The sequence below is a fragment of the Kitasatospora sp. NPDC051984 genome (assembly GCF_044593455.1).
In the GTDB taxonomy this organism is placed as follows: Bacteria; Actinomycetota; Actinomycetes; order Streptomycetales; family Streptomycetaceae; genus Kitasatospora.
This window is the reverse complement of sequence record NZ_JBIUCB010000032.1, coordinates 1-55,070: the sequence shown is the minus strand read 5'-3', so window position 1 is coordinate 55,070 and position 55,070 is coordinate 1. Positions and strand designations below refer to the sequence as shown.

57 protein-coding genes are annotated in these 55,070 nt (G+C 72.5%); 26 read left to right on the top strand and 31 right to left on the bottom strand.

Translation table 11 applies throughout. The features are described 5' to 3' along the window. Positions 1–607 precede the first annotated feature (607 nt). Positions 608–3,139 carry a Helicase associated domain protein gene (locus tag ACIHEI_RS34200; RefSeq protein WP_396609481.1) on the top strand — a complete coding sequence of 844 codons (2,532 nt, stop codon included), beginning with the start codon at positions 608–610 and terminating at the stop codon, positions 3,137–3,139. A gap of 488 nt (positions 3,140–3,627) precedes the next feature. After that, a complete protein-coding gene (locus tag ACIHEI_RS34195; RefSeq protein ID WP_396609483.1) occupies positions 3,628–4,668 on the top strand; it encodes an IS30 family transposase in 1,041 nt (346 codons plus the stop codon). Between the two features lie 60 nt (positions 4,669–4,728). Here ACIHEI_RS34195 and ACIHEI_RS34190 read toward each other — a convergent pair whose 3' ends face one another. The 5 genes from ACIHEI_RS34190 to ACIHEI_RS34170 form a co-directional block, all read right to left on the bottom strand. Further along, positions 4,729–5,607 carry a hypothetical protein gene (locus ACIHEI_RS34190; RefSeq protein ID WP_396609480.1) on the bottom strand — a complete coding sequence of 293 codons (879 nt, stop codon included), beginning with the start codon at positions 5,605–5,607 and terminating at the stop codon, positions 4,729–4,731. 84 nt (positions 5,608–5,691) lie between these two features. Further along, a complete protein-coding gene (locus ACIHEI_RS34185; RefSeq protein ID WP_396609479.1) occupies positions 5,692–5,955 on the bottom strand; it encodes a hypothetical protein in 264 nt (87 codons plus the stop codon). Next, positions 5,952–6,275 (bottom strand): hypothetical protein, encoded by a 324-nt coding sequence (locus ACIHEI_RS34180; protein WP_396609478.1) that lies wholly within the window; start codon positions 6,273–6,275, stop codon positions 5,952–5,954. The genes ACIHEI_RS34185 and ACIHEI_RS34180 overlap by 4 nt, the downstream gene beginning before the upstream one ends. A 215-nt stretch (positions 6,276–6,490) precedes the next feature. Beyond that, a complete protein-coding gene (locus ACIHEI_RS34175; RefSeq protein ID WP_396609482.1) occupies positions 6,491–6,859 on the bottom strand; it encodes a hypothetical protein in 369 nt (122 codons plus the stop codon). Between the two features lie 5 nt (positions 6,860–6,864). Next, positions 6,865–7,140, bottom strand: a complete 276-nt coding sequence (locus tag ACIHEI_RS34170) for a hypothetical protein (protein ID WP_396609477.1) — start codon at positions 7,138–7,140, stop codon at positions 6,865–6,867. Positions 7,141–7,324: 184 nt separating this feature from the next. Between ACIHEI_RS34170 and ACIHEI_RS34165 the strand changes: the two genes are divergently transcribed. Next, on the top strand, positions 7,325–9,139 hold the full coding sequence (locus ACIHEI_RS34165; RefSeq protein WP_396609476.1) for a zeta toxin family protein: 1,815 nt from the start codon (positions 7,325–7,327) through the stop codon (positions 9,137–9,139). Here the strand turns inward: ACIHEI_RS34165 and ACIHEI_RS34160 are convergent. Then, a complete protein-coding gene (locus tag ACIHEI_RS34160; RefSeq protein ID WP_396609475.1) occupies positions 9,103–9,402 on the bottom strand; it encodes a hypothetical protein in 300 nt (99 codons plus the stop codon). The genes ACIHEI_RS34165 and ACIHEI_RS34160 overlap by 37 nt on opposite strands. A gap of 225 nt (positions 9,403–9,627) precedes the next feature. Here ACIHEI_RS34160 and ACIHEI_RS34155 point away from each other — a divergent pair, with 225 nt between their 5' ends. Then, the gene (locus tag ACIHEI_RS34155) at positions 9,628–12,336 is read left to right on the top strand and encodes an ATP/GTP-binding protein (RefSeq protein WP_396609474.1); all 2,709 of its coding nucleotides are present in this window, start codon (positions 9,628–9,630) and stop codon (positions 12,334–12,336) included. Between the two features lie 568 nt (positions 12,337–12,904). Further along, positions 12,905–13,039 carry a hypothetical protein gene (locus tag ACIHEI_RS34150; protein ID WP_396609473.1) on the top strand — a complete coding sequence of 45 codons (135 nt, stop codon included), beginning with the start codon at positions 12,905–12,907 and terminating at the stop codon, positions 13,037–13,039. Here the strand turns inward: ACIHEI_RS34150 and ACIHEI_RS34145 are convergent. The 3 genes from ACIHEI_RS34145 to ACIHEI_RS34135 form a co-directional block, all read right to left on the bottom strand. Continuing rightward, the gene (locus ACIHEI_RS34145) at positions 13,036–13,611 is read right to left on the bottom strand and encodes a hypothetical protein (protein ID WP_396609472.1); all 576 of its coding nucleotides are present in this window, start codon (positions 13,609–13,611) and stop codon (positions 13,036–13,038) included. The genes ACIHEI_RS34150 and ACIHEI_RS34145 overlap by 4 nt on opposite strands. A 146-nt stretch (positions 13,612–13,757) precedes the next feature. Continuing rightward, on the bottom strand, positions 13,758–14,309 hold the full coding sequence (locus ACIHEI_RS34140; protein ID WP_396609471.1) for an ATP-binding protein: 552 nt from the start codon (positions 14,307–14,309) through the stop codon (positions 13,758–13,760). Continuing rightward, entirely contained in the window at positions 14,306–14,707 is a 402-nt protein-coding gene (locus ACIHEI_RS34135) for a hypothetical protein (protein ID WP_396609470.1), read from the bottom strand. Before ACIHEI_RS34135 ends, ACIHEI_RS34140 begins: the two co-directional genes overlap by 4 nt. Positions 14,708–14,952: 245 nt before the next feature. Between ACIHEI_RS34135 and ACIHEI_RS34130 the strand changes: the two genes are divergently transcribed. Beyond that, positions 14,953–16,239 carry a hypothetical protein gene (locus tag ACIHEI_RS34130; protein ID WP_396609469.1) on the top strand — a complete coding sequence of 429 codons (1,287 nt, stop codon included), beginning with the start codon at positions 14,953–14,955 and terminating at the stop codon, positions 16,237–16,239. After that, positions 16,236–16,811, top strand: coding sequence for a GNAT family N-acetyltransferase (locus tag ACIHEI_RS34125; RefSeq protein ID WP_396609468.1), 576 nt, complete (start codon positions 16,236–16,238; stop codon positions 16,809–16,811). The genes ACIHEI_RS34130 and ACIHEI_RS34125 overlap by 4 nt, the downstream gene beginning before the upstream one ends. Positions 16,812–16,821: 10 nt before the next feature. On the opposite strand, the gene ACIHEI_RS34120 is transcribed toward ACIHEI_RS34125, so the two are convergent. Continuing rightward, complete coding sequence (locus ACIHEI_RS34120; RefSeq protein ID WP_396609467.1) at positions 16,822–17,220, bottom strand: hypothetical protein; 399 nt, start codon at positions 17,218–17,220, stop codon at positions 16,822–16,824. 220 nt (positions 17,221–17,440) lie between these two features. On the opposite strand from ACIHEI_RS34120, the gene ACIHEI_RS34115 reads away from it, so the two are divergent. Both ACIHEI_RS34115 and ACIHEI_RS34110 read left to right on the top strand, forming a co-directional pair. Further along, complete coding sequence (locus ACIHEI_RS34115) at positions 17,441–18,211, top strand: ParA family protein (protein WP_396609466.1); 771 nt, start codon at positions 17,441–17,443, stop codon at positions 18,209–18,211. 11 nt (positions 18,212–18,222) lie between these two features. Continuing rightward, positions 18,223–19,056 (top strand): hypothetical protein, encoded by an 834-nt coding sequence (locus ACIHEI_RS34110; protein WP_396609465.1) that lies wholly within the window; start codon positions 18,223–18,225, stop codon positions 19,054–19,056. Between the two features lie 69 nt (positions 19,057–19,125). Here the strand turns inward: ACIHEI_RS34110 and ACIHEI_RS34105 are convergent, their stop codons facing one another. The 21 genes from ACIHEI_RS34105 to ACIHEI_RS34005 form a co-directional block, all read right to left on the bottom strand. Next, complete coding sequence (locus tag ACIHEI_RS34105; RefSeq protein ID WP_396609464.1) at positions 19,126–20,274, bottom strand: NUDIX domain-containing protein; 1,149 nt, start codon at positions 20,272–20,274, stop codon at positions 19,126–19,128. Positions 20,275–20,313: 39 nt separating this feature from the next. Further along, positions 20,314–21,177, bottom strand: a complete 864-nt coding sequence (locus ACIHEI_RS34100; RefSeq protein ID WP_396609463.1) for an ASCH domain-containing protein — start codon at positions 21,175–21,177, stop codon at positions 20,314–20,316. Between the two features lie 246 nt (positions 21,178–21,423). After that, positions 21,424–22,281 (bottom strand): endonuclease/exonuclease/phosphatase family protein, encoded by an 858-nt coding sequence (locus ACIHEI_RS34095; RefSeq protein WP_396609462.1) that lies wholly within the window; start codon positions 22,279–22,281, stop codon positions 21,424–21,426. Between the two features lie 107 nt (positions 22,282–22,388). Further along, positions 22,389–22,616, bottom strand: a complete 228-nt coding sequence (locus tag ACIHEI_RS34090) for a hypothetical protein (protein ID WP_396609461.1) — start codon at positions 22,614–22,616, stop codon at positions 22,389–22,391. A gap of 14 nt (positions 22,617–22,630) precedes the next feature. Then, positions 22,631–23,029, bottom strand: a complete 399-nt coding sequence (locus ACIHEI_RS34085; RefSeq protein WP_396609460.1) for a hypothetical protein — start codon at positions 23,027–23,029, stop codon at positions 22,631–22,633. A gap of 79 nt (positions 23,030–23,108) precedes the next feature. Further along, entirely contained in the window at positions 23,109–23,675 is a 567-nt protein-coding gene (locus tag ACIHEI_RS34080; RefSeq protein ID WP_396609459.1) for a hypothetical protein, read from the bottom strand. A 132-nt stretch (positions 23,676–23,807) separates the two neighbouring features. Beyond that, positions 23,808–24,245 (bottom strand): RRQRL motif-containing zinc-binding protein, encoded by a 438-nt coding sequence (locus ACIHEI_RS34075; protein ID WP_396609458.1) that lies wholly within the window; start codon positions 24,243–24,245, stop codon positions 23,808–23,810. Between the two features lie 13 nt (positions 24,246–24,258). Then, positions 24,259–24,705: an ATPase gene (locus tag ACIHEI_RS34070; protein WP_396609457.1), complete on the bottom strand. Its 447-nt coding sequence runs from the start codon at positions 24,703–24,705 to the stop codon at positions 24,259–24,261. A 108-nt stretch (positions 24,706–24,813) separates the two neighbouring features. Next, entirely contained in the window at positions 24,814–25,194 is a 381-nt protein-coding gene (locus tag ACIHEI_RS34065; RefSeq protein WP_396609456.1) for a hypothetical protein, read from the bottom strand. Between the two features lie 24 nt (positions 25,195–25,218). Then, complete coding sequence (locus ACIHEI_RS34060) at positions 25,219–25,455, bottom strand: hypothetical protein (RefSeq protein ID WP_396609455.1); 237 nt, start codon at positions 25,453–25,455, stop codon at positions 25,219–25,221. Between the two features lie 206 nt (positions 25,456–25,661). Beyond that, positions 25,662–28,505: a hypothetical protein gene (locus ACIHEI_RS34055; protein WP_396609454.1), complete on the bottom strand. Its 2,844-nt coding sequence runs from the start codon at positions 28,503–28,505 to the stop codon at positions 25,662–25,664. 384 nt (positions 28,506–28,889) lie between these two features. Then, positions 28,890–31,109, bottom strand: coding sequence for a type IV secretory system conjugative DNA transfer family protein (locus tag ACIHEI_RS34050; protein ID WP_396609453.1), 2,220 nt, complete (start codon positions 31,107–31,109; stop codon positions 28,890–28,892). Positions 31,110–31,137: 28 nt separating this feature from the next. Next, a complete protein-coding gene (locus tag ACIHEI_RS34045; protein ID WP_396609452.1) occupies positions 31,138–31,716 on the bottom strand; it encodes a hypothetical protein in 579 nt (192 codons plus the stop codon). Positions 31,717–31,718: 2 nt separating this feature from the next. Further along, positions 31,719–32,579, bottom strand: coding sequence for a hypothetical protein (locus ACIHEI_RS34040; RefSeq protein ID WP_396609451.1), 861 nt, complete (start codon positions 32,577–32,579; stop codon positions 31,719–31,721). Further along, complete coding sequence (locus ACIHEI_RS34035) at positions 32,572–32,793, bottom strand: hypothetical protein (RefSeq protein ID WP_396609450.1); 222 nt, start codon at positions 32,791–32,793, stop codon at positions 32,572–32,574. Before ACIHEI_RS34035 ends, ACIHEI_RS34040 begins: the two co-directional genes overlap by 8 nt. A 123-nt stretch (positions 32,794–32,916) precedes the next feature. After that, complete coding sequence (locus ACIHEI_RS34030) at positions 32,917–33,267, bottom strand: peptidoglycan-binding protein (RefSeq protein WP_396609449.1); 351 nt, start codon at positions 33,265–33,267, stop codon at positions 32,917–32,919. A gap of 223 nt (positions 33,268–33,490) precedes the next feature. Further along, entirely contained in the window at positions 33,491–34,024 is a 534-nt protein-coding gene (locus tag ACIHEI_RS34025) for a hypothetical protein (RefSeq protein WP_396609448.1), read from the bottom strand. Between the two features lie 291 nt (positions 34,025–34,315). After that, the gene (locus ACIHEI_RS34020; protein ID WP_396609447.1) at positions 34,316–34,579 is read right to left on the bottom strand and encodes a hypothetical protein; all 264 of its coding nucleotides are present in this window, start codon (positions 34,577–34,579) and stop codon (positions 34,316–34,318) included. Next, positions 34,579–34,701: a hypothetical protein gene (locus ACIHEI_RS34015; RefSeq protein WP_396609446.1), complete on the bottom strand. Its 123-nt coding sequence runs from the start codon at positions 34,699–34,701 to the stop codon at positions 34,579–34,581. Before ACIHEI_RS34015 ends, ACIHEI_RS34020 begins: the two co-directional genes overlap by 1 nt. Continuing rightward, entirely contained in the window at positions 34,694–34,849 is a 156-nt protein-coding gene (locus tag ACIHEI_RS34010; RefSeq protein ID WP_396609445.1) for a hypothetical protein, read from the bottom strand. The genes ACIHEI_RS34015 and ACIHEI_RS34010 overlap by 8 nt, the downstream gene beginning before the upstream one ends. 2 nt (positions 34,850–34,851) lie before the next feature. Beyond that, positions 34,852–35,157 (bottom strand): hypothetical protein, encoded by a 306-nt coding sequence (locus ACIHEI_RS34005; protein WP_396609444.1) that lies wholly within the window; start codon positions 35,155–35,157, stop codon positions 34,852–34,854. A gap of 191 nt (positions 35,158–35,348) precedes the next feature. On the opposite strand from ACIHEI_RS34005, the gene ACIHEI_RS34000 reads away from it, so the two are divergent. From ACIHEI_RS34000 to ACIHEI_RS33920, 17 genes are all read left to right on the top strand, one after another. Further along, complete coding sequence (locus ACIHEI_RS34000; RefSeq protein WP_396609443.1) at positions 35,349–35,681, top strand: GntR family transcriptional regulator; 333 nt, start codon at positions 35,349–35,351, stop codon at positions 35,679–35,681. 214 nt (positions 35,682–35,895) lie between these two features. Next, positions 35,896–36,909 carry an AAA family ATPase gene (locus ACIHEI_RS33995; protein WP_396609442.1) on the top strand — a complete coding sequence of 338 codons (1,014 nt, stop codon included), beginning with the start codon at positions 35,896–35,898 and terminating at the stop codon, positions 36,907–36,909. Next, the gene (locus ACIHEI_RS33990) at positions 36,906–38,102 is read left to right on the top strand and encodes an HAD family hydrolase (protein ID WP_396609441.1); all 1,197 of its coding nucleotides are present in this window, start codon (positions 36,906–36,908) and stop codon (positions 38,100–38,102) included. The genes ACIHEI_RS33995 and ACIHEI_RS33990 overlap by 4 nt, the downstream gene beginning before the upstream one ends. Continuing rightward, positions 38,099–38,986, top strand: a complete 888-nt coding sequence (locus ACIHEI_RS33985) for a DUF1932 domain-containing protein (RefSeq protein WP_396609440.1) — start codon at positions 38,099–38,101, stop codon at positions 38,984–38,986. The genes ACIHEI_RS33990 and ACIHEI_RS33985 overlap by 4 nt, the downstream gene beginning before the upstream one ends. Positions 38,987–39,059: 73 nt before the next feature. Next, positions 39,060–39,473: a DUF4357 domain-containing protein gene (locus ACIHEI_RS33980; protein ID WP_396609439.1), complete on the top strand. Its 414-nt coding sequence runs from the start codon at positions 39,060–39,062 to the stop codon at positions 39,471–39,473. Between the two features lie 697 nt (positions 39,474–40,170). Then, a complete protein-coding gene (locus tag ACIHEI_RS33975) occupies positions 40,171–41,256 on the top strand; it encodes a hypothetical protein (RefSeq protein WP_396609438.1) in 1,086 nt (361 codons plus the stop codon). Positions 41,257–41,348: 92 nt separating this feature from the next. Then, positions 41,349–42,836, top strand: a complete 1,488-nt coding sequence (gene dnaB / locus ACIHEI_RS33970) for a replicative DNA helicase (protein ID WP_396609437.1) — start codon at positions 41,349–41,351, stop codon at positions 42,834–42,836. A gap of 575 nt (positions 42,837–43,411) precedes the next feature. After that, entirely contained in the window at positions 43,412–45,805 is a 2,394-nt protein-coding gene (gene tap / locus ACIHEI_RS33965) for a telomere-associated protein Tap (protein WP_396609436.1), read from the top strand. A gap of 104 nt (positions 45,806–45,909) precedes the next feature. Continuing rightward, positions 45,910–46,488, top strand: coding sequence for a telomere-protecting terminal protein Tpg (tpg, locus tag ACIHEI_RS33960; RefSeq protein ID WP_396609435.1), 579 nt, complete (start codon positions 45,910–45,912; stop codon positions 46,486–46,488). 120 nt (positions 46,489–46,608) lie between these two features. Beyond that, positions 46,609–46,878 (top strand): hypothetical protein, encoded by a 270-nt coding sequence (locus ACIHEI_RS33955; RefSeq protein ID WP_396609434.1) that lies wholly within the window; start codon positions 46,609–46,611, stop codon positions 46,876–46,878. 92 nt (positions 46,879–46,970) lie between these two features. Continuing rightward, positions 46,971–47,276, top strand: coding sequence for a type II toxin-antitoxin system RelE/ParE family toxin (locus tag ACIHEI_RS33950; RefSeq protein WP_396609433.1), 306 nt, complete (start codon positions 46,971–46,973; stop codon positions 47,274–47,276). 131 nt (positions 47,277–47,407) lie between these two features. Next, on the top strand, positions 47,408–48,253 hold the full coding sequence (locus ACIHEI_RS33945) for a hypothetical protein (RefSeq protein WP_396609432.1): 846 nt from the start codon (positions 47,408–47,410) through the stop codon (positions 48,251–48,253). 223 nt (positions 48,254–48,476) lie between these two features. Further along, entirely contained in the window at positions 48,477–49,049 is a 573-nt protein-coding gene (locus ACIHEI_RS33940) for a hypothetical protein (protein ID WP_396609431.1), read from the top strand. Between the two features lie 507 nt (positions 49,050–49,556). Continuing rightward, the gene (locus ACIHEI_RS33935; RefSeq protein WP_396609430.1) at positions 49,557–50,066 is read left to right on the top strand and encodes a hypothetical protein; all 510 of its coding nucleotides are present in this window, start codon (positions 49,557–49,559) and stop codon (positions 50,064–50,066) included. A 71-nt stretch (positions 50,067–50,137) separates the two neighbouring features. After that, positions 50,138–51,199, top strand: coding sequence for a hypothetical protein (locus ACIHEI_RS33930; RefSeq protein ID WP_396609429.1), 1,062 nt, complete (start codon positions 50,138–50,140; stop codon positions 51,197–51,199). A gap of 7 nt (positions 51,200–51,206) precedes the next feature. Further along, entirely contained in the window at positions 51,207–51,653 is a 447-nt protein-coding gene (locus ACIHEI_RS33925; RefSeq protein ID WP_396609428.1) for a hypothetical protein, read from the top strand. 485 nt (positions 51,654–52,138) lie between these two features. Beyond that, positions 52,139–53,800 carry a replication-relaxation family protein gene (locus ACIHEI_RS33920; RefSeq protein ID WP_396609427.1) on the top strand — a complete coding sequence of 554 codons (1,662 nt, stop codon included), beginning with the start codon at positions 52,139–52,141 and terminating at the stop codon, positions 53,798–53,800. Positions 53,801–55,070: the final 1,270 nt, after the last annotated feature.

Below are 55,070 nucleotides of genomic sequence, written 5' to 3'. Positions count from 1 at the left end.
CGCGCAGCGGGTCCCTCGGGCCTTCGGCCCTCGTTCGCATCGCCCTTCGGGCGATGGCGGGTGCGCTTCGCGCACCCGTGGACCCGCTGCGCGGGTCTGGCTGACCTTCGGTCAGCCTCTCGCCCCTTCGGGGCTCGGGCCGCTCCGCTTCGCTCCGCCGGCCCCACCGGCTGATGCCGGATCACATCACTGACCTGGGAAATTGGCTAATCTCACTACAGGCTGACTGGGGGAGGGGTGGCGCGAGGGGGCGCGTGCGGGTCGGCTTCACTCCTCTCGGGTTGGTCTAGACCGTGGTCCAGGCCACTGTTTTCCTGCGGTCGGCGGGCGGGGTGCGCTACCCTGGCAGGGTGAGTCACGGACCTAGTGTATCAGTTGCTGCCTGTCGGGGAACCCTGCCGGATCGGGTGAGTGGACTCGCCCGTTTCGGGATTCTCCGGTTTTCCGTCGGCAGGGCTGATAGGCTTCGTGATGCCGCTCGCATTGGGCGTGAATTCCGGTCCGCTCTGGCCTTTCGGCCCGGCCGGTGGATGTATCAGAAACGCACCGTCAGCAGTTCCTGTCAGATCCCGGGTGCGGTCCGGGGCATTCGAGGGGAGACCTTTCTGTGAGCATCGTGGAGCCGGTCCTGACGGACGCTCAGGAGTCCGAGGAAATCACCCTGCGCCCGCACCAGATGGAGGCGCTGGAGGCGATCGTGCGGGGCCTGACGCCGCGTCCGGGGCGCATCGCTCCGCCGCAGGGTCTGCGGGTGACGGCGCAGATGGCCACGGGGTCGGGCAAGAGCTTCGTGGGGGCGCGGGCCGCCCAGGCGCTGGCGCCGCGGGGCACGGTGCTGGTCGTGGTGCCCACGCTGGACCTGCTGGTGCAGATGATCGGTGAGTGGCGAAAGGCCGGCCGCTCCGGGGAGATGCACGCGGTCTGCTCGCTGGTCGACGGCGAACTGCCGCTGGGGGTGGGGGCGAGCACCAGGCCGCTACGGATCGGCTGGTGGATCCAGGAGGCAGCCAAGCGCCGGCGGCCGCTGACCCTGTTCGCGACCTACACCTCGGCCGGGGCGCTGAAGGACACCTACCGCTACTACGACGAGCGGCAGGAGCCCCTGCCCCCGCTGGGCCTGATGGTCTGTGACGAGGCGCACCGGTCCTCGGGCCACGTGGAGAAGACCTGGACGGTCGTCAACAACCACGCGGAGATCCCGGCGCTGCGGCGGCTGTACATGACGGCGACTCCGCGGATCTGGGCGCCGCCGAAGTCGCGGGTGCGGCAGCGGGAGGGGGCGGTGCAGCCGCTGCCGGAGGAGCTGGCGGTATCGATGGACGATCAGCGCGTCTACGGCCCGCAGGTCGTATCGCTAGGCCTGGCAGAGGCGATCGACCGGAAACTTTTGGCCCCCTTTGAGGTGGTGGTGCTGGAGCTGCGCGACCCGGGCGCGGACCGCAAGGCGGCCGAGAAGCAGCCGGTGCCGTGGGGGCCCGGGGTGGGTGAGGCCGAGGACGGCGAGGAGGACCAGGTGCCGGCCGAGCGGATCGCCGCGATCCAGGCCGGGCTGGTGAAGACCTGTGTGGAGCGCGGTCTGCGGCGCACCATCACGTTCCACAACCGCACGATCGAGGCCCGGTATTTCTCGGAGACGCTGAACCAGGCCGTGGAGAAGCTGCACAACGAGAATCCCGAGAAGTATCCGCCGGAGTTCTGGGCGCAGTGGCTGTCCGGTGAGCATGAGGTGGATTTCCGAAAGGAGATCATCGGAGACTTCGGAACGGCCGAGGAGGACGAGGGGCTGACGCATGCCGTGCTGTCGAACTGCAAGGTGCTCGGTGAGGGTGTCGATATTCCGAATGCGGATGCGGTGCTGCTCCAGGGGCGGGGCAGCATGGTGGATATCGTCCAGGCCATTGGGCGTGCCCTTCGGATGAAGCCCGGGGAGGGTAAGACCGCGAGCCTGATCGTGCCGGTTTTCCTTCAGCCGGGAGAGGAGCCAGGGGACATTCTGAAGTCGGACTCCTATGGTCCGCTGGTCAAGATCCTCAGTGCGATCCGGTCGCACGACGCGCGTGTGGTCGAGGCCCTGGCTGTGCCGCAGAAGTCGGGGAGGCGCACCACCGGGCGCAGCGCTGAGGCCGAGTTCGCGCCTGGTGAGGGTGAGGGGGCGGGGACGCCGGCGTTCTCGCTGCCGGTGCGGTTCCAGAGCAAGGTCGGCGAGGACGTGCTGGCGCTGTTCATCGCCACGCGCGTGCTGACCGGGGAAAACCAGCTGTGGCGGGAGGGGATCGGGCACTGCCGGAAATGGTTCGAGGAGACCGGAGGATTGGATGTTCCGTATTCCGCGCGGGTCGGTGAGCAGGGGAATTACCGGCTCGGGGAATGGCTCACCCAGCGCCGGGTGGAGTTCGCGAATGGTGAATTGCCGCGACACCGGGTGGAGATGCTGGAGCAGCTCGGCATGATCTGGTCGGTCTCGGACGCCCGGTTCGAGGCCGGCCTGGACTGGGCGCGGGTCTGGGCGAAGGAGCACGGCGGCTCGCTGGCGGCGCCGGCGCGGGCGGCGATCGGCGGATACGCGATCGGCGGGTGGCTGGCCGGGCTGCGGGCGGCGGCCGAGGTGCCCGGGGGCGAGCCGGGCGCGCTGGATCCGGAGCGGCGGGCCGCGCTGGAGGAGATCGACCCGTGGTGGTGCCCGGCCTGGCCGATCACCTGGCAGCGCAGCTACGCCGTGGCGCGGCAGTGGTGGCTGGAGTCCGACGGCCGGGTCGACTGGGCGCAACTGCCGCTGGAGACGACGTTCGAAGGCGAGCAGCTCGGCCGGTGGGTGCGGGCGCAGCGGGCCGGCTGGGCTGAGCTCCACCAGGAGCAGCAGGACCTGCTGGCCGCGATCGGCATCGAGGAGGACCAGGAGCTGGCGGCCGCACGGGCGGTGGCCGCGGCGAAGCCGAAGGTGTCGCGCACCGACCGGTTCCAGCTCGGCCTGGCGGCGCTGGCCGCGTTCGTCGAGCGGGAGGGCCACGCGAAGGTGCCGCGCGCGCACAAGGAGGACGGGACGTCGCTGGGTACCTGGCTGAACAACCAGAAGGCGAGGCGGGACAAGCTCACCGCCGAGCAGCTCGGGCAGCTGGAGGCCCTGGGAGTGGCCTGGTAGGCCCGCACCGGGCGGGGCCGGTGTCCGGGGCCGGACGCTACGCTGCTGCCGCCCTGAGAAAGCGCTGGAGGCCCTCACCCGAGCTTGGGTTCTAACGGTCCTCGCAACACCCGCGATCTGTGGGAGTTGCGAGGACCGTGGCCGTTGAGCGTGATGATCTTGCGGGGTTGAGGGAGCGTTTCCTTGCGCGGCTGGATGCCGTGGGGAACGTGACCGTGGTGGCGCGTGAGCTGGGGGTGAACCGGAACACCGCGTTCGGTTGGGCTCGGAAGACCGGACGGCGTTCGGAGCGGCTGGCGCGGCGGCATCCCGGGCGGGACGAGTATGAGCGGCTTCGGGCCGAGGGTGTCGCGCGTCGAGTAGCGGCCCGGCAGGTCGGCGTGAACGAGCGCACGGCCAAGGACTGGGACTGGGGCGTCAAGAAGACCCGCACCACGCGCACCTATGCCGACGGGCGCCGTGTCGACTACGCGGCGGGGACCGTCACGATGTGCCGTGTGACCACGGCACCGGTGGGCCTGACGGCCTTGGAGAAGCAGCTTCACCCGCGGTTTTTGACGCTGGCCGAGCGCGAACGGATCCGCGATCTTCACGCGGCGGGGCAGTCGCTGCGGGCGATCGGGCGGGCCCTGGGACGGCCGGCGAGCACGGTCAAGCGGGAGATCGACGCCAACTCCGGTACTGGGGGCTACCAGCCCTACGCCGCCCACCGGGCGGCGGCGACGCGCAGGCTCCGGCCCAAGGACCGCAAGCTGCTGCATGAGGGACGGCTGCGCGGCTTCGTCCAGGACGGGCTGCGCAGGCGGTGGTCACCGGAGCAGATCTGCCACGCTTTGCTCAAGGAGTACCCCGACGACGAGAGCATGCGGGTGAGCGTGGAGACGATCTACCAGGCGCTGTACTTCCAGGCCCGTGGCGGCCTGAAGCGGGAGGTGCAGGCAGCGGTCCGCTCCGGCCGGACCCGCCGCAAACCCCGCCGCGACCCCGAGCGGCGCACGCCGCGGTTCGTCGACCCGATGGTGATGATCAGCGACCGCCCCGCCGAGATCGAGGACCGGGCCGTGCCCGGCCACTGGGAAGGCGATCTGATCATCGGCGCGGCCGGGCGCTCCGCGATCGCCACCCTGGTCGAGCGGACCACCCGTTACACCATGCTGGTCCACCTGCCCGACGGAGCCCACGACGCCGAGACCGTCCGCGACGGCCTCGTCCGCACCATCCAGACCCTGCCCGCTCACCTGCGCGGCTCCCTCACCTGGGACCAGGGCGCCGAGATGGCACGCCACAAGCAGTTCAGCATGGCCACCGGCATGCCCGTCTACTTCTGCGACCCCGCCTCACCCTGGCAACGCGGCTCCAACGAGAACACCAACGGGCTCCTGCGGCAGTACTTCCCGAAGGGCACCGACCTGAGCGTCCACAGCCCCGAAGACCTCGAACACGTCGCCCAGGAACTCAACGGCCGCCCACGCAAGACGCTCGACTGGGATACCCCAGCCGAGCGTCTACGTGATCTACTCACTACCTAAAACCAACTGGTGTTGCGACGACCCCTGGAACCCAAGGAGCGGGTGGGGGCCTCCGGGCTGTCAGCGGACCTGGAGTTCTTCGGCAAGGCGGTGCAGGAGGGAGACGGCCATGCCGTTGAGCGCGACCGCGTCCGCCCGCACCCAGGTTGCTCGGGCGAGCGCGCCGTCCTGGTGCTGGACTCCGCTGGCCTGGTTGAACACGCCCTGGATCAGCTCGGCGTAGCCGTCGGCCATCCCTTTGAGCTGGTCGAGCAGCACCCCGTACCGCTCGGCCTGGTCCTGTTCCTTGCTCTTCTTGGTGACGTCCTTAGGCCAGACCTTCATGTCGCGCATGTCGCCGATGGCCAGGCGGGTCTCGCGGATGGCGTCGGCGTACTCGCCGGCGGTGATCTGCCGGTCGGCCGCGCGCAGGTGGGCGGCGGCCTTGGCGAGCGGGCCCTCGTCCAGCGGCAGCGGCACGGTGACGGTGAAGAAGATGCCGCGGCTGACCGCCTCGATCTGCCTCTCCCAGGTGCTGGCCGGCACCCGCACGGTGTCCTGGGTGGTCGCCGTCGGGTAGGTGGTGCTCTGCGGGAGGACCGCGGTGATATCGATCCGCAGCTGCAGGTCCTGGCCGTTGCGCTCCTTCTCCAGCGCGAGGACCTGCTCGTTGGTCAGCGGCACCGACAGGTCGGCACTGCGGGCCACCCCGTTGTCGGCCAGGCCCACGGCCGCAGGGACCAGCGAGCCCAGCCAGCGCATGCCGCCGCCGTGCTCCGCGTACAGCTCGCCACCCAGTTGCACCAGGGTGCACCCGCCGGCGAGCTTGGCCGGGTCGACCTCCAGGCGCAGCACGAGGCGGTGGCAGCCGACCCCAGGCAGCAGGGTCACCACTGTGTGGCTCGTCGGCTCCTTGAGCCAGAGCCGGGTGCCGTCCATGAATCCCAGATCAGTGTTCACCGTGAACCTCCTCGTGAGCACCGATTGAACACCTGCGGGACCCAGGGGCGGGCATAGTTTTCGCACGGCGGCCCGTGCGTGGGCTCACCAGTCCTCGGCGGTGCTGAACCCGTCGAACGGGCCCTGGCCGGAGATGCCGGCCTCCAGGGCCTGGGCCTCCTCGCGAATCAGCTCGGTGATCCAGTCTGCGATGTTGAGCGGGAGCTGGACGGTGCGCTGCTCCACGTCGTGCGGGGTGCCGATGGTGACCCAGACCTCGCCCGTGGCGCCGGGGCCGGCGGCCCGGTCGGCGAACCCCTGCAGAGCGTCGGCGAGGTCGCCGGCGGCTGCGGCGTCGTCCGAGCTCACCACGTGGTCGGGCCGGACCCGGGCGCCGGCTCCGGGACCTGACGGATGGTCTCCGGGTCGTACAGGTACCAGGCCCAGGCGAGCAGGTCAGGTCCCCAGCGCACCAGCGCCACCCACTGCGGGGAGCCCTGGTGCAGCCGCCAGCGTTCGACCCGGCCCGGAAGCCACTGGCCACCGAGGCGGATCTCGACCCACCGCCAGCGCGGCTCGGTCTGCCAGCTGCGCCCAGGTCCGGACATCAGCGAGGCGGGCGCCTCCACCGCGTCCCCGGGCAAGGGGTTCGCGTGGCGCGGTGTCGAGAACGGAACGGCGGTCGTCACACCTCCAGATTAATCGAAAATGTGTTCGCCCATGAGCCTGGGCCCCGACCCGGAACCTGGCAGCTGCGCCCAGGAACTGGGGCGTCCAGGCCGAGAGCGGCTGGGGCGTCTGACACCGCTGCAGACCGAACTGCCTGAAGCGCGCGGGCCCGGGTTCAGGAGTGCTGCTCACTCCTGAACCCGGGCCCGCTGCTGTCGTCCGCGCGGGGCGCAGCTCAGGGAGTCAGGTCGATGATCCGCACCGGCTGGCCCTTCCAGCGATGCGGGTCGACGGTGGCGACCACCGCGCCGTCCGGGCGCTCCGGGGTCGGGGCGGCGGCGTAGCGGGTGTGGGCCTGGGCCCAGGTGTCGTCCGCAGCGACCGCCAGGGCCGCGGGCAGGTCGAGGTCGAGGACGACGACCGCCGGCAGGGCGGCGAGGTGCTCGGCAGTGCCGGGGCGTTCCCGGTCGGCCTCCACGAGGGCGCAGGCGGGGGCGTAGAGATACCAGCCGGCCTCGGCGTGGGCGCGGTGGATCAGGCGGGAGGCCAGTTGGTTGCCGCGGCCGGCGGCGACCATGGCGGTGTTGTCGAGGACGACGTGCAGCGCGGTCACAGGCCGCCCGCCTGGGCCAGGCGGCGGTCGAGCTCGGCGTCCAGCTGGCGGGTGTCAGCCTCGGTGGGGCTGTAGCCGGTCCAGGCGGCCAGTTTCTGGCGGGCCTGCTCGGCGCGCTCGGCGCGCTCGGCCGGGGTCAGCATGGTGTCGGCGAGGCGGGCGAGGTAGGCGCGCAGCGACAGGTGCTCGCCTTCGGCGAGAGCGGCCAGGCGGTCGCGGGTCTCCGCCGGCACGCGCAGGTTGGCGTCGGCCATCAGGGGCTCCTTTCTCATCCCGAACAGCATACGGGTACGTACCCGTACACGCCACGACCATATGGGTACGGGTACGGGTACGGGTACGTACCCGCTATGCTGCGGGAAGGGCACTCGGCGACCTGCTGCCCTTGACCGGCCGGTCTGTCCGGATACGCGTGAGTGAGGAGCACTGGTGGGAGAGGAAGGTGCGGTCGCAGACGTGTTGTCCGACGCCGAGAGCGGCGCGGTCTTCGAGCGAGTGATCCTGCCCGCCGCGCTCGCCGGGGCCGTGCCCCAGGAGCGGCCGGTGGTCGTGCTGGTGGCCGGGGCACCCGGGGCGGGCAAGAGCACCGCCGCCGACCTGGTCATGGCAGTGCTGGCGCGCCGCGGCGGTGCGGTGAGGGTCTGCAGCGACCTCTACAAGGACGCCCATCCCCGCTACCGGCAGTACCTGGCCGCCGACCCGCGCACCGCCGGGGCGCGAGTGCGCTGCGATACCCGGCGCTGGCGGGCCGCGGTCGAGGAGCAGGCTCTTCGCCTGCGCCTGGACGTGGTGGTGGAGACGGTGCTGGACGGCCTGGACGAGGCCGGCGCGTACCGGGCTGCGGGCTACCGCACTGAGCTGCTGGTCGTGGTCGCCCCGGCAGCCGAGAGCGCGCTGGGCCGGCTGGAGCGCTACACAGCCGCGCTGCGCACCTGCCCCGGGGACGGCGGGCGCTTCGTGTCCTGGGAGAACGCCGACCGGGCCGGCAGGTCGCTGCCGCAGGCCGTGGCCCGCATCGAGGCTGAACAGCTGGTGGACCGCATCGCCGTAGTGCGGCGCGACCTGGTTCCGGTGTACGCCAACGAGCTCTCCGCCGGGCACTGGCTGCGCCCGGCCAGAGCCGGGCAGGCAGTCACCGACGAGCTGGTCCGCCCCTGGAGCGACCGGGAGACCGCCACGTTCCGACGCTGCCTGGCCCGGGCCGAACGCGAGCTCCACCACGAGCAGATCGGCCAGGCGCACCGCCTGGTGGCGCTGCGCGACGCGGAGCGGGCCGCGGCTCTGGCCGAGCCAGTGCGCCGCATCGCCCAGCCCACCCTCCAGCCCCCCGGTGTCGACTACCACCGGCTCTCCCAGGAGGAGCACCACTGGATCTGGGAGAACCTGGTCCTGGAGGACCTCGGGGAGATCACGCCGCACCAGCAGCCGATCTGCGTGGTCGTCATGGGCCCGCCGGGCGCGGGCAAGAGCCGGGCGTCCCGGATGGTGATGCGCGCGCTGCGCGAGCGGCGCCCGACACTGGTCTGCGGCGACGACTACAAGGCATACCACCCCGACTACCTGCGGCTGCTGCGCGAGCAGCCGCGCACCGCGAGCGAGCGGATCCGGGCGGACTACAAGGCGTGGCAGGCCAGGGCCGAGGCGCACGTCCAAGCCCAGCGCGGCGACGCCGTGCTCGAGGTCGCCCCCGGCAGCGCCCGCGACGTCCTGGCCAGCGCCTCGGCCTGGCGCCGGTCCGGCTACCGGGTCGAGCTGGTGGTCCTGGACGTGCGGGAGGCTGACAGCCGCCAGGGCACCGCGCTGCGCTACGCCCAGGCGAGCCGCAGCGGCGTCCCGACCGCCCGGTACACCACCGCCGCCGGCCACGACCGGTGCGCGGCCGCCGTCCTGGACGCCGTGCGGGCCACCGAGGCGCAGGCCGCGGTCGACCAGGTCACCGTGGTGCGCCGCGACGGAACCGCCGTCTACCGCAACGACCTCGACGCCGACGGGCGCTGGGCCCAGCCAGCCCGGGCGGCGCTGGTGCTGGCCGCCGGCCGGGTGCGGCCCTACGACGAGCAGGAGGCTCTGCGGTTCCTGAACCTGCAGCGCGAGCTGCGCGCGGCGCTGCCGCAATACCGCGACGACGTGGACGCCATCACCCGCCTGGCCTGGCCGCTGCTGCCCGCCCGCCTGCAGCCCCACCGGCTCGGGCAGCCCACCGTGCTCGCTCTGCCCGCCCGGCGCACCCCGTCCTACGGGCCGAGCAGCTCGCTGAGCCTGGCCTCGTAGAACTCCTGCACCCGCGCCACCTCGACCGCACCCGCCTCCAGCAGGTTCTGCTGGTCCGAGCGGGCCTGGCGGCGCTCGGTCAGTAGCCGGTGCAGCAGCGCTGCGTCGACAGGCGTCCTGCCCCGCTCGGCCACAATCCGCTCGCTGTACGCGGCCAGCACTTGGCGCAGCACCTCCCGCGCGCTCTCGTAGCTCGCCCCTGACGGGCTGTCAGCGGATTCGTCGGCGCCGTTCGCGTCGGCAGGGCTCTCGGGATCGTGCATGGTCAACCGCCTCGGGGTCCATGTGGGCAACCCACCCATTCTCCGTGCCCGACCGCCCGGCGCCCCGCACTGGATCCGCGGTGCTGTGCCGCTCCGAAGTAGGAGCCAGGGTGGGGTTCGGCCGAACCCCGGATGGAGAGCCGCAGGTACGCGTAGCGTTTGACCATCGGTCAGCACAGGGACAACGGCGCGGGGGTTCGAGTGGCGGGGCGGGACCTGAGGTCGTTGTTCAGCACCAACGACACCAGCACGGTGGCCGCCGAGCCGGTCACCAACCGCGAGGGGCAGTGGCAGGCATTCTCCGCCGCACTCGGAGAGCACCTGGAGCACACCGCCCGGCCTGACTTCGACGTCCAGGACCTGGAAGCGCCGCGGCGCAATGTCATCGCCTTCTTCGGAGTCGGCGGCATCGGCAAAAGCACCTTGGCGCGCACCATCGATGCCTCGCTCGCCGACCCCGAGCAGCGCCCGACGCAATGGCCGCAGCCGTCCTGGCTGGCCGGCCGGCGGATCCTGCCGGTGCGCATCGACCTGGCCAGCTCGGCCGGTGCTGACCTAGAGCAGATCGTGCTGACCCTGCGCCTGGCGCTGGCCCGGCACGTCGGCCGACCGATGCCCGCCTTCGACCTCGCGCTGCACCGCTACTGGTCGACGGTGCACCCGGGCGAGCCTCTGGAGGAGTATCTGCAGCGCTCCGGCCTGGCCGGCAAGTTCGGGCGGGCGCTGCCCGGACAGGTGAAGTCCGCGATCTCCGAGGCCGCCTCGCTGCTGTCGCTGCCCGGCGTGGTTGGCACCGCGGCCGGGCGCGTGACGGTGGCGCTCGCCCGGGCGCTGCGCGAGCGGCACCGCAAGCTGGCCGCGCTGGCCGGCTGCCACCGGCTGGCGGACCTGTTGGAGGCCGAGCCGGGCCTGGAGTCGCTCTCCTACTACCCGCACCTGCTCGCTTGGGAGCTGACCCGCCTGCCCACTGGGAAGGCCACCACCTTGGTGGTGGTGCTGGACACCTTCGAGGCCGTCGGTGACCGCACCTACCGCGAAGCCGAACGCCTGCTGCAGCATCTGGTGTGGCTGATGCCCAACGCCCTGTTCGTCATCTGCGGGCGCAACCGGCTGCAGTGGGCCGACGAAGCGCTCGCCGGCCAGCTCGACTACACCGGCCCAACCGCCTGGCCCGGCCTGGCAGCCCGCGCGGTGCCCGCCGCCCGCACTGGCGCGCCGGGCACCGGGTCGGGGCCGCGGCAGGTCCTGATCGGGGACTTCTCGATGGAGGACGCCGAGGACTACCTGAAGCGTCGGCTCACCGACACCTCCGGTGCGCCGACGATCCCGGCCGCAGTCCGCGAGACCATCGCCCAGCGCTCCCACGGGCTGCCGCTCCACCTCGACCTGGCCGTCCAGCGCTACCTCGCCCTGCAGCGCGCCGGCCGCACCCCCGGACCGGCCGACTTCGAGACCGACTTCGCGGTGCTGGTCGCCCGCACCCTCCAGGACCTGACCGGCGAGGAGCGGCAGGTGCTGCGCGCCGCCTCCCTCCTGGACGCCTTCGATCTGGACCTGGCGACCCGCACCGCCGGCCTGACCCGCCAGGCCGCAGCCCACCGCCTGGCCGAGCGGCCGCTGGTCCGCCACGACCCCCTCGGGATCTGGCCCTACCACCTGCACGCCCTGGTTGCCTCCACCCTGCGCACCGCCACCGACCGCACCGACGACGCCTGGGCCGAAGCCGACTGGCACCAGGCCGCCGCCCGCGCCCTGGCCGCACTCGGCGACCAGTGGAGCACCCGCGCCGACGAAGGCCGCCGGGTCCTGGTCGCTTGCCTGCGCCAGGGCCTGCGCCTCGCCCGCGACCATGCCCTGCCGCTCGGCTGGCTCGCCGACGGCGCCTGGGCCTACATCGCCGACTCCGTCTGGGAGCCGCTCGACCCGCCCGCCCCTGCGGCCGGCGGACCGTCAGCAACGAGCGCCGGCGCCGACGGGACGGCGGCGGTGCCGCTGGACACGGCCGCCGAGGCACTGGTGGAGGTGCTCTCCGCCGTCGCTGGCCGCCAACGCGAGCACCGCGACCACACCGTCGAGCGCCTCACCGCGGTCCTCGACACCGGCCTGCTGCCAGAGGACCTGGCGGACCTGGCCCGCTACTACCGGGCCAAGGCCCAGCGGGATCTCGGACACGGCCGCGACTCCTACCAGGGCATGCGGCAGGTCGCCGATGGCACCACCGCGCTCGCCCCTCGCGCCCGGCGCGGGCTCGCCCACCTGGCCCGGATCGCCGGCGACCTGCCCGCCGCACTGACGATCGCCCAGCAGGTCGGCTGGGAGGGCCGCCAGCAGCGCATCTACGGGGACCTGTGGTGGCTCCAGGGCGACATGGATCAGGCTGCGGCCGCCTACCGGGCTGGCCGCGCCGAAGCCGAGCAGCACGCCGTCGCCGGCGAACAGGCCATCTGCCAGGCCCAGCTCGCCCTGGTCACCGCCCTCGCCGACCCGGCCGCCGGCGACGCCGAGATCGCCCTGGCCGAGCAGCTGCTCACCGGCCTCAACCAGCAGGCCACCACTCTCACCGTGCGCACCGCCGCCCTGCTCCGCGATGCCGGCACCTCTGGGGTCGCCGAACGCGCCCAAGCGCTGCGCGCCGCAGCCGCCATGGCCGGCCTGACCGCGGTCGCACCGACCATCGAACTCGCGGCCGCCTTCCACCACGCCGTCACTGGCGACCACACTGCGCTCGCGGCAGTCGAAGAGCGCCTGCGCGACCTCACCGCCGGCGGCGACTACGCCTACTACCGCGACATCATGGCGTTCATGGCCGACCGGGAGCCCGCCACCTGGTCCGGCACCGCCTGGCTCGACAGCGCGGACATGGTCCGCACTCGCTGGCGCACCCTCGTCACCACCCGCCAGCAGCACCTGCGCGACGCCGCCGCAACAAACTAAACGAGCTCCACGGCCTTCTTACTTGGTGTTGCAGAGCGGCCACGGCGGGTGGTGGTCCGTCGGTAGGGTTCGGAGGGTGGATACCGAGCCGTTCGTGGATGAGGACAGCGACCACGATGTGTGCTGGATCTGCCCGTCGGTGAGGTTCCCGGCCGGCGGGTTCGATGTCTTCGAGCGGCCGACCAGGGAGTGCCCGTTCGATCCGTCGGACGGCTTTCGGTACACGGCTGCCGGGGTGCCGGTCTGTGTGCACCCGTACAAGGTGGGCCTGCCGCCGGGCCGGTACGCCTCCGACGGCGTGCCGGTGCCCGCCCGCGCACCGCGGCCGGCGACATCACCCGCGGCGGCTGGGGACGCGGCTACGGCCCGCCAGGTGGGGCCTGGACGGGCCGTAGCCGCTGCCGCTGCCGGCGTCCTGGGCAGCGGGCCCGGCCCTGCAGTCACTCGGCGGCCCGCCGGGGGAAGCGGGGCGCCGAGCGGGCAGAGCCGGGAGCGCAGGTCTCCCGCGCCGTACGCGGGAGCGCTGCCGCCGGGCCTGCCCGAAGAGCTGGCGGACCTGGCGGGGTGGGTGGGGGAGTTGGCGCGCGGCGCGGCCTCGGAGGATCTGGCCGAGGTGCTGGCCGGCGCCGAGGCCGCCGCGTTGACCCGGTTCCCGGAGGACCAGGTGCTCGCGGTGATGCGCCGCGCGCTGTCGGGGGGTTAGGCCGCCGCGAAGTCGATCGAGTGCTCGCGGCCGGAGCGGCCCATCCCGATCGAGTCGTACTTCGCGGCGAGGATCGCCAGGCGCCGGTCCACCTCGGCCTTGTCGAGCCAGTAGCGGGTGGGCGGCTCGGCGTTCCAGGCGGCGCGGTAGGCGGCGTGGGTGTAGCCGCCGCTGGTGTAGTCGGTGTGCTCCTGGTCGGTCTGGTGGATCAGGGTGAAGCCGGTGCGCTCGGCGATGCGGGCGAGCAGCTGCGGCTGGGCGATCATCGCGTGCGTCATCTCGTCCACCGGCACGGGCAGCGCCACCTCGGCGGCCCGCTCGTCCCCGGTGAGCTCGAACACCGCGGCCTTGAGCGCCAGGGCGCACAGGCCCTCGGCGAGCAGCGGGCCCTTGTCCGCGTCCAGGTTCCAGCGCTCGATGGTGGGGAAGCCGGTGAAGCACTGCCAGTCGCTGGAGTACTCGAGGGTGGCGGCCTCGAAGGCCGGGAACTCGGGGTCGGCCTCGATCCGGGTGAGGATCTCGGCGGCGCGGCGGCCGACCAGGTCGGCCTGGGGCAGGGCGGTTTCGGTCATGCGGAACAACTCCTCGGGTCTCGCGGTTCCGGGCCGGACGGCTTCCGGCGCGGGTGGAGCTGAGGTGGTGCTGTGGTGCTGCCTGGCGGGCCTGGTGTCGTCGTCAAGCCCGCCAGGGGCTCTGTGGGGCGACCCGGGGCTGACTGCTACGCCACGGGGACGGCCGGTACCGGGAGCGGCAGGGTGCGCAGCCGGGAGGCGGTGACGACGTCGGCGAGGTCGGCGGCGCGGCGGGTCTGGCGGGCGACGGCGGGGATGTCGATGGGGGTCGGCAGGATCAGCTCGGCCCACACCGTCTTCCCGGTCGCGGCCTGCCTGGTTCCCCACTCGTCGGTGAGGGCGGCGACCATCAGCAGCCCGCGGCCCGTCACCTCCTCGTCGTCACCGAACCGGGCCTGCGGGCGGGGCAGGCCGCTGCCGCCGTCGGCGACTTCGATGCGCAGCCGATCGCCGGGCGGGGCCAGGCGCAGCGTGACGGCGATACGGCCAGGGCCGTTGTGGGTGGCGGCGTTGGCGATGAGTTCGGAGGCCACGGTGAGCAGGTCGTCCAGCGCGGCGTGAGTGATGCCCCAGCCGGTCGCGGTGGAGCGCAGCGCGCTGCGGGCGAAGCCGACGCAGGCCGCGCGTTCGGCCGGGTCGATGTCGATGGCGGTGACCGTCAGGCGGTACTCCAGGGGGCGCCGCCGGGGCCGGCTCACCGCGGCTGTCCCGGCGGAGGACAGGTGCGGGCGCCGCTGATGGTCAGCACGACGCCGAGCCCCTGCAGAAGGTCCGACAGGCGGGCCCAGGCGGTCGCGCAGTTGGCGACCATCCGGCGGTTGATGGTGACGACCACGCCCACCTGGCCCTCGGTGACCAGCTGGGTGACGCGCTGCCAGCCCGGCCGTTCGGCCAGCGGCACCAGGTCGTCCGGGTCGACGACGGTCTCCACCACCGTCCAGCCGTCACCGGCGGCCCGCTGCTCGCACCAGGCGGTGAACATCGCCACGGAGACCGGATCGGGCTCGGCGCACACGTACGCGACGGCTCGGTCCTGCCGGGGCGGTCTGGTGGCGGCCGGGCCGGGGCCGATGGGTGCGGGCGCGTTGGACGGCATCAAGGACTCCCGGAAGGTGACGACACATCGATGACTGCGGCCGCCGTCGGCATGGGTACGTACCGGATGCGCCGCTTGGCCTGCGCGGTGAAGAACCGGGAATCCCGGCCCCTCACCGCGGGCACGAATCCAGTTCACCGCCCGGCGGGCACCGCGTGGATCCGCTCGACCGGACGTTTCACCGGACGTTTCCACCCCGGCGCCCGGCCGCTGGTGACAAGGTGTCAGGCAGGAGAGGGGACACGTTGAGCACGCGGACGCTGGCCGGGCTGCGCAAGGCCGCCGGCCACACCCAGGAGACCTTCGTCGTGGCGTTCGCCGCGATGGCCAAGCAGCTTGACGTCGCGGCCGCGGTGAGCGTGCGTCAGCTGCGCCGCTGGGAGTCGCCCGAGCCGCCGCTGCCCCACCCCGGGCAGCAGGCCGTGCTGGAGGCGCTGCTCGGCGTCCCGCTGGAGGAGATGGGCTTCACCGTGCCCGCCGAGCGCCGTAGTGCGTCGGCCGTGGGCGGGCACACTGACCGTGTGGAACGCAGGCGGTTCGTGGTGGACGTCGGCGCCGTGCTCGGCGCCACGGTCCTGCCCGCCGCCCGAGCGGGCCGGCGGATCGGTGCCGGCGACGTCCAGCGCCTGGCCGCCGATGTCGCTGGCCTCTACGCCGTGGACCACCGCCAGGGCGGGCGGGCCGCGCAGAAGGCCGCCGCGCGGGTCCTGAAGAAGCTGGACGCCGTCCTGGTCGGCGGCACCTACCTGGAGCGCGTCGGCCGGGACCTGCACGCGCTGACCGGCACCGTGCACTCCCACCTCGGGTGGATCGAGTTCGACGCCGGGCGGCCAGGCAAGGCGCGAACCGCCTGCGCCGAGGCGCTGACCTCCGCCCGCCTGGTCGGCGATCCACTCCTGGAGGTCCGCGCGCTCGACAGCCTCTCCCTCCTCGCCGTCGAGCAGAAGCGCCCCTGGGAAGCGGTGGCGGCCGCCACCGCCGCCGGCGACCTCGCCCAGCACCACGGCGGGCCGAGGGTGCGCTCGGTGGTCGCGCTGCGCCAGGCCCGCGCGTTCTCGGCGGCCGGCGACCACACCGCCGCGCGCCGCGCGCTTTCGCAGTCGCTGTCCTGGCACGACCGCTCCGACACGGACACCGACGCGCCGGCGTGGACCGCCTTCGCCGGGCAGGTCGAGGTCGACTACGCGACCGCCGCCTGGCACACCGCCACCGGGCACCCGCTGCACGCCGTGCCGTTCCTGCGCTCCGCCCTCTCCCAACTCGGCGACGGCTACTCGCGCAACCGCGCGCTCTACCGGGCCCGCCTCGCGGAGGTGCTGCTGGCCGCCGGGGACATGGAGGAAGCAGCTGCCCAGGCGCTGGCCGCCGCCACCTCCGCCCGCGGTATGACCTCCGCCCGGCTCACCGACCGGCTGCGCGCCGTCGCCTCGGCGGCGGGCCGGATCGACACGGCGGCGGCGCGGGACTGCGTGGAGCAGCTGCGCGCCCTCGGCTTCACGACCACGACCAGGAGCAGCGGGAGGACGCGGTGAGCGAGCAGGCCGGGGCGGGCGGGGTGGAGGTGCGGGTACTGGACGGCGAGCAGACCGCGCGGCTGGAGGACGGGCTGCGGCAGGTCTTCCGCGAGGCGTTCGCCGAGCCGCCGTACGGCGAGACCACCCCGGCCGACGTCGACCGCGCCTTCAAGCGCTTCCGCTCCCAGACCCGCAAGGCCGGCTTCCTCGCCGCCATCGCCACCGCACCGGACGGCCAGGTGGTGGGGATGGCGTACGGCTACCCGCTCGCCGCGAGCACCAGGTGGTGGGACACCCTCACCACCCCGGTGCCGGACGAGCTGCGCCGCGAGGACGGGAAGCGGACCTTCGGGTTGTTCGAGCTGGCGGTCCGGCCGGCCTGGCGGCGCCAGCACGTCGCGACCCGGCTGCACACCGCGCTGACCGAGGCGGTCACCAACGCCAACGAGCGGGTGATGCTCAACTCGCGGCCGGAGGCCACTGCGGCGCAGGCCGCCTACCGCGCCTGGGGCTACCAGTACGCCGGCACCGCGATCCCGTGGGAGGGCGCTGCGCCGCACCACGTCCTGCTGCTGGAGCTGCGAGCCTGAGACCGGCCCCTCACACCTTGGCCGGCTCGCCAAGGCTCCAGCCGCTGACCGCAGTAATCGGGCCGCGCCAGGTCGGCAGGGTGTAGGTGGTCCGGCCGACCGTGTGGGTCACGTCCCGCAGGTGCAGGAAGCGGGAGTCCACCTGGCGACGGCGTCGGCCCTTGACCGCGGCATCGTCCAGGTGCCCGGCCGCGTCCCTCAGCACCCGGCGCAACGGGTCGTGGTACCCCTCCAGTTGGCGCAGGTGCAGCCATTCCCAGGCCGCGGTGGAGATCACGACGCCGGTCACCAGCGCGCCGTCCAGGGCCAGCGTCACCACGACCTCCCGGGCCTCGAGGTCCTCGTGCTCCACGCCCAGGCGCAGGATCTCCAGGTACGGATCGACGTGGGCGTCCGGCTGGAGCAACATCCGAAGGGCTGGCTGAACTGCGTTCCTCCACGACACCGTGCTGCTCCCCCGGGCTCGCCGCCTGCTCGACTTGCGCCAAGTATGTCCTGGCTGCGGCCTGGTGATGCCTCGGTCTGACTGACGTTTTGTCACATTCGGCCCCGCCTGCGAAGTCAGGGCGGGGTGTCTGGCATGGTAGTGCCGTCCGAGTACCCGTACGGGGAAGCCAACGGAGGATGAGATGTCCCCTGCCTTGCAATCCGCCATTGACGTAGCAGCCGATTCGGCTTCCGTCATCATCGTCATTCAGCAGAAGGGCGGCTCGGGAAAGTCGACCATAACGGTCAACCTCGCCGCTTGCATGGGCCGTAGCGCTGCGAAGCTGAGCGGTCCGGTCACTGCGGATCAGGACTCGCCGGTGGTGGCGGCCGGCATCGACCCGCAGGGCTCGCTGGAGAAGTGGGCTGACCGGGTGCCGGAGGAGAAGCTCCCGTTCGACTACCTGGTGACTCGTGGGCGGCTGGGTGAGCTGCCGAAGCTCAAGGCCGACCCCGCGCGTCGCCGCATCCTGGTCGACACCCCCGGCTTCATGGAGGTTGACCCTGACGCCGCGTGGGGTGAGGACCCTCTCGGCGACGGCCGGGTAGCCGACGCTCTGCGGGAGGTGCTCGACATCGCAGACCTGGCGATCGTCCCGATCACCCCGGAGTGGCTGAGCTGGGAACCGGTCGAGTTCACGATCGAGCGAATCCTCAAGCCGCGCGGAATCAAGTTCCTGGTGGTGATCAACCTTCATGACCCGCGCGACGGCGAGGCGCAGCTCGACAAGGTGAAGAAGTGGGTGGACGACCGTGGTTACCCGCGTATGGCCGATCCCGTCCGCAAGTACAAGATCCACTCGCATGCTGCCGAAGAAGGCCAGGTCGTGACCGAGTACAAGGAGAGCGGCACCGCGTTGCGCGCTCGGGAGGATTTCATGACTCTGGCTCTCTGTGTCGAGCAGGCCCTCTGATGGGGCGGCGGATGAACAGCGGGGACGGCGCGGGCCGCCCGGGCTCGGTGGCCGAGCTGGCGCTGCGCCTGCCGGAGCCGTCGGCACCGGTCGCCACCACCCCGGTGCTGATCGAGACCGAGAAGGAGATGCTCGCCAGGTGCGAAGCCGCGGTCGATGCGCTCTCGTTGTCGTTCTGGCTGGCTGGGAAGGCGCTCCAGATCGTCCGGGACGGCCGCCTCTACCGGGAGAAGTACGAGTCGTTCGAGGACTACACGCTCGCCCGCTGGGGCATGCAGCGGAACTACGCGAACAAGTTGATCCGCACCTGGCGCATCGCCGAGGCCGTGTTCGATCCAAAATCGAACGCTCTGGTTCCAATTGGAACCACGGCGGCCCAGCGCGAGAAGCACGAGCAGCAGCTGGCAACCATTCGACGGGAGCTCAACCAGGCGACCGTCTGGGAGCTGGTCGCCGTCGCCGAGAAGCACAGCCCCGAGATCGCAGCGGGTGTCCTCGGGATGGTGGTCGAGGCGAACAGCAAGCCGACCGCGGCCGTGGTGAAGCGGGCCGTCCGAGCGCTTCCCGGCGGTGAAAAGTTCGACCCGAAGACGGCGAAGGCGGTCATCCGGGAGGAACTGGCGAAGCCGGCCACCACTCCGGCCGCCCGCCCGCCCCGGCCCCGCCAGGAGCAGCAGCCCGCAGCCCCTCACGTGGAGTCGGCAGTCGCGTGGGACGACCCGGCCGCCGTGTACGCCCTGCTGCTGGAGAAGATGACGGCCGACGGTCGGGCGGCGCTGGCCACGCTGCTGATCGAAGACATCAGCTCACCGGCAACCCCTGACGACGCGAGCGCGTCCGCGTAGGAGTAAACGACAAAGGCCCACACCCCAAGGCGTCGGGGTGTGGGCCTTCGTGGCTGCCGGGGCCGGCCGTCAGGCCGCGGTGAGGAGGGCGGCTGCGGCGAGGGCGGCCAGGGCGAGGATCGTGATGTCGGCCGACCATCGGAGCAGCAGCATCTTGCGGTGGCAGAGGGCGGACAGGACGCTGAGGCGGTCCAGGCGTCGGTCGGGGACGAGTTCGGCGCGCAGCTGGGGGCGGGTGCAGGTGGCCCAGTGGGCGTAGGAGCTGCGGTCATGCGGAGCGATCCGGGGACGGACGACTAGGACGGCGAGGACGGTGGCGGCGAGCAGGATCGCAACCACGGGGGCGATGGCAAGGGGCTGGGCTCCCTTGGCCTGGGCCAGGATGGCGACGGCGGCCGCGAGGACCCCATCAAGGCCGAGGAGTAAGCCGGCCTTGCTGTCGGTTCGCGCTACGTCCCCGATCACGTGGGCGAGGGCTTCGGTGAGGTTCTGTTCGGTGCGGTCGGCGGCCGGGACGGGGGCGGGGTTCTGAGTGGTGGTCACGGGCGTGGGCTCGGCGAGGTGGTCCAGGGCGCGCTGCAGGAGAGTCCGGTGTGCGGTGTAGAGGGTGCGTCCGGCGGCGGTGATCGCGGCGTCGAGCTGGTCGAGGTCGGCGAACGGCCACCAGGTCGCTTCGAGGGCGTCATCGCTGCCGATGGCGGGCACCGTGGCGGGCAGCAGGTAAAGCGCGCTGGTGGATACGACCCAGGCGTTATCCGACTGGCGCCAGTCGTCGACGACGTGCTGGCCGAGGATGATCGGGCGGTGGTCCGAGAGGTCCACCCCGGTTTCCTCGCGCAGCTCGCGCAGCAGGGTGGTCGGCGCGGGCTCGCCCGGGTCGGCCATGCCTCCCGGGACGGCCTCCCCCCCGTTGTCGCTGCGGGTGATCAGCAGCACCCGCCGGTCCGGGCCGGTGCCGGCCACGACGATCGGGTCCGCGGCCTGGTTCTCTCCCCACCGGGGGAGGTTGCGGCCGGTGCGGCCGGTGCGGCCGAGAGGGTGCTGCGGCCAGCCGCGCTCATCGAGCTCGAACGGGATGAGGGCGGCGGCCTGGCGCTGGGGCCAGTCGTGCACGTCGTCCGGGGTGGGCGCGGCCTCGGCCCAGTCGGGCACGTGGCGTGCCAGCGCGGTCGGCCGCAGCTCGGGCGGCGTGATGTCGGTAGGCGTGTACTCACCCATGGATCTCTCCTGGTCTCGTGATGGGCTCGGAGCGGGCGCTCAGTGGCGTGCGAGGGCGGGCAGGGCGGCGGCCTGGCGGCGGTGGAGCAGGGCGTGCTGGCCGGGGTCGAGGCGCCACAGGCCGAGGCGGCCGGCGGCGGGGATGGGGTCGGCGAGGGTCTGGACGTCGGTGAGGGTCCAGTGCCACAGGCCGGGCAGGCCCCAGGGGCGGCAGCAGCCGGTGTCGCGGTGGCAGTCGGCGACGCGGGCGGTGGCGACGAGGGCGCCGGTCGTCAGGGCGGGGGCGCCGGGTCGGGCGAGGGCGGCCCGGACGAGCGGGTCGGCCTGGCCGTCGCGGGCCAGGGCGCGGGCGGCGTGCAGGACGACCGGGCCGCGGTGCTTGGTCGGCCAGCTGCGGTTCTCGACGCGCTTGTCTCCGGCGAGGATCGCGGCCAGCCAGGGCTGGCGGATCGTCAGCGCGGGGACGTCGGCGGGAGGCTGCGCCGCCGGGCCGGGCAGCTCGCCGATGCGGCGCAGCGCCTCGGGGAGGGCGGTGCCCCAGTCGCCTTCGAAGCACATGGCGCGGTCGTCGATGTAGACCGCCCCGCCGAGCTTCTTGTTCGTCACCAGCACGGCGTCGCCGAGCCAGTAGGCGCGGTCCGGGTCCTCGTCCACGATGGCGTCGAATCCGTGGCTGATCAGCCAGGCCGCGATGGCGGGGTGGTAGCGGCGGTGGCGGGCGGTGACGATGAAGACCGACCTGACGGCCTGGAGGGTGCGCAGGGCGTCCAGGGCTCCGGGGATCGGGTCGCCGTAGATGCGCCCGTCCTGCCAGCCCTTGTCGTGGCGCACGACGGTGAGGTCGAAGTCCACGCCGACGGCGTGGGAGGCGGGGGAGTCGGGGTTGAGGGGGATGACGGTCACGCGGGTTGGGTCTCCTCAGTGGTCGAGTCGGATGGTGATCGGGATACGCCGGTCGCCCGGGTCGGGGCGATGGCAGGCGTGCCACCAGGCGGTGCCGGGCGGCGGCTGCGCCGGGGTGGGCGGGTACGGGTGGGGGCCAGGGGCGGGCGGTTCAGACGCTGGCGTCGTCCTGGCCGTCGGGACCCGCGCCGTCGGCGGCGCGCCAACAGCCGGGGCCTCGGGCTGCTCGGCGGCAGGTTGCGGAGGTCACCGGTACGTCCACGGCTGGGTGGTGTCGATCTGGGTGGTGTCGAGGGTGATGGCCAGGCCGTGGTGGTCGCTGGCGTCGGCCGGGGTGTCGAGCAGGGTGTAGGAGGTGATGGCGGGGGCGAGCGGCGCGGAGACCCAGAGCTGGTCGATCCGGTCGTCGCTGCCAGTGCGGCGCAGCAGGGTGTCGTCGCCGGTCTGCTGGTGGAGGTGCCAGGCGGCGTCGACGAGTTTGTTGGCGGCGAGCTTCCAGGCCACTCGGCGGTCCGGCGTGGCGGGCTGGTCGGCGGCGGGGTCGGCCAGCAGGGTGCGGGAGCCGTTGTTATAGGGGAGCATTCGGTGCCAGGCCGGGTCGGGGCCGGCGGCGGGCGGATAGTTGATGTCGCCGCCGAGGATGCAGTAGGGGCCGAGCCGGTAGCTGCGGCTCGCGGCGAAGTCGGCCTCGGAGATGGCCCGGTCGGCGCTGTACGGGGTGAAGTGCACGCTGGTCACCGCAAGCGGGGCGGGCAGGCCGGGGATGGCAAAGCCGGCGACCCCGAAGCCGTGGTGGGTCTCGTCGGCCGCGAAGTCGGTGTTCCAGCAGATGCGCCGGCCCAGGGTCTCGCGGCGGTAGAGCAGTGCGGTGCCGCGGCCGCTGCGCGTCGGCGCGAGAAGCCCGTCCAAGCCGAGGTCGTGTTCGGCGCGGACGAGCTGGCGGTGGCCGGCCTCGGCCCACTGTTCGGCTTCCTGAAGCAGCACCAGGTCCGGGCTGGTGGCGTCGATCCGTTTGGCGAGAAACGGCCAGCGGTCCTGGTGGGCGCCGTCGCTGTCGCGCAGGCCTCCGCGGCCCAGGTTCTGGACGACGATGGTCAGCTTCATGGGGATTCCCTTCTCGCACGGTGCGGTGGTCGGTGCCGGGGAAGGCAGCTGATGGCTGGGCCCGCCCGGCATGGGGCCGGGCGGGCACGGTGGGGCCGGTAGCGCGGTTAAGCGGTCGGCCGACGGTCCTCGGTGGCCGGGTCGGCGGGGGAGGTGGTCCAGGGCGCGGGGCCCGGCGGCGCCCAGGCGCCGGTGGGGTCGTCGCTGAAGTCCTCCGTGCTGGGCCGCAGCGGGGCGGCCGGCTCGACCGGGGTGGGCTTGGCCCCGGTGAGCAGGTCGAGCAGGGCGCCGATGAGGCTGCGCCGCGGGTAGGCGGGTGCGGGTTCGCCGGTCATGGTCTGCTGGGCCCTCACTTGCCCTGGCGGGGGCCCGGGGGTAGGGCCCGGGGCGTGGTGCCGGTGGTGGTGGCGAGCAGCTGGACGACGTTCTCGGAGAGGCCGGCGAGGGTGGCGGGGATGAGCAGGTCGCGGGCGGCGGTGCGCTCGGCGAGGCGGACGATGGCGGCCAGGACGCTGCCGGTGTCCTCGCGGCGGCCGGCCACGACGGCGTAGGTGCCGACGAGGTAGCTGCCGTCGTTGACGGCCTTGCTGCCGATGCAGTCGCCGTGAACGGTGATGTCGATGGAGCCGGTGTCGTCGGTGAGGACGAGCTGGCGGGGGTAGCGGCCGTTGATCTCGGTGATGATGCCGTCCACGGTGACCAGGCTGAGGTCGGGGGCGGCGGTGAGGCGGGGCAGGTTGTCGGTCATGACGCGGTTTCTCCTTCGGGTTCGTGTCGTTGCGCCCGGGGCCGGCCCCGGGCGGTGGTGCCCGGGGTCGGGAGGGCGGTCAGCTGGGGTCGGGCAGCGGGGGCAGGAAGGCGCACTTGGCCGCGTGGTTGGCGACCTGCTGGCGGGTGGCGTAGACGTACATGGCGCCGTCCCGGCCCAGACCCTCGCGGCAGCCGGTGCAGTACCACCACGCCTTCGTCTCGTCGTGGACGTGGGTGCCGATCGGCCACGGCTCGGCGCCGATCAGCTCGACCTGGGCGCCGCCCTTGGAGAGCTGGCGCATCCAGACGTGGCCGAGGCCGCCGCCGGTCGGCGCGTCGCCGATGTGGACCTGGCCGTGGTCGAGCCGGACCTGCCCGTGCTCTTCGGCCTGCTGGAGCAGGGCCATCAGGCGGTCGTGGCCGCCGAGCACCTGGCCGCCGGGGATGACGCGCGACCAGATGTGCAGCTCGCCCACCGTGGTGCGGCGCTGGCCGAGCGCCTCCAGGTGGGCGAGGGCGGCCAGGACGACGGTGTAGGCGTCGTCGCGGCGCAGCAGGCCGTCGAACGGGTCGGGGGCGAGGTCGGCGATCAGCTTCTCCAGGGCCTCGGTGGAGGCGGGGATGCGGGGGTTGTCGACGTTCACGGGCAGCGCCTTTCGGTGGCGGTCGTGGTCTGCGGGATCGGGTGATCGGGCAGGGGCGCCGTGTCCCGGGGGCCGGCCGCTGGGTGCGGTCGGCGTCCGGGGCCGGCGTCGGCGGTCCGATCGGTGCGCGGGTCAGGCCGCGGCGGTGAGGCGGAGCAGTTGCTCGCGCTCCTGGTCGCCGAGCCCGTCGTGGCATGCCAGGCAGCAGCCGAGGCTCTTCAGCGGCAGGCAGTAGTCGTAGACGGTGTGGCAGAGCGGGCAGGTGGAGCGGGCGCGCATGGCGGCCGCGAGGGCCTTGGCGCGGGCGGGGGTCATCGGCCGCACGGGGGCGGCGCCGGCCACCGGGTAGAGGTAGCCGGTCCTGGTGCCGCCGCGGCTGACGATCTGCGCGGCGACCGGCTGGGCGTTGGGGCGCAGCCCCATCGCGCGCAGCTGGCGGCGGGTGGCGTACTCGGCCTTGGCCGGGCCTTTGCGCCAGGGGTAGGTGGGTGTCCCGTTGTGGTGCTCCCCGGAGGGGTCCCAGGCCGGGACGCGCGGCTCCTTGGCGCGCTTGGCGCGCTTGGTCGGCACGGGCGGGCTCCGCTCAGCCGCGGGCCTGGACGGCGCCGCTGTGCGGGCCGGCCTGGGCGGCACGGCCGCAGGCGTCGCGTTCGACGACCGGCCGGTGGGAGTCGCGGTGGACGGTCTCGACGTCGAATCCGTCGGCCAGGAGCAGCCGGGCGAGCTCGTCGGCAACGACGTGGGCCCTGTGCTTTCCGCCGGCGCAGCCCACGGCGACGGTGATGGTGCGGCTGGCGGCCGACGGGCCGTCCCAGTAGGCGCGCACGCAGGCGACCAGGCCGTCGATCAGGTCAGCGATCCCGTCGGTGCTGAGCACCGCTTCCATCACCTGCGGGTCCGCGCCGGTCTTGGCGCGCAGCGCCGGGTCGTGGTGGGGGTCGCGGAAGTGCTGGCGCAGGTCGGCGGTGAGGTGCGCGGCGGGGGCCTGGCCGTGCAGGTAGCCGAAGCTGGTGATCTGGATGTCGGTCATGACGGTGGGACCCTTTCCGGGTTGTGGTCGGTCGGTTCGTGGTGCCGGTCTTCCTGGGCAGGGAAAGGGCCCCGGCTCCGGGTGGAGCCGGGGCCCGGTGAGGGGCTGTCAGGCCGTGGTCTCGGCGGCCTCTCCAGCGCTGCCGGTCTTGCGTGCCTTCCGCTTCTCCCACCAGGTCCGCGCCTGCCAGTCGGTGGCGTAGGCCAGGAGCAGGTAGGCCGTCGTGGTGCCGAGGGCAAGGATCGCGTCGGCCCATCCCCAGGCGGTGGCCTGGAGGCTGGTGCCGATGGCGCCCCCTCCGCAGCCGGCGCTGAGCAGCGTGGCGATGACGGAGGCGGCCAGCAGGGCGAACTCGGAGTTCTCGGTGGCGGGGTCGTTGACGCCGTAGCGGATGGTGTAGCGGACGTGGAGGACCAGCACGGTCAGCTGGACGGCCCACAGGGCCAGGACGACGGCGGCGACGCCGGTCAGGGTGACGAAGTGGTGCACCGGGTTCCTTTCATGACGGTTCGATCAGCTGATGAGGGCGAGGACCAGGACGGCGAGCAGGACGGGGGCGGCCATGGCGACGGAGCGCGGGATGTTGGTGCAGCCCTTGAGCCGCTCGATCTCGTCGCTGATGGCCTCGCACTCCTTCAGCAGCCGGGCGTAGGAGCGGGAGCCGGCGGGGACGTTGGCGAGGGTCTCGCTGCGCTCGTGGAGGACCGTGCGGTGGGCGGCGATCCGGGTGTCGCGCTCGATGGCGAACAAGGGGCGGTCCTTTCAGGGAACGGGTCGGCGGGCGGTTCGTGGTGCGCGACGATGGGGGCGGGCCGGGGACGAGACCGGCCCGCCGGGCACTGGCTGCCCGAACCGGCCCCGGGGTGGTTCGTTCATCCCGGGGCCGTGTCGCGTGGTTCGCGGTTCGAGGCCGTGAACCGGTTCGCGGTTCGCGCAGTGCGGTTCGCGGTTCGCGGTCAGGTCGTGACGCGCTTCGCGAACTCCTCGCGGGCGGCGGCGAGGCGGTGGTGCGCGGTGGTCTTCTTCATGTCGAGGTTCGTCATGACGTAGTCGAGGTCGACCGTGTCGTAGCCGCGGGTCTCGATCAGTTCGAGAACCTGGCGAACCTGCTGCTCGGCGAGGATCTGCGCGGCGGTGCGCCGGTTCGAACCGCCCTCAGCGCTGGCGCTGCGCGCCTGGTCGGCGGCGGTTCGCGGCTCGGGATCGGCCGGGGCCGGTTCGCCGGACGGCGCGCCGTGGTTCGCGGCCTCCAGTTCGCGGCGCCCGGACGCCTCACCCGAGCGCGCTGCGGGCAGCGCCGGGTTCGCCGAGGCGGCGTGCTGGTTCGCGGGGCGGTTCGGCGAACCGACGCGGTCCAGGCGAACCGCGAACTGCGGAACCGCGGCGGGGTTCGCCGAACCGGTCAGCGCGACGACCAGGCTCGAGTTCGAGACGCGGGGCAGGGCGCGAACTGGTACCCAGTCGCCCACCCCGATCACCCTGGCGACGAACCGGCGAACCGTTCCGAGGCCGGTTCGCCGAACCAGCGCGCGGTGGTTCGCCGCCGCCGTCCACGCGAGCTCGACCGTGGACAGCGACTCATCCGTGATCGCCAGCGACCACGCGCTGAAGGAGTGCGCCGGGTAGCGCAGCCAGCGGATCGCGCCGATCGTCGGCCGGGAGGCGGCGACCTTGCCGTCGGCGCGCAGCTTCTGGCGATGGATCAGCCGGGCGTAGAGCTCCCACAGCACCATGCCGGTGATGCTCATCACCGCGAAGCTCACGGCCTTCGGGGTGACGTGCCAGTAGCTGACCTGGTCGACCATCTTCATGGTGACCGGGTCCCACTTCTGGCCGGTGACGACCCCGGAGGCGTGCCAGAAGTTCATGACGGCCGCGCCGCTCGCGAACACCCAGGTCGCGACCCGGTACAGGGTGCCGGCGTCGCCGCTCTTGCGGGCCTCGTGGTACATCCACGCGACGAACGCCGTGCTCAGCTCCCACGCGGCGGCGAACAGGATGGTGAACGGGGCGATCCAGCCGAGGATGTCGCGGGCGAAGCCGGCCTGGCCGGTCCACGCGACGGCCATCGGTGCGGTGATCGGCACGATCGCCAGCAGCCGCCGCGAGTTGGCCGCGACGAACGCCTTGAACCGGGCGGTCACCGTCACCACCCCGGCTTCCTTCTTGAGGCGCCGCTTCTCCAGGTTGCGCGCGGTGCGGCTGACCGCCTGCTGGAGGGTCCGCTGCGCGGCGAGGCGGGCCACTTCCGCCCGGTCCTTGGCCTTCTGTGCCGCGGCCTCCAGCTGCTGCGCCTTCTCCAGCGTCTCGGCGGCCTCGGTCTTGACCGCGTCGGCCGCCTGCTCGGCCTCCTGGAGGATCCGGCCGGCGTCCTTCGACGCCTCCTCCAGCAGCCCGGCCGCCTCGGCCCCGGCCTGGGTGCGCTGCTGCCGCACGTCCTTCGCGACCTGGGCGCGGAACTGCTCGGCCTCGGCCGCCGCCTTCGCGCGCACTTCGCGGGCCGCGTCGGTGGCCTGGTCGATCTCCCGATCCGCGTCCTCGCGCAGCCGGCGGACCTCACCGCGGACACGGTCGGCATCGGCCTGGGCGGCGCGGCGCAGCTCCTCGGCCTGGGTGCGCGCGTCGGCGAGCAGGCCGGCCGTGCGGGTGCGGGCGTCGCCGAGCAGGGTGTCGGCCTGCGCGGCGGCGTCCTCACGCACCTGGGCCGCGTGCTGCTCGGCCTGGGTGCGCGCCTCGGTGGCGGCCCGCTGGGCCGTCTCCTGGATCTGATCGGCCTGCTGGCGGGCGGCCCGGGTCAGGGCGCCGGCCTTCTGCTCGGCGTCGGTGAGCAGCTGCTCGGCCCGGGTCTGGCTGTGGCGGGCCTGCTCGGCCGCTTCGCCGCGCACCGCCTCGGCCTGCTCCTGGGCCGCCTGGCGCAGCGCGGCCGCGGTGGTCTCGGCGTCCGCGAGCAAGCTGTCCGCCTGGTGCTGGGCGTCGGCGAGGATCGTCTGCGCGCGCTGCTCGGCCTCGGCGGTCAGCGCGCCAGCCTTCTCCTGGGCGTCGGTGGTGATCCGGGTCGCCGAGTCGGTGGCGGCCTGGGTGACGGCGGCGGCCTCCTCCTCGGCCGCGGCGGTGATGCCGGCCGCCAGGAGCCGGGCCTGCTCCTCGGCGTCGGCGACGATCCGGGCGGCCTCCTCCTCCGCCTGGTCCCGGATCTCGCCAGCGCGCTGCTCGGCCTCGGTGAGCAGCTGCTCGGCCCGGGTTGCGGCCTCCTCGGTCAGCCGGTCCGCGTCGGCGCCGGCCTGTGTGGTGGCCTGCTCGCGCAACGCCGAAGCGTCCTGCTCGGCCTGGGCGAGGAGCGCGTCGGCGTCCTGCTGGGCCTGGACCCGGATCGCCTGCGCCTGCTCGTCGGCGGCCCGGGTGAGACCGGCGGCCTCCTCGGCGGCTGCGGCGCGCAGCTGCTCGGCGTCGGCCAGGGCCTGGCGGGCGCCGCTGTGGATCTGCTCGGCGCTGCGCTCGGCATCAGCCAGGGCGTCGTCGGCGAGCTCGGCGGCCTCGGCGCGCAGCTGCTCGGCATCGGCGGCAGTGCTCTCCAGGAGGAGGGTGGCGCGGGCCTCGGCGAGGGCGATGATGTCGGCCGCGCGGTCGGCCGCGTCAGCCGTCACCGGGTCGGCCTCGGGGTGCTGAAGGACCGGCGGGACGTGGTCCTCGGGCGTGGCCGGGGGCTTGGCCGCGGCCCTCTTGCGGGTCGCGGCGGGCTTGGCGGCCGACTTTCGAGAGGCCGCCGGCGGCTGGGGGCGGGCGGTCCTGGTCGGGCTCATCGGAGCTGTTCTCCTTACGAGAGCGTGACTGTGCGTCACACGGCGGGGGGGAAGGCGAGTCGGGCCGAGCCGCTCGGTGGCGGGCCGTCGGCTGGACGCGGAGCCGGGTGCTGGGCCCGGGAGCGCGCTCGCGGCGGGGCCGGGGCGGGGCGCGGTGCCGGGGTGTAGTCGGCGAGGGCGCCCCGGGGCCCCCAAGGCCGCTGGGAGCCGATTTCCGGGCCAGGGGCGGGGGTGGGCCGTTTCGCCGACTACGCGACAACATCGCAGGTCAGACGCCGACTACAGGGCTGACTACGGGCGAACTACGGGGTGACTACCGGCGACTTCACCTGCTGGTAGTCACCCCGTAGTCGCCGGGGTAGTCGGGGTTGTAGCTGGCCCTGGTCAGGCCGTCCGGTCCGCGAGGAGGGCACGGACGTCCTCCAGGGCAGCGCCCGTCGAGGGCTGGAGGCCGCTGACGCGCACGGTCTTGCGGAAGACCCCGGCGCGCCGGAACACCTCACCGACCGTAGTGGCGTTGGCGTCGGCCCAGCGCTCGGCGTCCTGGGTCTGCAGGGCCTCGGCGACCTGGCGGCACAGCACGTTGAGCTGCTTGCCGAACCCGTCCACCGTGGCGGTGAGGATCTCCCAGTCCTCCTCGGTCAGCTCCTCGGTGGCCGGCTTGGTGAGGTCGACCGGGTCGTTCTCGGTGGGCTCCTCGGGGCGGGCCTGGGCGGCTGCGGCCAGGCGTTCCTCGCAGCGCCGCGTGGCGGTGGCGGCGTCCAGGTGGGTGGCCTTGCGCAGGATGGGGTCCCGCATGCCGGGCGCGATGATGTAGAAGACGCCAGCATCGGCGGGGTCCCAGTCGCCGGGGGAGGGGGTGAGCCGGTGTGGCATCCAGCCCTCGGAGATCGCGGTGTCACTGCCGACGACCAGCGGGACGTCGGCCTTGCGGGCGGGCAGCATGATCCGGATGCCGAAGACGTCGGCGATCGCGTCGCCGACGACCTCACTGGTGGCGTCCTGGGACAGCAGGATCACCGTGACCCGGGCCTTGCGGCCGATCCGCCCGAGCTTGATGACCTTCTGCTTCTGCTCCTTCGTCAGCTGCGGGTGCTCGTCGACGAGGACGAACACGGCCGGGTTCTCGTCGTCCACCTGCCAGTTGTCGACGTCGTCGCCCATCCGCTCGGTGCGCAGCTCCGCCTCGCGGATCGCCCAGTCCAGGACGTCGTCGATCCGCTCCTCGTCGTAGGCGCGCTGCGCGGCCAGGCGGCGCAACGGGCCCAGGCCCCGGCCGGTGGGGTCGATGTCGATGACGATGGCGTCGGTGCAGCTGGTGATGTAGTCGGCCATGCTTCGGACGATCTGGGACTTCCCGCCGCCGGGCACCGCGATCACCATCACGTTCTGCCCGGCCAGGGTGATCCTGGTGGGCTCGCCGTCCATCGAGGGGCCGAGCACCATGGGGCGCAGGATGCTGTTGGAGCGCGGCGGGTAGACCGGGTGGGGCGGCATCGGGTCGAACGGGTCACCGGTGACGATCCGCAGCACCACGGACCCGGCCGCTGCCTTCTGCGGTTGGGGCATCACCCCGCCCTGGCGCACCCCGAGCAGCACGTCCAGGTTGGCGATCTTGGCGACCAGGTCGGCGGGCTTGCCCTTGGTGAGGTGGGCGATGGCGCGCCAGCCCCACCGCTCCTGGGTCACGTCGGTGACCTGACCGACCGCCAGGCCCTCGGCGAGCAGCGCCAGGTGGATGCACTCGGCGGCCTGCTGCACGCTCTGCACCTGCCGGATCGGGTACGGGTCGCCGCTCGGCGCCGGCACCGCCGCCGAAGCGGAGCCGGCATCGCCCGGGGCGGCCGCCTGGTTCCCGGTGGCCGACTCGTCGGCCGGGGCGATCAGCAGGCCGTCGTCGGGCAGCGGGTAGGCCAGGTCGGGTTCGGCACGACGGCCGGAGCGCCACTGGGGAAGGGCGCTCTTGCCCCAGGCGGCCAGGGCCACGGCCGCGCCGGTGGCGACGCCCTCCACCGTGAGCACGGGCAGGCCGCCGAGCAGGCCGGGAAGCCCGTAGGTGCCCAGCACCAGGAGCGCCAGGCGGATCCGGCGCCGGTGCGACATGCGCAGGCGGTGGTCACCGATCTCGTTCGGGGTCACCGGCGCGTGCCCGGTGTAGGTGAGGGCCAGCACCGCCGCCGCCTTCTGCTCCCACTGGGCGGCGGCGGTGCGGGCGGCCAGCTCGGCGCGCTTGGCCGCGGTGTGGCCGGCCGGGGTGATGCCCTGGGCCTGGGCCGCGGCGCCCGAGGTGTTGGCGGCGGCCAGCTGCTGCTTGGCGCGCCCGGCCAACGTGCTGTGCTCCGCGGTGCGGGTCTGCTCCCACACCCGGTGCCGCTCGTTGAGGATGTGCAGGGCGACCGCCCGGTCCGTCAGGTGGTCCTCGGTGACGAACAGCCAGGCGCCGCGTTCGGTGGCCAGCACGCGCAGGCCGACCGGGAGGTGGTCGAGCTGGCGCCGCCACCACGGGTCGCGTTCGGCCGGGCGCGGTCCCGGGTCGTCGTCGTCCAGGAGCTCGCCTTCGAGGATCTCGTCCTCGATCGGCTCCAGGTGCAGGTCGATGCTCACGGGCGGGTCCCCCTTCTCGGGTCTGGTCTCAGCGGGTGGAGGCGACGTGGTTCAGGGCGTCCAGGACGGCCTGGCCGCCCTTGGAGAGGGCCTCGTTGGCGTAGTAGGTGACCAGCGGGATCGCGGCCAGGGCGGTGCCGTTGACGAAGCCGAGCCGCACCTTCCACTTGTCCAGGCCCTCGCCGCCGCCCCCGGCGCCCCGGGGGCCCGAGCCGCGGACCGACTTGCGGGCCCCGAGCAGGATCACGGCGATGACGAACAGCAGCAGCGCGCCGCCGCCGCCGACCGCCACGGGGTCGGCGCCGTGGAACTGGGCGGTGGAGGCCGCACCGGTGCTGCTCCACAGCGACAGTTCGCCGCCCCAGCTGCCGGCCTTGTAGCCGAGCCAGCCGATGCCGCCGAGGATGCCGCCGGCGCACAGCCCGCACAGGGTGCCGAACCCGGTGCCGATGGCGTACGGGATCAGACTGGCGTGGTCGGCGCCGCTGCCGCGGAAGTTGCCGAGGCTGCGGCCCCCGATCTTCGGCAGCGGGATCCCGTAGGTCCGGGCGAGCTGGAAGCCGGTCAGGCCGAAGACGGTGGCGTAGGTGCCGAGGGTGACGTCCATGATCAGTTTCCTCCGGTGAAGGCGGTGGTGAGCCAGGTGATGGCCTGGGAGATGGCCGGCAGCGACAGGCAGCCGGCCAGGATGGGGAACCACACCGCGACGCGGCGCAGCGGGGTGACCTCGGCCCGCTTGGCGCCGGCCAGCGGCAGGGCGATGGCGACCAGTTCGACGGCGGCGGTGGTGGCGGTGTTGGCGTGGAAGAAGTGGCAGCCGTAGTAGGCGGCGCAGCCCACGGCCAGGGAGCGCAGGGCGGACTTGCCGCCCCACAGGATCGCGATGGCGGCCGCCGCGTCGGCGCCGTAGCTGCCGGTCAGACCCGGCCGGTAGTGGTGGAGCAGCCAGGCCGGGACGGCCGCGATGGCGGCGGCGGTGGCGTTGGCGCCCAGCTGCATCCAGGAGAAGTCCCAGAACGGCTGCGGCGGCTCCGGCGGAGCGACCACCATCACCGGAATCGGCTGCGGGGCCACGACCTCAACCGGCGTCACCGCGCCCGGGTCCGGGTAGCCGAACTGCGGCTCCGCCGGGACGAACGGCGGCGGGGGCGGGGGCGGGGCGTAGTACGCCGGGGCGGCCATCGCCGCATCCGCCGTCCAGCCCTGCGCCGCCCAGTCCGCGGACGGCGGTGCCACCGGCGGCACGGGCGGGGACGGGGGCGCGGGCGGCGGAGGCGGGGACGGGGGGTAGATCCGCTGGGTCTCCCACCAGTGCGGTGTCCGACCGTCGGCCCCGGCGGTCGGGACGGTGTCCTCGACGATCTCGGCGTCGACGATCTCGATCCCGTCCAGGCTTCCCGGACCGGCGGTCGCGGTGGCGGTGTTGAACAGGCCCGAGAACGCGCCCGTGCTGGCCCTGGTGTCAGACATCGCTGCTGGCCGCCTTCCGGATCCGCTCGGCCATGAACGCGGCCGGGTCCGTACGGGTCGCGCTCCAGCGGCCGAGCGTGGCGCCGGCCTCCTCGGCCAGCGCCCTGGCCCTGGCCCGCCGGCGGTGCTGCTTGAGGGCCCAGACCAGCAGCACCAGGGCCGGGATGGCCGTGGCACCGACGAAGAAACCGAGGATCAAGTACTGGTGGTGCATGGTGCTCCCCCCTTTGGGAGTCGACGGATGCGCAGGACCGGGGCGGGGCCCGTGCCGCCACCGGCCGGGAAGGCCGGCGGCGGCACGTAGTGGGTGGTGCGGTTCGCTACGCCGTGCGGGCGCTCAGCCCAGGCGCAGGCAGGGGGCGTCGACGTGCTGGCCGGCGTGGGCGGCCAGGGCGGCACGGGTCTGCGGGCCGACCACGCCGTCGACCGTGATCCCGGTGCAGGTCTGGAAGAGCTCGACGGCCTGCTCGGTGTCGGTGCCGAACTTCCCGTCGGGGTCGACCTGCTCCTGCGTCAGCTCGGCGGACAGCTGGCGCTGCAGGTCGGCGACGGCCGGGGAGTGGCTGCCGGTGTAGAGCAGGCCCGGCGCCGCGGCGTCGGCCGGGACGGCGGTGGCCAGCGCGATGGTGCCGGCCAGGGCGATGGAGGCGACCGTGGCGCGGACGGCGGTGCTGTTGATCTTGTGCATGGGGTGTTCCCTTCACGGTGGTGGAGGGGACCCGGGCGGGTCCCGTGGCTCCCCAGGCCGCCAGAGACCGCCGCAGAAGGCGGGTTCCGGTCGGCCAGGGCAGGCACGGGCACGAGCCGCTGAAGGTGCGGCGGCTGGTCGGGCCGTCAGATCTGCACTGGCGGCGGGTTCGGGGCGGGGCCCGGGTCGGGCAACGGAGTGGAGCTGGCCGTGCGGCGGGCGGCTAGTGCGGGTCGGCCTGGTCCCCGTTGCCGTAGCGGCGGGTCCCGTCGGCGCAGCGCACGACGTACCGGGCGGCCGCGCAGCGGGTGGTCGAGAACGGCGACCACTTCTCCACCAGCGCTTGCTCGGCCGGGGTGCGCTCCGGGTTGTCGGCGGCCACGGCGACGGCCCGGCCGGGCACCGGCGCGGAGGTCAGCACCGCGGTGCGCTCCAGGACCGTGTCCGCCTCGACGGCGCGGGCGGTGATCTCCTCGGCGGCGAGCACCAGGTCGAACGCGACGGGGTGCTGCGGGTCGGCGCCGACCTGGGCGAGCAGCGCGTCGGCGCCGGCCACTAGGACCGTGTTCCAGTCCGCGTCGCTGATCTCGCCCTCCCAACGGATCGGCTCGGTGCCGGTCAGTCGGGCGATCCGCCGGACGGTGGCGCGGCGGGTGCGCTCCTTGCCCTCTGCCTTGGCGACCCAGGCCCAGGTGGACGTCGCGGTGAGCCGGGCGACCTGCTCGGCGCGGCGGCGGCCGGTGATGGTGCTGGACATGAAGACCTCCGGGTCGTGGCGAGGGAGAACGTGGCTGGTGGTGGGGCCCTTGGCGGGCCCGCCGCACCACTCCCGGCACCCGTCCCGGCATGGGCATGCCAGGACGGTTCCGAGAGACAGGCGGCGGGAGACTGCCGAACTGCTGGGGGGAGAAAGGGGAGGGAGCTGGCTACTTGCCGGAGCCGGTGCCGGAACCGCCGGCCTTCGCCTCGTCACGGCGGGCCTGGTCCTCACGGACCCGGCGCAGCGCCTCGTCGGCCTGGTTGGCGAGCTGGATGGTGATCGTCATGGTCAGCTCCTCCAGAACGAGCGGTTGACGTGCTGCGGGTCGGGCTTCGGGCTGAGCTTGCGGGTGCCGTCCGGGTTGTACTCCGCGGCCGGGAGCGAGACCTGCGCCTCGCGGTGGTGGCGCTGCGCCGTGGCCGGGTCGTAGGTGTGCCAGCCGGTGGTGGAGATCCCGGTGGTGCGGGTGCTCGTACCGCCGGAGGTACCGGAGCCGGAGGCGCTACCGGCGCTGGAGCCGAAGCCGAAGAACTCAGCGACTCGTCCCAACATCAGGACGCACCTCCCGCCGGGGCCTGCGGCTGCGGCGCCGGGGCGGGCGAGGGCTGGGGCTGCGGAAGCGGCTGGGTGATCGGGGTGTGGCCGTAGCCGCCGTTGAACGAGTGGTCAGCCACGGAGACTCCCGAGGTGCTCGGTCACCTGGGCGTTGAGGGTGTCGACCTGCGACACGGTGGTCTCAACCGCGCGGTAGAGGTCGTGGCTGGGCATCGTGCTGGAGGGCTGCGCGGGCTGCGGCGCCGGCGTGTTCGTGGTCGCGGTCATCGTCAGCACCCCGCCGTCTGCGGCCGCAGGCCGTCGATGAACTGGGCGATGGCGTTCTGGACGAACCAGCTGAGGTGGGTCCAGGTGGTGTTGGCCTTCTGGAAGTGCTTCTCGGCTTGCTTCCAGACCTCGGCGACGAGCGCGTTCACGGCGCTCTCGCCAGCGGTCGGGGCCACGGCGGCCAGGTCGTGGATAACGAGGGCGAGGACCTTGCCCTCGAACTGCGACTGCAGATCGATGACGCCGGCGTACTGCTTGACGCCGAGGACAGTGCGTCCCGCCCCGGCCGAATCGGTCATGATGAACATGCGGATCACTCCCACGAGAGTCGATTCGAAGTGGTCCCAGACCGGTGTAGCGAGCACCGGCCTGGGGCCCTTTTGCGTTCTCGGCCCCTTCGGACCTTGTCGGCTTAGCTAACTTAGCTGGTACAGTTTCGCTGTGTCAACTAGGTCGATGAAGCTATTCATGTCAGGAAGGCGGCCCTACGATGTGGCTCATGACAGATCAGTTCGCCCAGCCCTACCAGCAGATCGTTCAGGACGTGCTGGACCAGATCCGTCTAGGGCGGCTCAAGGCTGGAGACAAACTGCCCAGCACCCGGGAGCTCGCCGATCACTACCAGGTAGCGCCCGGCACGGTGCAGCGCGCGCTCACCGAGCTCCGGGCCAGCAAGGCGATCTACTCCCAGCAAGGGCGCGGGAGTTTCGTTCGGAAGCTGGAAGCCGACGCCGCCTCGGCCCCGGTCACCATCGAGTCGTTGGCCCAGCAACTCGCCGAGCTGACGAGCCGCGTCGAGATGCTGGAGCAACACAGGTCGCAGCGGGGCTGACTCGGGCGCCGTCCGATTCACCACTGCTCCCACCTCCTGTGTCGAGTCCGTCCTGACGTGACTAATCACAGCTGGTGGAGCGTCAGATCAACATCGCATCCGCATCATGAGATCCATGAACGTGCAGCTCAACGCGTTTTCAACATCCGCATCAACATGGGATTCGGGGCTCAGCTCATAGGCTCCGAGCATGGCGAATACACAGGCGGGGGACATGGCGAAGAACCGGCTCGGGTGGCGCCCCGAGAAGTTGAGGGAGCAGCGTGAGGCCCACGGCCTGACGCTGGAACAGGCCGGCGAGCGACTGCGCGATGTCGCAGAGAAGGCCGGCCTGAAGGGGATCCCGGCTGCATACCCGCAGACACTCAGCCAGCACGAGCAAGGCGACGTGTACCCGGGCCCGCACTACCGGCGGGCGTACTGCCTGCTGTACCGGGCGACCGAGCCCCAGTTGGGTTTCCGCAGCGCCCTGCCGGGTGAGGACAGCCGGTTCGAGCTGACGCCCTTGGACGACAAGCTCACCGGTAGCCACGTCCTGGCCGTCGAACGGGCACTTCTCCAGATTTCGGCGGGGTCCGCCGAAGCGGACAGCTATGGGCTGCAACGGCGGATCATGGATGCGTGGAAGCGCCGGCACACGGGAGGGGACCCGCACCGCCCGGTCGTCATCCTCGTCGGGGGATTCGCGGGCAGCGGCAAGACAGAGTTTGCCCGCTTCCTGACCCAACTGACCGGCTGGCCCTTGCTGGACAAGGATCCGCTCACCCGACCGCTCGTCGAGCAGCTCCTGGTCGCGCTCGGCGGAGATCGAAACGATCGCCACACGCCGCTGTACCGCGAGCAGGTCCGGGCCGTCGAGTACGACTGCCTGATGCAGGCGGCCTACGCCAACATCAACTGCGGGATCTCCACGGTGCTGTCCGCCCCCTTCATCGCCGAGATGACCTCCGAGGAGTGGATGACCCGGCTCAGCAACCGGTGCCGAGCCCAGGGGGTGGACGTCTTCCCGATCTGGGTCCAGTGCGATCCGGAGTCGATGCGCGAGTACATCAGCTTCCGGTCCGCAGCGCGCGACGCCTGGAAGCTCTCCCGGTGGGACGACTACATGGCTACGGTCGACGTCGGGCTGCGCCCGGTGGTGCCGCACCTGCTGGTGGACAACCGCATGGGCTCGGCAATCTCGCTGGCCGACCAGGCACGGCAGGCTCTCGCGGCGGTGCGCGCATGAGCCGCCAGCGCGGGGTGATCCTCTACGGGCCGCCGGCATCCGGGAAAGACACCGTTACGCGCGCCTTGGCCGCGCTCGACCCGACCTTCGCTCTGTTCTCCAGGGTGAAGGTCGGTCTCGGCAGGTCGGCCGGCTACCGGATGGGCACCCCCGAGCAACTGGCCAGGCTGCGCGCCACCCCGGGCGCGGTGGTCTACGAGAACTCGAGGTACGACAGCACCTACGTGACGGACCGCGCGGGACTGGACTCCGCCTTCGAGGTCGGGGTGCCGGTAATGCACCTGGGGCAGGTCGATGGTGTGCGTGCGGTGCTGGACGGCTACCCCGCAGGCTGGCTCACCGTGCTGCTGTGGTGCCCGAAGGAAGCGACCGCCAGCCGCTCGGCAGGCCGCGGCGACGCGGACACCCCAGCGCGCCTGGCCGCCTGGGACGCCACGCAGGAGGACTTGGAGGCGAACCGGAGCTTCAGGTTCGACCTGGTGGTCCGCACTGATGCCGTCCCGGCCGAACAGGCCGCCGATCAGATCCGCCGGGCGCTCGCCGAGCGCGAGCAGCAGCTGGTGATGCTGGACTTCGACGACACCTTGCTCGACCGCCTCAGCGCGGTGACGGCCTGGATCTCCGGCTACTGCGGCGCTCACGGCCTGGCAGCTGAGGTCGAGCAGCGGATGCTCGACGCCATGCGGATCCGCGCCGACGTGCAGACCTTCGAGAACCTGTGCGCCGAACTGCAGCTGCCCGAGTCGCCGGGCCAGCTCTGGGCCCGCTACAACGCCGAGCTCCCGGCGATGGTCCGGCCCTACCCGGGTGTGCTGGACGCTCTCGCGGCGCTCCGAGGTACTCGGCGTCTCGTCGTCGTCACCAACGGGGGCGCCCAGATCCAGCACGCCAAGTTGAAGTCGAGCGGCATCGCCGACCACGTCGCCGCGGTCTGCATCTCCGAGGAGGCCGGCGCCCGCAAGCCAGACCGGCTGATCTTCGAGAAGGCAGCCGCGAGCGTGGGGTGCACCCTCGCCCAAGGCGGCTGGATGGTCGGGGACAACGCCGCGCTGGACGTGACCGGCGGCCGCGAGGCAGGGCTGCGCACCGTCTGGATCTCTCACGGCCGGCCCTGGCCGGGTGGCGCAGCGCCGGACCACATCGCGCACGACGTCCTGGACGCCTTGGACCACATCGTCGGCGGCGCCCGATGACGGACGACCAGATCGTGGTCGGGATCCTGCACCCGGGCAGCATGGGCGCCGCGGTCGCCGGCTGCGCAGTGTCCGCCGGCGCCCAGGTGCTCTGGTGCCCGACGGGACGCGGCGTCGCCACTGCGGCGCGAGCCGAGCACTTCGGACTGGAGCCGGTGGCCGGGCTGTCCGAGCTGCTGGAGCGGGCCGAGGTGCTGTTGAGCCTGTGCCCGCCGGCCGCAGCGGAAAACGTCGCCACCGAGGTGGCGAGTCACGGGTTCAACGGGCTGTACGTGGAAGCGAACGCCATCAGCCCGGAGCGGGCGCAGCGCATCTCCGAGCTGCTGGCTGGATCGGCACGGGCCGTGGTCGACGGCGCGGTCATCGGCTCGCCACCAAGCAGTTCCAAGCGAACGCGCCTGTTCCTGTCGGGCCCGCAGCAGGAGACCAGCACGGTGGAGGCGCTGTTCGCCGGCACCGCGGTGTCCACTCCGGTCCTTGGCCCGGAGATCGGTCAGGCCAGCGCGTTGAAGATGGCCTACACCGCCTACCAGAAGGCGAGCCGGGTTCTCGCCGCGCTCTCCTACGGCCTCGCTCAGCATCACGGCGTCGGCCAGGATTTGCTCGAGATCGCGGGCGGCCGTTCCGGCAGCTACCTGGTCGAGACGGACTACATCCCCAAAGTCGCAGCACGGGCCTGGCGGTGGGCGCCGGAAATGGATGAGGCGGCGGAGACGCTGCGCGCCGCAGGTCTGCCCGGCGACGTTCTGCACGCAGTCGCCACCACACTCCGGCGCTGGGACGAGGCGAAGGACGACACGACACTGACGGTTGGTCATGCCTTGGGCCTGCTGGCGAATAGCCGTGATGCCGATGCCGACACGCCAGCTGTCGAGTTCTACTAAACTACTCGATTCCTTGGGCAACCTTGTGCTAGCTTGGTCGCCTTGATCATCACGACACCGGGGGTATTTGCTCGTGCCGACGCTCTCCATCCACTTCGATCCGGAGATCCTGGCGCACCTGGCCAAGGCCACCACCGGCGACACGGTCCACGTAACCCTGAGCCTTGGGGGCGGGGAGTTGTCTCCGACGCAGGTTGCCACGGTCGCCCCGAAAGGGCCGCTCGCCGAGATCATGAAGGCGGGACTGCTCACCGCAGGCACCGTCCTGACCTTCCGCCAGCCGCGGGCCAACCGCGAAGGGCGGGCCACCGTCACCCCCGACGGAGAACTGATCGTTGACGGACACCCAAAGCCATTCCCGTCACCGTCGAAGGCCGCCGGCGCCGTGACAAAAAATCTGATCAACGGCTGGACGCTGTGGCACACCCCGGACGGGCGGACGCTCGACGACCTCCGGGAAGAGCTCAAGAAGCGGACGGCCGCGTAGATCAGAGCCAGTCCGCACGCGGGTTGGTCTGCCCAGCCGACACGTAGAACCCGAACGACCCGAGGGCTCAGGAGGAGGAATAAGCTGAGCCGGTCCGCCGCCAGGCGGACCGAGTCCGAAAATGCGAAAGCGGCCCCCAGTCGCCAAACTTGGGCCGCTCTCGCTGCATGTTGTCGCTCCCGACGGTACCAGGCGTACCCCGGTCGAGGCGAGAGACACCCATCTCTCGCCTGGTCGGGCTACCTCCACCGCCGGAGGCGGCGCTGAACCCGAGAGAGGTAGCGCCCCCATTGCTCCCCGCCGTCACTCTGCGGCTCTGCCGGATCACTCCGGCCCGCCCCACCGCACTTTCCCCCGGTGTGACCCCCCTTCAGACCAGCCGCGTCCGGCAGGTCATCAGCACAAGTCACACCGCAGGCGCTCGCGACACCTCTATCGGCATGTCCCCGCCCTGCGCCGCAACCGGCGACCTCTATCCACAGGCAAGTGGTGCGATCACTGAGCTCGTGATCAACAACTACTCGCCGAAGTGTGGCCCATACCACAGCCCCTCGGGTCACACGGCCGCCGGATCTCACGCCTGTATGGGCGTGCAGCATCACGCCCATACCCAGCCCGCCCCCAACAACCGTCCGACCATCCAGGCCGGACTGCTCATGGCCTTCAGCGCCGGATCGGAGGTGATCCAGTGAAGAAAATGACCGACGCCGAGTTCAGCGGCTCCTCGATCGAGCGAGCGTGGGAGCCCCCTGAGGAAGTAGTCGTCCCGTACGCCCTCGCGTACTCGCCGGGTCTCCAGCCCGAGGACTACGGAGTGCTGATCCGCCTGCTGCTCCGGGACCCGGACCAGCCGTCCGGCATCCTCGCACTGGCTGAGGAGTTCCAAGCGTCCGGCTGGAAGATGGGCGCCAGCCGCCTGCGCGGCGTGCTCGGCCGCCTGCAGAAGGCCGGCCACGTCAGCCACGAGCGGGACGGCTACGACAAGGAGACCGGTCGCCCGAAGTGGCGGTTCCGGGTTTACCGGAACCCCGCCAACAACAGCGCCTACGTCAACCGGGGTGCTGCGGCTGCGTCGCAGGTCAGCCCGATGGTGCGAAATCCAACACGTCGGGGCGCACAGACCGGTTCCGACGGTGCGATTTCCAACATCTATGCAGGTCAGACCGACGGTGCGGTTTCCGACGTGTCGGAAACCGATGGTGTGGTTTCCGACACGTCGGAAACCAACATCTATGCAGGTCAGACCGATGGCGCGGTTTCCAACACGTCGGTCCCGTCCCCCCCACACCCCCCGGTGGTGGGAACTACCCCCCCTAGCCCCCCAGTCACAGCGGACCCGTCCGTCGCGGCTGATGCCGAGACGGGGAGGGGGAGGGGGGTTCGCTCCGCGAAGAACGACAACCCCGCGGTGGACAGCGAGGCGCTGGAAGCAGCCGTCTCGTTCCTGCTGGAGCTGCCCGCGCCCTTCGCCTGCGGCCTGCGCAACGCCAAGCGGTTCGCTCCGAAGCTGCTGGAGGCGACCGCCCTGCTCGGCTGGGAGCTGGGTCCGGACCTCGCGAAGGAGCTGACCGGCAAGACGGCTGCGGGCCTGAAGGACCCGTCCAGCGCGATCGGCAAGCGGATCGCGGACCTGCGCCGCCGTCAGGTCGTGCTGCGCGACTCGGAGCCTGCGGTGCCGCCCGCGCGGCAGCCCGTGATCCCGCAGGACCCGGACTTCAAGCCGGTGCCGGCCCCGGCCAAGGTCGCCGACCTGCTGGCCGGGCTGCGCAAACCGAACATCTGACCCACCGTCCGACCCCAGACAGCACGACGCGGCTGCCGGAAAACCTCGCCAGGCCCGGCAGCCGCGTTCGAATCCCCGTGAAGGAACTCCCCGTGAGCGTACCCACCCAGGCCCAGAGCGACGAGATCGACTGGTCCGACACCGAGGACCAGGTCCCGCAGCCCCGGCGCAGCCGTGGCCGGAAGGCCGAGCCCGCCGGGGCCGGGTTCGAGCGGGTGCCGCCCGGCGGCAAGCCCGAGGACCTGGTGGCCGAGCAGTCCGTGCTGGGCGGCATGATGCTGTCGAAGACCGCGATCATCGAGGTCACCAACGCGCTCAACGCGGACGACTACTACCGCCCGGCCCACGAGACGATCCACCGCGTGATCCTCGACCTGCACAAGCGCAAGGAGCCGGCCGACCCGATCACCGTGGGTGCCGAGCTCACCAAGCGCGGCGAGCTGGAACGCGTCGGTGGCCCGACCTACCTGCACACCCTGGTCAACTCGGTGCCCACCGCGGCGAACGCCGAGTACTACGCCGAACTCGTCCGCGAGCAGGCCGTGCTGCGTCGCATGGTGGAGGCCGGCACCCGGATCGTGGGCATGGGCTACGCCGGCGAGGGCGAGGTCGACGAGATCGTCGCCGCCGCTGCTGCCGAGATCGCGGCCGTGGTGGAGACCCGGGGCGGCCGCGAGGACGACTTCGTGCTGCCGCGCGACACCGTCGGCCACACCCTGGACACCATCGAGGCCGCCGGCACCCGGACGGGGATCACCGGTGTGCCGACCGGGTTCGCGGACCTGGACGCGCTGACCCAGGGCTGGCAGCCCGGCCAGGTGATCATCGTCGCGGCGAGGCCGGGACACGGCAAAAGCACGATCGCCATGGACTTCGCGCGGGCCTGCACGATGCCGCGCAACCCGAAGTCCGGCCAGCTGCTGGAGGGCGCAGGGAGGCCGGCGGCGTTCATCACGCTGGAGATGTCGATCGACGAGCTCAACATGCGGGCGCTGTCGGCCGAGGCCAAGGTCGGCCTGCACCACCTGCGGGCCGGAACGCTGGACGATCCGGCCTGGGAGCGCCTGGCGGTGGCCGCCCCGCGCTACTCCGAGGCGCCGCTCTACATCAACGAGAGCGCGCAGTCGCTGCCCGAGATCCAGGCTAAGTGCCGCCGGCTCAAGCACCGCGTCCCGGACCTGGCGATGATCATCATCGACTACGTCCAGCTGATCACCGGCGGCAGCAAGCGGCGCGGCGACGACGGCCGCCAGCAGGAGGTCTCCGACATCAGCCGCTCGATCAAGCTGCTGGCCAAGGAACTCGGCATCCCGATCATCATCCTGGCCCAGCTCAACCGCGGGCCCGAGATGCGCACCGACAAGGTCCCGATGGTCGCCGACCTGCGCGAGTCCGGCTCGCTGGAGCAGGACGCGGACATCGTCATCCTGCTGCACCGCCCCGACGCCTACGAGAAGGAGCACCCCCGCTCGGGCGAGGTGGACGTGATCGTCGGCAAGCACAGGAACGGGCCGACGGCGACGATCACGTTGGCCGCGATGCTGCATTACAGCCAGTTCGCCGACATGACACGCGACTGACCGAGATCACCGGATGGGCCCGAGAAGGGCCCTGAAGGCCCCTCAGGCGGCCGGAGCCCCCTTCCGGGCTCCGCCGCTGCGTCCGGAGCCAAGATCGCCCGGCAGAAGACGATCTAGAGCCTCGCCCGGCCGGGCGTTCGATCGGCTCGACCTGGGCGCCGCGGGTCGGCCTCGCGCGGGTGCGCGCGCAGACCACCTGTCAGGGGCCTACGGCCGTCCGGGAGAAGCGCAGCGACCGGTTCTGGAGACGGGCTCTGGATATTGGGCAGCACCCGTGCTGCCACCCTGGCAGCACGGGTGCTGCTACCCCCTCCCGCGATCGGCGCTGGCGGCCGAAACCGGGCCCGGAGCGCTCGCGCGCGAAGCCACCTGCAGATGCCTACGGCGTCCGGGAGGGCTCGCGTCACTTCTCTCACTACTTCTCTTTATGGGGTCCGCGTGGTGTCGCCACCCCCGTCCGGCTGGTGACCAGACCCCAGGCCCGGTCGGACCGGCCCGGGACCACCCGGACGAGCGATGCAAAACATTAGATCCAGGATTAGAAACTGCACTACGATGGGGGTAGGAGGTACGTCATGCCCGAGGGGATCGACCCGGTCGACGCGCTGCTCGCGCAGGTCGACGAGGAGGAGCTGCCGCCGCCGGCGGAGCGCAAGCGGCTGCGCCGGGCCGCGAGGCTGACCCGCGCCAAGCTGGCCGGCACGGTCGGCGTGCGGGAGGAGACGGTGTGGACCTGGGAGACCGGGCGGTCCGAGCCGCGGCCGCCGCAGCGCGAGCAGTACGCCCGGCTGCTGCGCGGCCTGGCCGAGCGGTTCCCCGCGTCCCAGCCGCTGCCCGGGTCGGCTCCGGTCGCCGCGGCTGAGGACCCGGTGCCGGAGGCCTTCGCCGCGCTGGTGTCCGAGCAGCCGGCACCGGCTCCGGCCGCGCCGCAGCTGGTGATGCTCGATCAGCACCCGGACGGGTCGCTGGTGATGGGTCCGGCCGAGCCGTGCGTGCAGTGCGGCAACCCGTCGGTCTACCGCTCGCAGGGGGTGCCGATGCATCTGGGCGGGTTCTGCCGCCCCGGCCCGGCCGCCGCCACCGTGGCGCCGGCCGTCGAGCAGCAGCCGGTGCCCGCCCCGGTCGTCCAGGCCGAGTCGCCCACGGCAGCGCAGCCGCCCCGCGCGGCTACGGCTCCCGCCGCCGCGCCGCGCCGCACGTCGTCCTCCCGGCCGGCGCCGTCCCGGGCGCGCAAGACGACGAAGAAGACCTCGGCCAAGGCGGGGCCGGCGGACTGGAAGGCGGCGGCCGCCGCGCGCTTCCCGGTCGGCCCGCTGGCGGTGCTGGACGTCGCCGCGGACGGCAGGCAGCTGGTGGCCTACCTGGCCGACGGCACCGTGGCGCCGACCGCGCCCACCGGGCGCACCCCGGCCGACGTGGTGGAGTGGGCGCTGGAGAGCAAGCTCGGCTCGCCCCGGCTGCACGAGCACGGCAAGGACGGCGACGCCCTGGTGGTGCTGACCGACGCCGTGCTCGCCGAGCTGGGCCTGCCGCCGATGGGCAAGGACGAGAAGAAGGACTTCGTGCCGCGCCTGGGGCAGCTGGCGAAGACCCACCGGGCGGTGAAGGCCCTCACGAAGGCCGGCTGGCAGCTCACCCTGCGCGGCCTGGGCCCCTGGGCCCGGGTCTACCAGGACCCGGAGGGCGGCAAGCGGGTGTGCGTGCAGCTGTGCATCCCCGGCTGGGGCGCCCTGAACTCCGGCGGCTGGGACATCCCGGCCGGCCTGACCGCCCCCGAGCTGGCCCGCCTGCTCGGAACCTACGCCACCCGGGTGCTCACCCCGCGCGGCTCCACCGCCGTCTCCGGCCTGGAGCTGGTCACCGCGCTGCGCCCGCCGACCCGCGCGCAGCGCACCGAGTCCGGCTGGGCCTCGGCGCCGGTGGAGGGCTCCCGGCCCAAGGTCGCGTTCGACCCGGCGCCCCCGGAGGTCCCGGACATGCACCCGCTCGCCCAGGGCCGCAAGGAGGGCGGCGCGCTGGTCACCGAGGCGTGGGACTGGTACCGGCCGCTCACCGACGCCGAGCTGGCCGCGCCGTTCGCGGTCGGCCTCGACATCAACATGGCGTTCCTGGCCGCCGCCGGCCGTCTGTCGCTGCCGCTGTCGGAGCCGGTCCACGAGCTGCAGCCGGCCTTCGACAAGCGGGTGCTGGGCTCGTGGCTGGTCGACCTGTCCCGCGTTCCCGTCGATCCGCTGCTGCCCAACCCGTTCACCCCTGACGGCACCGCGCCGACCGGCCCGGCCTGGTACTCCACGGTGAAGGTCGCCTACGCGATCGAACTCGGCGCCCAGGTCCAGCCCATCGAGGCGTACCTGCGCCACGAGCACGGCCCCTACCTCGATCCCTGGCACAAGCACCTGCGCCAGGCCTACCTGGACACCATGGCCGCCCTCGGCGTCCCGGCCGACCTGGCCGACACCGACCCGGTGGCGTTCCTGGACCGCATGGCCCGCATCAAGCAGCACGAGGGCGACCCGGCCGAGCTGGCGGTGCTGACCGCGATCAAGGCCACCGCCAAGGGCACGATCGGCAAGCTGCGCGAGCGCCCCCGCGGCCACGGCTACAAGGACGGCCAGCGCTGGGCCGCCCTGGAGCGCCCGACCTGGGACCCGCTGATGCGCGCCCTGGTCATCGACACCGCCACCGTCAACCTCCACCGCAAGCTGCGCAAGATGGCGGCCGAGACCGGCCTCGCCGCCTTCGCTGTGCTGTCCGACTGCGCGGTCTTCGCCGCCCCCGGCCCCACCGCCCTGGACGCCCTCACCCGCCCGGACGGCACGCTGACCACCTCGCTGCGCCTGGGAGTGAGCCCCGGCCTGGTGAAGTTCGAGGGCTCCCGGCCGCTGCCGGAGGCGGCGGAGCTGATGGCCGACGGCGCGAACCCGGCCCGCCACATCAAGACCGGCGGAGCGGTCTCCGACGACGAGTAGCACCAGCGGCCCGCCAGCACCCGGCCGGCGGGCCGCCCCACCCGAACACGAACACCTCGAGCAACGCCGTCCCGGCCGGGACGGCAGGAAGGGATTGATGCCCCGTGGGGGAGATCGACGAGGGCCTGGAGCGCGCCGAGCGCACCCGCCCGATCCCGGTGCACCTCAACACCCGGATCAAGTTCCTGTGGGAGAAGGTCGCCAAGGAGGACACCGCCAAGCTCGCCCAGGCCGCCGGCGTCTCCCAGCGCACCGCGCAGCGTTGGGCCCACGCCCTCAAGGCCCTGGCCGAAGGGCAGCTGACCGGCGACATCCCCATGACCAAGGCCAACGCCAAGAAGGTCGAGCAGGCGGTGCGCACGGCCTGGCAGCCGCGGGTGAAGAACCGGGTCCGCCGCCAGGCCGAGAAGTCCGGCTTCATGCTCCACATCCAGGGCAGCTTCGGCTTCAGCTCAGCCGGCGGCTCCACCGACGACCCCCGCCCCCGCATGATTACCCAGAAGATGCCCGGCGACGTCGCCAAGCGCCTCTACGAGGCCCGCGACGCCGGAGCCAGCCAGGCTCAGCAGGAGGCCCTGCTCGCCGAAGCGCTGCGCGACCACTACTTCAAGGACAACGGGCGCCGCGCGGACGGCCTCGACGTCGAGCTGAACGACATCTCCTGGATGGACCTGGAGCTGTAGACGCCCCCGCGGACCCTCCGTGTCGCCGAAAGAGAAAGTCCCGGCCGCGGACAGCGGCCGGGACTTTCTCTTTTGCGCAACCCGCAACGTGAATTCACCGACGGAATTCGGAGAACCAGAATGAGCGACCACTCCCACCACGCCGACGCCAGCGGTCAGCCCGGCGTGATGCTGCCCCTCGTCCACGAGCTGCTCAGCGACACCCTGATGATCCCGGCCACCGCCGTCACCGGCCTGCTGCGCGCCATCGCCACCAGCTGGACCGCCAGCCCGTGCCCGGCCTGCCAGAAGAGCGCGCCGCCGTACGCCGCCTTCCTCGCCGGCGTCGCCGACCACCTCGACCTTGAGTGCATCGCGGCCGCCGAGCAGTTCGCCAGCCCCACCGACTGACCACCCCGCGCCGCCGAACCCACCCAAGGGCCCGGACCCCAGCAGCAGCTGCGGGGCCGGGCCCTTCCCGTGCCCGGACGAAGGAGACGCCGATGCCGACGCTGAGCTACACCCCCGCCGCCGCCCGCACCCTGGCCCGCCTGGAGCGCGGCCACCGCGCCGACCCGTGCCGGCTGCGCCGCATCCGCCGCGCCCTGGACCACCTCGCCGCCGACCCTCACCACCCCGGCCTGCACTCCCACCGCTACGCCGTGCTGCCCGGACACGAGCACACCGCGGCCTGGACCTCCTACGTCGACCAGGGCGCCGGCTGCTGGCGCCTGTTCTGGACCTACGAGCACCCCGACGGCGACGACCAGGCGCAGGTCACCGTGCTGCAGATCGGCCCCCACCGATAGCCGGGCCGCGGCCGCCGCCCGCACCACCCCATGCCCCTGACCTGCGGAAGTTTCAGATTCCGGCCCTCAAATGAGGGCCGAAAAGTAGAACCGGACCCGCCGGAGCACCCCGGACGGGTACAAGTACCGGTGTGGGACGGACCAGTTGGCCGACGGTCGTGGAGCAGGCGCGCCGGATCGTGCTCGGCTACGACAGCGACGTCACCCTCCGGCAGGTGCACTACCGGCTGGTGGCGGCCGGCGCCATCCCGAACACGCCCTCCGCCTACCGACACCTGTCCGCGCATCTGGCCGCCGCCCGCCGCGCCAACCGTTTCCCGGACCTGGTCGACACCGTGCGCGAGGTCCACGTCCCGCCGGCCTGGCCGGACGCGGGAGTGCTGCTCGCCCAGACCCCCGCCCTCTTCCGCCTGGACCGCACCCTCGGCCAGCAGACCGCGCTCTACATCGGCGCGGAGAAGGACAGCCTGCGGCAGATGTTCACCGGCTGGCTCGCCGACCTCGGCGTCCCGGTGGTCGTGGTGCGCGGCTACAGCAGCCAGTCCTACGTCCAAGTGGTCCGCGAGCGCGCCGCCCGCGACCAGAGGCCGGCCGTGCTGCTCTACTTCGGCGACTTCGACTGCTCGGGCGAGGGAATCGAGGCGGACTTCGTGGCCCGCACCGCCTGCTGGTCCCACGTCGAACGGGTCCTGCTCACCGACGAGCAGCGCCTCGCCTACGCCCTGCCGCCCACCGAGGGCAAGAAGGGCGACCCGCGCTGGCCCGCCTTCGCCGCCCGCCACGGCTTCGACCCCGACCACCCGGTGCAGTGGGAGGTCGAAGCCCTGGACCCGGCTGAGCTGCGCCGGCTCCTGGAGGGCGCCATCGACCCGTACATCGACCGCGACGCCCTGGCCGCGGTGCTCGCCGAGGAACGGCGCCAGCGCCACCTGCTGGCCCGGTTCGTCCGCGGCTGGAGCGCGGAGCCGGACACCTGATGGTCTGGCAGGGCTGTGTTCGAGGCTGTGTCGGCCTGTGTTCGGCGCCCTGTTCGCCCTATTTATCCCTGTGTTCGAGCTGTGCTTCGACGACCGGGAGAGCTTAATTTGTCCCCTTTTGCCCTGTGTCAAGGTGTGTCATCTATATCCCGAGCGGGGCGTTTCTCCTGGTGGAGAGCGTTGCCGAGGGCTGTATCCGCACGGTCGGCTACTCTCCCGTTTCATGAGTAACGGATCGGCTACACGTGGTGATGAATCGTCGGAAACCTGGAGGGCGGTGTACGCGCTCCCTGACGGGGCTTTCAGCCCATCCGACTGGGCACGTGTCGAGTTCTGCCAGAAGGCGAAGTGGGTGGGGGATGCGGCGGTCGAACTGGTCCGCTTCGTGGCCATGGACGCGGCCTCGGCTGGCGACTACGCCAAGCTGGCCATCGACCTCGCTCACACGGTGAGCTACCTCCAAGGCGCCGCGATCGTGGCGGAGCGGATCCGCGGAGCATCCTGGGCCGACATTGCCCGCGGCCTTGGAGAGTCCGACGTGGACGCGGTCCAGGCGAGGTGGGAGGGCAGGGTTACGGCCGAGCTTGCCCGCAGGCCCAGCGGCCTCAAGCCCCGCGACACCGCCCGCACGCTCAGCTGGGTGGACGAGTGGAGCGACAAGATGCCCCGCCCTGTGGCCAGCTTCCCGAAGGGCGCGCTCGGCCGGGTCCTGGACGCATCGGTGGCGTGGACAGGACGCGACCCGGCCGAGGCGGACCGCGCCTTCGCCGGCTGCCCAGAAGTCACCGCCTCTTGATCTGTCGGGCACTGGCCACCGCTCCGGTACTGCGCAGCGGGTCGCAGTCGCAGCACCCGCCGCTGCGCAGCCGGCCCCGCACTGCGATCGGCTGCGCAACCGCCCGGGAAGCGGTGGTGAGTTTCGCCCCGGGGCCGGTTAGTTTGGCCTCGCTGAAACTCACCAGTGCAGGTCAGAGGGTTGCGCCCCGGGGCGCAACCCGTCGGCGCCCGGCCCGCCCGCTGCCGCTGCGCAACGGTCGGCGCAGCACTGCGCAGCCGATCATTGCGCACTGCGCAGCGGGGCCGGCTGCGCATGCGCAGCGCTGCTGCACTCTGCTGCGCAGCCGATCGCGGCCTGCTGCTACCTGCTGCTGCCCCGAGCAGCAGGTAGCAGCAGCACGGGTAGCAGCATGTAGCAGCGGCGTGCTGCTGTAGCAGCAGAGTGCAGCAACGACCGTTCGGTTGGTCAGCCGACGGGCTGCGGGCGCCGCGTGTCCTCGCGGGCCGTCCGGTGGTTGACCGGGGTGTGACGACAACTGAGCTGCCCCGGACACCCACCGCCGCCGACCCGGAGCCGGAGGAGCTGGAGCCAGCCAGCAGCGCCTGGTCGCGGTGGAACCCCACCGAGGAGGAGCTGCAGCGTGCCGTGCAGCTGGCGGCTGAGGCCGGGCAGCGGGCCGCGGTCTGGGTGCGGGAGCTGGCCGGCCGCCAGGTCGAGCAGCACGCCCTGGTCCTGGAGAACGCCGCCGCGGCGATCGAGCAGACCACCGCGCACGAGATCCTCCCGGACGGCGAGGGCGAGCTGAACTCCGAGCTGCGCTACGCGCTGGACGCCGGCGTGCTGACCGGCGCGATGGTGCTGGAGAGCGTGCCGGAGCTGACCTGTGGCGAGCGGATCGCCCTGGCCGCGGTGCTCGCGCTGACCGCCTCGATGCCGGGGACGGTGCTCAACTACTACGACCGCGAGCTGCCGGTCTTGGCCCAGGTGATGGACGACGCGGTCGCCGCCGGCCGGGCCGCCGCACCTACCCGCTGACCATCCCGCGGGTTGCGCCTCGCGGGGCGAAACCAGGGGCTGCCGTCGGCGGCGCTGGTTACGATCCGGGGATGGACAGCGCCTCGACGGTCAGCACACCAACCCCGCCGGCCGACGGTGCGGCCGAGGTCCGGATCTGCGCTCGGCCCGGGTGCGGCGAGCCGGTGCCGGCCTCGCCCACCCGGCCGCGCCTCTACTGCTCGCGCTCGTGCCGCAGCAAGGTGGACCGCGCCAAGACGGCGGCCCGCGAAGCTGAAGCTGCGGCCGCAGCTGCTGCTGTCGCTGTCGAGCCGGACCCGGCGGCGGCAGCCGGCCCGGCCGCGGACGAGGAGCGCTTCGGCGAGGACGGCCGCTACCTGCTCGGCCTGGCCGAGGCACTGCGCCGCCGCCTCGTGCTCTTCCTGGAGCAGACCGAGACCGGCGACCCGATCGAGGCCTTCGACGAGCTGGCCCACCTGCTGCCTGGCTACAAGTACCGGATCTACTCCCACGCCCAGGAGCTGCGGGACAAGGCCCGCTGGCCCGACCTGACCACCGATGAGCGCGTGCACCGGCGGGCGCTGGAGCGCGTCGACCTGTGGACGATCCCGGTGTTCGACCCGAACGCCCCCGTCCCCGGCATCGACGACGACTTCGACGACGAAGAGCCGGCCGAATCCGCCCCGCGAGGCGAATCCGGTCTGTCCGGCCCCGGCCAGCCCCGGCCGGGATCCGCCCCGCAGGGCGAAACCACCGGGCGGGCCGGGCGGCCGGCCGCTCCGTTCTGGCCCTACGACGGCGACCAGCTGCTGCAACCGCCACTGCACCCCGGCCTGCGCGGCCTGGGCGAGCACGACCTGGTCCGCGACGCCGCCGAGCTGCTCGGACCGAGCTGGGACCTGGCCGGCTGGAGCCGGCACCCGGGCGTGGTCGAGGTCCGCCACGGCGGCCGCGCGCTCGGCTGGGTCGAGCACGGCCTGGGCGGCACCGACGCCTGGGCCCCGCTCGTCGACGGCGGCTTCCTCGAGAACATCGACGGCCCCGAGCGCCCGCTGCTGTGCGCCACCGTCGACCACGCCGCCATCCTCGTGCGCCGCGCCGCACAGCAGGGCCTGGCCGACAGTGCCGCACCGGAGCCGACCGGCGCTCGTTGAGCTGGAGGTGAGCAGCACCCCGGCCGCCCGGCGCGGTCTCGGCCCCGGCCCCGGCCCCAAACCCACCGGCGCCCAGCGCCCGAGCAGCCGTCAGCCACCGGCCTGGGCCCGCCCCGCGCCGGTCCCGGATCCGCCGGCACCCGTCCAGCCGGACCGGCCCCAGCCCGCCGAGCGGGCGGCCGTGGACGCCATCGCCGCGCTGCGCATGGTGAAGGCGCCGGTGGCCGTCCTGGAGTCCGCGCTCCACCTCGCCCAGGCCCTGCTGGACCGGCCCGGTGAGGACCCGCTCCTCCTGGAGGCCGCCGCCGGCCTGGCCGCAGTGATTCCGGGCTGCCTCGCCACCGCCCGCCGACCCGCCGCCCCAACACCCCCGGCTGCTCCGGTCGCGCCGCCGGTCCGGCTGCGTCCGGCACCGGAGGCGACAGTCTCCACCCTCGGCATCCTGCGGGCCTGAGACCGGCCCAGAGCGGCCGTGTACGGCGTGCGCGGACACCGGAGCGGGTAGCGTTCCCCTGGGCCCGCTGAACCGCCGTCAGAGCGTGTGCGCGGGCCGGGCGGGGCGAAAGGTGCCGCCGTGATGCCCCGGGTGTTTCCCCGGGGACATCCCCGGGTGGTGCCCCGGGGGGAATGGGCGCCGGGAGTTACGACATTTCCCCAGCTCAGCGGCCACAAATCACCGTCCGGACCATTGCCGACAACCCTCTCCCTGCCCTTGTCCTTTGCTGTTGTGGTGTTGGTGGGTGTGGCGGTGGGCGGTACGGTCGCGGGTCCACGACGCTCCCGGGCCGCTTGGCCCCTTTCCCTCCCGGCCGGGCGGCCGCGCGCCTCCCGGTGGTCGGCGCTGGCGGCGGGGGTGGCGGGCGGTCGGCGGCGGCCGGGTGTCGGTGGTGTGGGATATCGAGAACAGAAGATCAGCAGGGCGAGCACGGGGAGCAGCACATGAGCGAGCACGAGGACCAGGAGCACGAGGACCAGGCCGAGGGCGGCCGGCCCGGCCGGGTGCACTTCCGCCGCTCGGCCCGCAACCCGGCCGGCTCGACCGCCTCGCTGCGCGCCGACGTCCTCGCGGTGCTGGGCGTGCTCAAGGTCGTCACCTACAAGCAGCTGCACGCCCTGATCGCCAACGACGAGTTCCGCGACCACCACCGCACCGAGCACGTGGCCGAAGCCGTCCGCGACCTGATCAAGCACAAGCTGGTCGAGGAACGCGGGCGCACCAGCACCATCGGCACCAGCGACAAGCCCGACGACAGGCCGCAGCTCGCCACGCACTCCGCCCTCGGAGGCCGCTCCGCCGGTCCCGGGGAGAAGATCTTCGGTCTCACCCGAGACGGCCTGGAGGCCGCCGCCGAGGCCCTGGGCGACGATCGGCAGATGGGCGGCCACGCTCGCGGAGCCGGTCAGAGCGGCGCACCCCACGCCATGCTCGTCAACGAGTTCATCATCACTGCCGTCACCGGCACCACCACTGTGGGCGCCCCGCCCCGGACCGACGACCGGCAGGCCCCGCCCCGCCGAGCCCTGCCCGAGGGCTTGCTGCCCGGCGGCCTGGACGCCTGGGCCACCGAGGTCGCCCACACCATCGTCGGCAAGCAGACCGTCATCCCCGACGCCGTGGTCCGGCTGCCGGAGTTCGGCTTCCCCGTGCTGTTCCTGGAAGTCGACCGGGGCACCATGACCGACATCAACAAGGTCGCCGGCAAGCTCGACAACTACACCCGCTGGTTCAACAAGCTGGTCAAGGAAGGCCACCACGAGCGCCCGGAGTTCGAGACCCTCTACGGCGCCCGGACCGCCCCCGGCTACGGCTACCACCACAGCGACGTGCCGCGCCCGCCCGTGCTGTTCGTCTTCGACCGCGGCCTCAAGGGCGGCCGACCCCGCTTCACCGAAGAGGGGCTCTACGCCCGCCTCGACGCGTTCGGCGCCGCCACCCGCCACCACTGGCAAGGCCAGCACCACAGCGAGGAAGGCGTCGAGTACCAGACCTACCGGGGCAAGATCCCCGTCCTGGCCACCACCACCGACCGCCTCCTGGAGCACGGCTTCCTCGGCCCCCACACCTGGTGGCGCTACGGCCTGGGCACCTGGACCGACCTCGCCCACGCCCTCGACCCCAAGCCCGACCGGGCCCTGATCCGCAAGCGCCGCAAGGCCCGCGAAGAACAGGAGAAGGCCGACGCCGCAGCAGCGGCCCAGGCCGCCCAGGACGCCCGGGACGCCCAGCAGCGCGCCAAGCTGCTCGCCGCCCGCGCCCACAACGACGCCCTGCACCCCTGCTACACCTGCCACGGCCCGCTCGGCGGTGCCCACGACTCCCGGGACGAGCTGGACGAGAACGCCCACCCGGACCGCCTGGAATGCCCCTCCTGCGAGCGCCAGCGCCGCGACGCCGCCAAGGGCCGGCCCATCATCCTGGAGCTGCCCACCGCCCGCGCCCTGCGCCGTGCCGAGAAGAGTGGCCCACCCGCCGACGACCCCTGGTGGCAGGTGCGCCTGCTCCACGCCAAGCGCTGGGACAAGTACGCCAGAAGCAACGGAGAAACGCCGCACAGCATCACCCAGATTCCGCACGGCCGGTCAATCCCAGAAAGGCGCTGAACGCGCAGACCGCAAGAGGATGCATTCACAACCCGCATCCCCAACCGAAGCGGCAGACCAGAGTCCGCCTGTCAGCGGATTTCCACCGGCAGGCGGACGCCTCACTCTGCGGCCAACTGAAACAGTTCTGGGCCCGCTCCCGAAAGCGCACGAAGAAAGCTGCCAGCCCCTTCCGGACTGCAACACGGAAAACCGACCGAGCGCAACACGAAGCCCAAACCGAGGTGCCACACAACCCGTGTTGCACCCCTGACCTGGGCAAAAGCACGCGAGAGAGCGCGGCCGATCCCGTGTTGCACCCGGCTCCATTCCCCAGCCAGGAACCCGGCGCCAGCCACCGCCACCAGGACCCGCCGCTCAGCCCCCGGCCGGCACCGCTGCGCCGTCGCGGCCTGGGACGGGGTACTGGTCTCACTTCCACGGCACATGCCGGGTGTGCCGTGGAGGTAGCCGCACATCCGGCACCGTGACGGCGCGATGCGCTGCGGGGTGAAGGGGTGCGCTGAAGCCAGCCACTGACCCTCCGCCTGGGCGTGGTCGGACCGGTGCTGCCCGCACCCGGCGCCGCGCAGATCCAGTAGCCGGACAACGGGTCAGGGCTCTCACGGAACCAGTGGTCGACAATCAGCGGAATCCGAGAACTCACGAGGTGAAATCTAACGGCGAAAAGACCACCCCACCCGCTGCCCTCACGAACCCGCACCCCCGAAACGGCAGGAACCCCCGACAGTCGAATTCTGAAACACGGACTCCACGCCCCCGGGGAGTCAAAAACACGCCGAGCCATGCACTGCCGGACGGTAGAATAGGTGCCGAAGCGCGGACCATTTTCCGGTGCTCGGGACAACCGGCCGGAAGCCCAGCCCACACCCGGCATCCGGCAGGGTTCCCAGACAGGCAACAACTGATACACTTCTGACAGGCAGTCACCGGACGGCCCGTCAACCACTCTGCTCCGGATTGCCGACCATACCGGTTCAGACCACGGTCTAGACCAATTAAGAAGCACCGGAGCAGACCCGCACACCTCCCATGCGCCCCGCCCCTCACCCAGTCAGCCAACGCCGCATCAGCCAAAAACCCAGCCCAAACGCGTGATGAGACCTGAGCCACCCGACGGTGCCGCGCAGCGGCACCGTGAGCGCCGAAGGCGCGAACCCACTCCACCGAAGGTGGAGTGGTACCCGCGAAGCGGGTACCAGGAGGCCCGAAGGGCCTCCGCCAGCCGGCCGAAGGCCGGCGCGAACGAGGGCCGAAGGCCCGAGGTACC

Coding starts and splice junctions, on each gene's coding strand:
- ACIHEI_RS34195 (WP_396609483.1), top strand. CDS start 3,628: ATGTGCCGTGTGACCACGGCACCGGTGGGCCTGACGGCCTTGGAGAAG.
- ACIHEI_RS34170 (WP_396609477.1), bottom strand. CDS start 7,140: ATGAGAAAGGAGCCCCTGATGGCCGACGCCAACCTGCGCGTGCCGGCG.
- ACIHEI_RS34160 (WP_396609475.1), bottom strand. CDS start 9,402: ATGCACGATCCCGAGAGCCCTGCCGACGCGAACGGCGCCGACGAATCC.
- ACIHEI_RS34145 (WP_396609472.1), bottom strand. CDS start 13,611: ATGACCGAAACCGCCCTGCCCCAGGCCGACCTGGTCGGCCGCCGCGCC.
- ACIHEI_RS34135 (WP_396609470.1), bottom strand. CDS start 14,707: ATGCCGTCCAACGCGCCCGCACCCATCGGCCCCGGCCCGGCCGCCACC.
- ACIHEI_RS34120 (WP_396609467.1), bottom strand. CDS start 17,220: ATGTTGCTCCAGCCGGACGCCCACGTCGATCCGTACCTGGAGATCCTG.
- ACIHEI_RS34115 (WP_396609466.1), top strand. CDS start 17,441: ATGTCCCCTGCCTTGCAATCCGCCATTGACGTAGCAGCCGATTCGGCT.
- ACIHEI_RS34110 (WP_396609465.1), top strand. CDS start 18,223: ATGAACAGCGGGGACGGCGCGGGCCGCCCGGGCTCGGTGGCCGAGCTG.
- ACIHEI_RS34105 (WP_396609464.1), bottom strand. CDS start 20,274: ATGGGTGAGTACACGCCTACCGACATCACGCCGCCCGAGCTGCGGCCG.
- ACIHEI_RS34095 (WP_396609462.1), bottom strand. CDS start 22,281: ATGAAGCTGACCATCGTCGTCCAGAACCTGGGCCGCGGAGGCCTGCGC.
- ACIHEI_RS34090 (WP_396609461.1), bottom strand. CDS start 22,616: ATGACCGGCGAACCCGCACCCGCCTACCCGCGGCGCAGCCTCATCGGC.
- ACIHEI_RS34085 (WP_396609460.1), bottom strand. CDS start 23,029: ATGACCGACAACCTGCCCCGCCTCACCGCCGCCCCCGACCTCAGCCTG.
- ACIHEI_RS34070 (WP_396609457.1), bottom strand. CDS start 24,705: ATGACCGACATCCAGATCACCAGCTTCGGCTACCTGCACGGCCAGGCC.
- ACIHEI_RS34055 (WP_396609454.1), bottom strand. CDS start 28,505: ATGAGCCCGACCAGGACCGCCCGCCCCCAGCCGCCGGCGGCCTCTCGA.
- ACIHEI_RS34045 (WP_396609452.1), bottom strand. CDS start 31,716: ATGGACGTCACCCTCGGCACCTACGCCACCGTCTTCGGCCTGACCGGC.
- ACIHEI_RS34040 (WP_396609451.1), bottom strand. CDS start 32,579: ATGTCTGACACCAGGGCCAGCACGGGCGCGTTCTCGGGCCTGTTCAAC.
- ACIHEI_RS34035 (WP_396609450.1), bottom strand. CDS start 32,793: ATGCACCACCAGTACTTGATCCTCGGTTTCTTCGTCGGTGCCACGGCC.
- ACIHEI_RS34030 (WP_396609449.1), bottom strand. CDS start 33,267: ATGCACAAGATCAACAGCACCGCCGTCCGCGCCACGGTCGCCTCCATC.
- ACIHEI_RS34025 (WP_396609448.1), bottom strand. CDS start 34,024: ATGTCCAGCACCATCACCGGCCGCCGCCGCGCCGAGCAGGTCGCCCGG.
- ACIHEI_RS34020 (WP_396609447.1), bottom strand. CDS start 34,579: ATGTTGGGACGAGTCGCTGAGTTCTTCGGCTTCGGCTCCAGCGCCGGT.
- ACIHEI_RS34010 (WP_396609445.1), bottom strand. CDS start 34,849: ATGACCGCGACCACGAACACGCCGGCGCCGCAGCCCGCGCAGCCCTCC.
- ACIHEI_RS34005 (WP_396609444.1), bottom strand. CDS start 35,157: ATGTTCATCATGACCGATTCGGCCGGGGCGGGACGCACTGTCCTCGGC.
- ACIHEI_RS34000 (WP_396609443.1), top strand. CDS start 35,349: ATGACAGATCAGTTCGCCCAGCCCTACCAGCAGATCGTTCAGGACGTG.
- ACIHEI_RS33995 (WP_396609442.1), top strand. CDS start 35,896: ATGGCGAAGAACCGGCTCGGGTGGCGCCCCGAGAAGTTGAGGGAGCAG.
- ACIHEI_RS33990 (WP_396609441.1), top strand. CDS start 36,906: ATGAGCCGCCAGCGCGGGGTGATCCTCTACGGGCCGCCGGCATCCGGG.
- ACIHEI_RS33985 (WP_396609440.1), top strand. CDS start 38,099: ATGACGGACGACCAGATCGTGGTCGGGATCCTGCACCCGGGCAGCATG.
- ACIHEI_RS33975 (WP_396609438.1), top strand. CDS start 40,171: ATGACCGACGCCGAGTTCAGCGGCTCCTCGATCGAGCGAGCGTGGGAG.
- tap (WP_396609436.1), top strand. CDS start 43,412: ATGCCCGAGGGGATCGACCCGGTCGACGCGCTGCTCGCGCAGGTCGAC.
- ACIHEI_RS33955 (WP_396609434.1), top strand. CDS start 46,609: ATGAGCGACCACTCCCACCACGCCGACGCCAGCGGTCAGCCCGGCGTG.
- ACIHEI_RS33950 (WP_396609433.1), top strand. CDS start 46,971: ATGCCGACGCTGAGCTACACCCCCGCCGCCGCCCGCACCCTGGCCCGC.
- ACIHEI_RS33940 (WP_396609431.1), top strand. CDS start 48,477: ATGAGTAACGGATCGGCTACACGTGGTGATGAATCGTCGGAAACCTGG.
- ACIHEI_RS33930 (WP_396609429.1), top strand. CDS start 50,138: ATGGACAGCGCCTCGACGGTCAGCACACCAACCCCGCCGGCCGACGGT.
- ACIHEI_RS33920 (WP_396609427.1), top strand. CDS start 52,139: ATGAGCGAGCACGAGGACCAGGAGCACGAGGACCAGGCCGAGGGCGGC.